General features: G+C 43.4%; 65 protein-coding genes and 1 tRNA gene (1 of these 66 running past the window's edge). 40 read left to right on the top strand and 26 right to left on the bottom strand.

From position 1 onward, the window contains the following. The 10 genes from fabZ to rimO all read right to left on the bottom strand — a co-directional run. Nucleotides 1-215, bottom strand: partial view of a 3-hydroxyacyl-ACP dehydratase FabZ gene (gene fabZ / locus QL898_RS11970; RefSeq protein ID WP_201547704.1) — the start only. It extends 322 nt beyond the left edge of the window; only the first 215 of its 537 coding nucleotides appear in the window; its start codon is at nt 213-215; its stop codon lies beyond the left edge, outside the window. Between the two features lie 52 nt (nt 216-267). Beyond that, nucleotides 268-1,284, bottom strand: a complete 1,017-nt coding sequence (lpxD, locus tag QL898_RS11965) for a UDP-3-O-(3-hydroxymyristoyl)glucosamine N-acyltransferase (protein ID WP_201547703.1) — start codon at nt 1,282-1,284, stop codon at nt 268-270. A gap of 146 nt (nt 1,285-1,430) precedes the next feature. Next, a complete protein-coding gene (bamA, locus tag QL898_RS11960) occupies nt 1,431-3,848 on the bottom strand; it encodes an outer membrane protein assembly factor BamA (RefSeq protein ID WP_290176995.1) in 2,418 nt (805 codons plus the stop codon). 262 nt (nt 3,849-4,110) lie between these two features. Next, a complete protein-coding gene (rseP, locus tag QL898_RS11955; RefSeq protein ID WP_290176994.1) occupies nt 4,111-5,487 on the bottom strand; it encodes an RIP metalloprotease RseP in 1,377 nt (458 codons plus the stop codon). A 96-nt stretch (nt 5,488-5,583) separates the two neighbouring features. Then, nucleotides 5,584-6,792: a 1-deoxy-D-xylulose-5-phosphate reductoisomerase gene (gene ispC / locus QL898_RS11950; RefSeq protein ID WP_290176993.1), complete on the bottom strand. Its 1,209-nt coding sequence runs from the start codon at nt 6,790-6,792 to the stop codon at nt 5,584-5,586. A gap of 179 nt (nt 6,793-6,971) precedes the next feature. After that, on the bottom strand, nt 6,972-7,781 hold the full coding sequence (locus QL898_RS11945; RefSeq protein ID WP_201547699.1) for a phosphatidate cytidylyltransferase: 810 nt from the start codon (nt 7,779-7,781) through the stop codon (nt 6,972-6,974). 189 nt (nt 7,782-7,970) lie between these two features. Then, nucleotides 7,971-8,729 carry a polyprenyl diphosphate synthase gene (gene uppS, locus QL898_RS11940; RefSeq protein WP_201547698.1) on the bottom strand — a complete coding sequence of 253 codons (759 nt, stop codon included), beginning with the start codon at nt 8,727-8,729 and terminating at the stop codon, nt 7,971-7,973. Nucleotides 8,730-9,118: 389 nt separating this feature from the next. Beyond that, a complete protein-coding gene (gene frr, locus QL898_RS11935; RefSeq protein WP_057759123.1) occupies nt 9,119-9,673 on the bottom strand; it encodes a ribosome recycling factor in 555 nt (184 codons plus the stop codon). A 112-nt stretch (nt 9,674-9,785) separates the two neighbouring features. Next, a complete protein-coding gene (gene pyrH, locus QL898_RS11930; RefSeq protein ID WP_057759121.1) occupies nt 9,786-10,511 on the bottom strand; it encodes a UMP kinase in 726 nt (241 codons plus the stop codon). Between the two features lie 172 nt (nt 10,512-10,683). Beyond that, entirely contained in the window at nt 10,684-12,270 is a 1,587-nt protein-coding gene (gene rimO / locus QL898_RS11925; protein ID WP_201547697.1) for a 30S ribosomal protein S12 methylthiotransferase RimO, read from the bottom strand. 135 nt (nt 12,271-12,405) lie between these two features. On the opposite strand from rimO, the gene QL898_RS11920 reads away from it, so the two are divergent. The 3 genes from QL898_RS11920 (at nt 12,406) to QL898_RS11910 (ending at nt 15,944) form a co-directional block, all read left to right on the top strand. Continuing rightward, nucleotides 12,406-13,770, top strand: a complete 1,365-nt coding sequence (locus tag QL898_RS11920; RefSeq protein ID WP_201547696.1) for an ATP-binding protein — start codon at nt 12,406-12,408, stop codon at nt 13,768-13,770. A 99-nt stretch (nt 13,771-13,869) separates the two neighbouring features. Further along, nucleotides 13,870-15,651, top strand: coding sequence for a sigma 54-interacting transcriptional regulator (locus tag QL898_RS11915; protein WP_201547695.1), 1,782 nt, complete (start codon nt 13,870-13,872; stop codon nt 15,649-15,651). A gap of 208 nt (nt 15,652-15,859) precedes the next feature. After that, nucleotides 15,860-15,944: transfer RNA gene (locus QL898_RS11910), tRNA-Leu, on the top strand. A 408-nt stretch (nt 15,945-16,352) separates the two neighbouring features. Here QL898_RS11910 and QL898_RS11905 read toward each other — a convergent pair. Both QL898_RS11905 and QL898_RS11900 read right to left on the bottom strand, forming a co-directional pair. Further along, on the bottom strand, nt 16,353-17,366 hold the full coding sequence (locus QL898_RS11905) for a phage portal protein (protein ID WP_290176989.1): 1,014 nt from the start codon (nt 17,364-17,366) through the stop codon (nt 16,353-16,355). Then, nucleotides 17,366-19,150: a terminase family protein gene (locus QL898_RS11900; RefSeq protein WP_290176987.1), complete on the bottom strand. Its 1,785-nt coding sequence runs from the start codon at nt 19,148-19,150 to the stop codon at nt 17,366-17,368. Before QL898_RS11900 ends, QL898_RS11905 begins: the two co-directional genes overlap by 1 nt. 181 nt (nt 19,151-19,331) lie before the next feature. Here QL898_RS11900 and QL898_RS11895 point away from each other — a divergent pair, with 181 nt between their 5' ends. The 24 genes from QL898_RS11895 (at nt 19,332) to QL898_RS11780 (ending at nt 36,201) form a co-directional block, all read left to right on the top strand. After that, a complete protein-coding gene (locus QL898_RS11895) occupies nt 19,332-20,168 on the top strand; it encodes a GPO family capsid scaffolding protein (protein WP_160021654.1) in 837 nt (278 codons plus the stop codon). A 54-nt stretch (nt 20,169-20,222) separates the two neighbouring features. Continuing rightward, complete coding sequence (locus tag QL898_RS11890) at nt 20,223-21,242, top strand: phage major capsid protein, P2 family (RefSeq protein WP_286797835.1); 1,020 nt, start codon at nt 20,223-20,225, stop codon at nt 21,240-21,242. A 301-nt stretch (nt 21,243-21,543) separates the two neighbouring features. Continuing rightward, the gene (gene gpM / locus QL898_RS11885) at nt 21,544-22,314 is read left to right on the top strand and encodes a phage terminase small subunit (protein ID WP_290176986.1); all 771 of its coding nucleotides are present in this window, start codon (nt 21,544-21,546) and stop codon (nt 22,312-22,314) included. 106 nt (nt 22,315-22,420) lie between these two features. Further along, nucleotides 22,421-22,873, top strand: a complete 453-nt coding sequence (locus QL898_RS11880; protein WP_290176985.1) for a head completion/stabilization protein — start codon at nt 22,421-22,423, stop codon at nt 22,871-22,873. Next, nucleotides 22,873-23,079, top strand: a complete 207-nt coding sequence (locus QL898_RS11875; protein WP_290176984.1) for a tail protein X — start codon at nt 22,873-22,875, stop codon at nt 23,077-23,079. The genes QL898_RS11880 and QL898_RS11875 overlap by 1 nt, the downstream gene beginning before the upstream one ends. Next, nucleotides 23,070-23,477: a hypothetical protein gene (locus QL898_RS11870; protein ID WP_201512349.1), complete on the top strand. Its 408-nt coding sequence runs from the start codon at nt 23,070-23,072 to the stop codon at nt 23,475-23,477. Before QL898_RS11875 ends, QL898_RS11870 begins: the two co-directional genes overlap by 10 nt. Continuing rightward, nucleotides 23,464-23,775 carry a hypothetical protein gene (locus QL898_RS11865; protein ID WP_286797829.1) on the top strand — a complete coding sequence of 104 codons (312 nt, stop codon included), beginning with the start codon at nt 23,464-23,466 and terminating at the stop codon, nt 23,773-23,775. Before QL898_RS11870 ends, QL898_RS11865 begins: the two co-directional genes overlap by 14 nt. Next, entirely contained in the window at nt 23,772-24,398 is a 627-nt protein-coding gene (locus tag QL898_RS11860; RefSeq protein WP_290176983.1) for an N-acetylmuramidase family protein, read from the top strand. Before QL898_RS11865 ends, QL898_RS11860 begins: the two co-directional genes overlap by 4 nt. Beyond that, nucleotides 24,395-24,811: a phage tail protein gene (locus QL898_RS11855; RefSeq protein WP_290176981.1), complete on the top strand. Its 417-nt coding sequence runs from the start codon at nt 24,395-24,397 to the stop codon at nt 24,809-24,811. Before QL898_RS11860 ends, QL898_RS11855 begins: the two co-directional genes overlap by 4 nt. Further along, complete coding sequence (locus QL898_RS11850) at nt 24,808-25,251, top strand: phage virion morphogenesis protein (protein WP_290176980.1); 444 nt, start codon at nt 24,808-24,810, stop codon at nt 25,249-25,251. The genes QL898_RS11855 and QL898_RS11850 overlap by 4 nt, the downstream gene beginning before the upstream one ends. A gap of 84 nt (nt 25,252-25,335) precedes the next feature. Further along, nucleotides 25,336-25,944, top strand: coding sequence for a phage baseplate assembly protein V (locus QL898_RS11845; protein WP_290176978.1), 609 nt, complete (start codon nt 25,336-25,338; stop codon nt 25,942-25,944). Next, nucleotides 25,937-26,326, top strand: coding sequence for a GPW/gp25 family protein (locus QL898_RS11840; protein WP_290176977.1), 390 nt, complete (start codon nt 25,937-25,939; stop codon nt 26,324-26,326). The genes QL898_RS11845 and QL898_RS11840 overlap by 8 nt, the downstream gene beginning before the upstream one ends. Next, nucleotides 26,323-27,213 (top strand): baseplate J/gp47 family protein, encoded by an 891-nt coding sequence (locus tag QL898_RS11835; protein ID WP_290176975.1) that lies wholly within the window; start codon nt 26,323-26,325, stop codon nt 27,211-27,213. Before QL898_RS11840 ends, QL898_RS11835 begins: the two co-directional genes overlap by 4 nt. Further along, on the top strand, nt 27,206-27,736 hold the full coding sequence (locus QL898_RS11830; protein ID WP_290176974.1) for a phage tail protein I: 531 nt from the start codon (nt 27,206-27,208) through the stop codon (nt 27,734-27,736). The genes QL898_RS11835 and QL898_RS11830 overlap by 8 nt, the downstream gene beginning before the upstream one ends. Before the next feature lie 21 nt (nt 27,737-27,757). Continuing rightward, the gene (locus QL898_RS11825) at nt 27,758-28,759 is read left to right on the top strand and encodes a phage tail protein (protein WP_290176973.1); all 1,002 of its coding nucleotides are present in this window, start codon (nt 27,758-27,760) and stop codon (nt 28,757-28,759) included. Nucleotides 28,760-28,797: 38 nt separating this feature from the next. Continuing rightward, nucleotides 28,798-29,352 carry a hypothetical protein gene (locus QL898_RS11820; RefSeq protein WP_290176971.1) on the top strand — a complete coding sequence of 185 codons (555 nt, stop codon included), beginning with the start codon at nt 28,798-28,800 and terminating at the stop codon, nt 29,350-29,352. 86 nt (nt 29,353-29,438) lie between these two features. Then, nucleotides 29,439-30,188: a BspA family leucine-rich repeat surface protein gene (locus tag QL898_RS11815; protein WP_290176970.1), complete on the top strand. Its 750-nt coding sequence runs from the start codon at nt 29,439-29,441 to the stop codon at nt 30,186-30,188. A gap of 21 nt (nt 30,189-30,209) precedes the next feature. Continuing rightward, the gene (locus QL898_RS11810) at nt 30,210-30,809 is read left to right on the top strand and encodes a phage tail sheath C-terminal domain-containing protein (RefSeq protein ID WP_290176969.1); all 600 of its coding nucleotides are present in this window, start codon (nt 30,210-30,212) and stop codon (nt 30,807-30,809) included. A 38-nt stretch (nt 30,810-30,847) separates the two neighbouring features. After that, nucleotides 30,848-31,375, top strand: a complete 528-nt coding sequence (locus QL898_RS11805; RefSeq protein WP_290176968.1) for a phage major tail tube protein — start codon at nt 30,848-30,850, stop codon at nt 31,373-31,375. 81 nt (nt 31,376-31,456) lie between these two features. Continuing rightward, nucleotides 31,457-31,783, top strand: a complete 327-nt coding sequence (locus QL898_RS11800; protein ID WP_290176967.1) for a phage tail assembly protein — start codon at nt 31,457-31,459, stop codon at nt 31,781-31,783. A gap of 8 nt (nt 31,784-31,791) precedes the next feature. Further along, nucleotides 31,792-31,908, top strand: a complete 117-nt coding sequence (locus tag QL898_RS11795) for a GpE family phage tail protein (RefSeq protein WP_286707787.1) — start codon at nt 31,792-31,794, stop codon at nt 31,906-31,908. Between the two features lie 56 nt (nt 31,909-31,964). Continuing rightward, the gene (locus QL898_RS11790) at nt 31,965-34,457 is read left to right on the top strand and encodes a phage tail tape measure protein (protein WP_290176963.1); all 2,493 of its coding nucleotides are present in this window, start codon (nt 31,965-31,967) and stop codon (nt 34,455-34,457) included. A 20-nt stretch (nt 34,458-34,477) separates the two neighbouring features. Next, nucleotides 34,478-34,903 (top strand): phage tail protein, encoded by a 426-nt coding sequence (locus QL898_RS11785; RefSeq protein WP_290176962.1) that lies wholly within the window; start codon nt 34,478-34,480, stop codon nt 34,901-34,903. Nucleotides 34,904-35,190: 287 nt separating this feature from the next. After that, the gene (locus QL898_RS11780) at nt 35,191-36,201 is read left to right on the top strand and encodes a contractile injection system protein, VgrG/Pvc8 family (RefSeq protein WP_290176961.1); all 1,011 of its coding nucleotides are present in this window, start codon (nt 35,191-35,193) and stop codon (nt 36,199-36,201) included. Between the two features lie 74 nt (nt 36,202-36,275). On the opposite strand, the gene QL898_RS11775 is transcribed toward QL898_RS11780, so the two are convergent. The 4 genes from QL898_RS11775 to QL898_RS11760 form a co-directional block, all read right to left on the bottom strand. Beyond that, the gene (locus tag QL898_RS11775) at nt 36,276-37,487 is read right to left on the bottom strand and encodes a hypothetical protein (RefSeq protein ID WP_290176960.1); all 1,212 of its coding nucleotides are present in this window, start codon (nt 37,485-37,487) and stop codon (nt 36,276-36,278) included. After that, the gene (locus QL898_RS11770; protein ID WP_290176959.1) at nt 37,465-38,667 is read right to left on the bottom strand and encodes a nucleoid-associated protein; all 1,203 of its coding nucleotides are present in this window, start codon (nt 38,665-38,667) and stop codon (nt 37,465-37,467) included. The genes QL898_RS11775 and QL898_RS11770 overlap by 23 nt, the downstream gene beginning before the upstream one ends. Before the next feature lie 640 nt (nt 38,668-39,307). Then, nucleotides 39,308-39,910 (bottom strand): hypothetical protein, encoded by a 603-nt coding sequence (locus QL898_RS11765; protein WP_290176958.1) that lies wholly within the window; start codon nt 39,908-39,910, stop codon nt 39,308-39,310. 29 nt (nt 39,911-39,939) lie between these two features. Then, the gene (locus QL898_RS11760) at nt 39,940-40,242 is read right to left on the bottom strand and encodes an Arc family DNA-binding protein (RefSeq protein WP_160021632.1); all 303 of its coding nucleotides are present in this window, start codon (nt 40,240-40,242) and stop codon (nt 39,940-39,942) included. A gap of 124 nt (nt 40,243-40,366) precedes the next feature. Between QL898_RS11760 and QL898_RS11755 the strand changes: the two genes are divergently transcribed. Beyond that, nucleotides 40,367-40,540, top strand: a complete 174-nt coding sequence (locus QL898_RS11755; protein ID WP_160021631.1) for a hypothetical protein — start codon at nt 40,367-40,369, stop codon at nt 40,538-40,540. 191 nt (nt 40,541-40,731) lie between these two features. Beyond that, nucleotides 40,732-41,433 (top strand): hypothetical protein, encoded by a 702-nt coding sequence (locus QL898_RS11750; RefSeq protein ID WP_290176957.1) that lies wholly within the window; start codon nt 40,732-40,734, stop codon nt 41,431-41,433. Between the two features lie 42 nt (nt 41,434-41,475). Here QL898_RS11750 and QL898_RS11745 read toward each other — a convergent pair whose 3' ends face one another. The 3 genes from QL898_RS11745 to QL898_RS11735 form a co-directional block, all read right to left on the bottom strand. Then, a complete protein-coding gene (locus QL898_RS11745) occupies nt 41,476-42,048 on the bottom strand; it encodes a DUF2335 domain-containing protein (protein WP_290176956.1) in 573 nt (190 codons plus the stop codon). After that, nucleotides 42,041-42,265 carry a hypothetical protein gene (locus QL898_RS11740; RefSeq protein WP_290176955.1) on the bottom strand — a complete coding sequence of 75 codons (225 nt, stop codon included), beginning with the start codon at nt 42,263-42,265 and terminating at the stop codon, nt 42,041-42,043. The genes QL898_RS11745 and QL898_RS11740 overlap by 8 nt, the downstream gene beginning before the upstream one ends. A gap of 218 nt (nt 42,266-42,483) precedes the next feature. After that, nucleotides 42,484-42,924, bottom strand: a complete 441-nt coding sequence (locus QL898_RS11735) for a helix-turn-helix transcriptional regulator (protein ID WP_160021629.1) — start codon at nt 42,922-42,924, stop codon at nt 42,484-42,486. A 118-nt stretch (nt 42,925-43,042) separates the two neighbouring features. On the opposite strand from QL898_RS11735, the gene QL898_RS11730 reads away from it, so the two are divergent. The 10 genes from QL898_RS11730 to QL898_RS11685 all read left to right on the top strand — a co-directional run bounded on the left by QL898_RS11730 (nt 43,043) and on the right by QL898_RS11685 (nt 49,093). Further along, nucleotides 43,043-43,249, top strand: a complete 207-nt coding sequence (locus QL898_RS11730) for a hypothetical protein (protein WP_290176954.1) — start codon at nt 43,043-43,045, stop codon at nt 43,247-43,249. A gap of 26 nt (nt 43,250-43,275) precedes the next feature. Next, the gene (locus tag QL898_RS11725) at nt 43,276-43,554 is read left to right on the top strand and encodes a hypothetical protein (RefSeq protein WP_290176953.1); all 279 of its coding nucleotides are present in this window, start codon (nt 43,276-43,278) and stop codon (nt 43,552-43,554) included. After that, nucleotides 43,547-43,708, top strand: coding sequence for a hypothetical protein (locus QL898_RS11720; RefSeq protein WP_178379245.1), 162 nt, complete (start codon nt 43,547-43,549; stop codon nt 43,706-43,708). Before QL898_RS11725 ends, QL898_RS11720 begins: the two co-directional genes overlap by 8 nt. Before the next feature lie 12 nt (nt 43,709-43,720). Next, nucleotides 43,721-43,912, top strand: a complete 192-nt coding sequence (locus QL898_RS11715; RefSeq protein WP_075106284.1) for an ogr/Delta-like zinc finger family protein — start codon at nt 43,721-43,723, stop codon at nt 43,910-43,912. A gap of 29 nt (nt 43,913-43,941) precedes the next feature. Continuing rightward, nucleotides 43,942-46,689: a toprim domain-containing protein gene (locus QL898_RS11710; RefSeq protein WP_290176952.1), complete on the top strand. Its 2,748-nt coding sequence runs from the start codon at nt 43,942-43,944 to the stop codon at nt 46,687-46,689. Nucleotides 46,690-46,703: 14 nt separating this feature from the next. Continuing rightward, nucleotides 46,704-47,015 (top strand): hypothetical protein, encoded by a 312-nt coding sequence (locus tag QL898_RS11705; protein WP_290176950.1) that lies wholly within the window; start codon nt 46,704-46,706, stop codon nt 47,013-47,015. Continuing rightward, complete coding sequence (locus tag QL898_RS11700; protein WP_290176948.1) at nt 47,012-47,254, top strand: hypothetical protein; 243 nt, start codon at nt 47,012-47,014, stop codon at nt 47,252-47,254. The genes QL898_RS11705 and QL898_RS11700 overlap by 4 nt, the downstream gene beginning before the upstream one ends. Then, nucleotides 47,255-47,452, top strand: coding sequence for a TraR/DksA C4-type zinc finger protein (locus QL898_RS11695; protein WP_290176947.1), 198 nt, complete (start codon nt 47,255-47,257; stop codon nt 47,450-47,452). Nucleotides 47,453-47,454: 2 nt separating this feature from the next. Further along, nucleotides 47,455-47,721 (top strand): hypothetical protein, encoded by a 267-nt coding sequence (locus QL898_RS11690; RefSeq protein ID WP_290176946.1) that lies wholly within the window; start codon nt 47,455-47,457, stop codon nt 47,719-47,721. Between the two features lie 208 nt (nt 47,722-47,929). Continuing rightward, on the top strand, nt 47,930-49,093 hold the full coding sequence (locus QL898_RS11685) for a DUF3596 domain-containing protein (protein WP_290176945.1): 1,164 nt from the start codon (nt 47,930-47,932) through the stop codon (nt 49,091-49,093). Between the two features lie 754 nt (nt 49,094-49,847). Here the strand turns inward: QL898_RS11685 and QL898_RS11680 are convergent. From QL898_RS11680 to QL898_RS11670, 3 genes are all read right to left on the bottom strand, one after another. After that, on the bottom strand, nt 49,848-50,246 hold the full coding sequence (locus QL898_RS11680) for a ribbon-helix-helix domain-containing protein (RefSeq protein WP_201547694.1): 399 nt from the start codon (nt 50,244-50,246) through the stop codon (nt 49,848-49,850). 57 nt (nt 50,247-50,303) lie between these two features. Beyond that, nucleotides 50,304-50,864, bottom strand: a complete 561-nt coding sequence (locus tag QL898_RS11675; RefSeq protein WP_290176998.1) for a DJ-1/PfpI family protein — start codon at nt 50,862-50,864, stop codon at nt 50,304-50,306. Nucleotides 50,865-51,031: 167 nt separating this feature from the next. Next, nucleotides 51,032-52,072 carry a protein kinase gene (locus QL898_RS11670; RefSeq protein WP_290176943.1) on the bottom strand — a complete coding sequence of 347 codons (1,041 nt, stop codon included), beginning with the start codon at nt 52,070-52,072 and terminating at the stop codon, nt 51,032-51,034. A 192-nt stretch (nt 52,073-52,264) separates the two neighbouring features. On the opposite strand from QL898_RS11670, the gene QL898_RS11665 reads away from it, so the two are divergent. Then, nucleotides 52,265-53,236: an ATP-binding protein gene (locus QL898_RS11665; RefSeq protein WP_201547691.1), complete on the top strand. Its 972-nt coding sequence runs from the start codon at nt 52,265-52,267 to the stop codon at nt 53,234-53,236. 40 nt (nt 53,237-53,276) lie between these two features. Here the strand turns inward: QL898_RS11665 and QL898_RS11660 are convergent, their stop codons facing one another. From QL898_RS11660 to rarD, 4 genes are all read right to left on the bottom strand, one after another. Continuing rightward, complete coding sequence (locus tag QL898_RS11660; RefSeq protein WP_290176941.1) at nt 53,277-54,413, bottom strand: ribonuclease Z; 1,137 nt, start codon at nt 54,411-54,413, stop codon at nt 53,277-53,279. A gap of 103 nt (nt 54,414-54,516) precedes the next feature. After that, complete coding sequence (locus QL898_RS11655) at nt 54,517-54,828, bottom strand: hypothetical protein (protein ID WP_290176939.1); 312 nt, start codon at nt 54,826-54,828, stop codon at nt 54,517-54,519. Nucleotides 54,829-54,922: 94 nt separating this feature from the next. Further along, nucleotides 54,923-55,591 carry a glutathione S-transferase gene (locus QL898_RS11650; RefSeq protein WP_057759100.1) on the bottom strand — a complete coding sequence of 223 codons (669 nt, stop codon included), beginning with the start codon at nt 55,589-55,591 and terminating at the stop codon, nt 54,923-54,925. A gap of 194 nt (nt 55,592-55,785) precedes the next feature. After that, nucleotides 55,786-56,856, bottom strand: coding sequence for an EamA family transporter RarD (gene rarD, locus QL898_RS11645; RefSeq protein WP_290176938.1), 1,071 nt, complete (start codon nt 56,854-56,856; stop codon nt 55,786-55,788). Between the last annotated feature and the right edge of the window lie 320 nt (nt 56,857-57,176).

The raw sequence follows: 57,176 nt of genomic DNA, 5'->3' as shown, positions 1-57,176 counted from the left end.
TGCCCATTAAAAAACTCTTCATTAATAGTCACGTTTTTGATACCAGTAATACACTCACCTGGCGTACAAGCTACAATACGATCTACCAGCATAAAAGGATAACGATGCGGTAAATAATGCTTAATCGTATGATACGTCAATGGTAGCGTAAGACCTTGCTCAGCCAAGCTTTTAACGTCTTTATCAGTTGGGATATCTATATTGTTATTGCTCATAATGACGCTTCCTTGCTGTGTTTTGAATATTTATTATTTGTTTGTGTTTGCATTAGTTATTGCCTAGCTGACGAAAACGTACAGCAGCACGTCGCCAATTAGCAGTCGGCATTGCAGCAGTACCAGATGAATATGAACCAGCGGTTTTAATGGATTTGGTTACCATGGTCATACCAGACAAAACGACATCGTCTGTAATCTCAATATGACCTGTGATACCGACAGCGCCGCCTATTATACAGCGCTTCCCTATCGTAGTACTACCCGCAATGCCAGTTTGAGCAGCAATAGCAGTACCGTCACCGATACGGACGTTATGGGCAACTTGTACCAAATTATCAATAATCACGTGATTACCAATAACGGTATCATCGATAGCACCACGATCGATACACGTCTGGCTACCAACTCGCACATAATCACCAATAATGACGCGGCCTAACTGGGCTATACGCTCCCAACCTGTGTTACTAGGATCTTTAGTAGGAGCAAAACCAAACCCTTCAGATCCGATGCTTACCCCTGCATGCAATCTAACGTGACTGCCAATGACACTCTCAGGCCCGACAACGACTTGCGACTTAATCACACAGTCGGTACCGATACTGGTATTAGCTTCAACCACAACATGAGCATCGAGTGAGCTACGCGCCCCTATTTGTACATTGTCACCAATCACGCAAAAAGGGCCGATATTGACTTGCTCGCCAATAACAGCACTATCTGCAATCACAGCACTAGGATGAATCCCGTTAGATAAAGAATGACGTGCAAACAGCTGACTGGCACTGGCATAAGCCAAATATGGATTTGAGACGACTAGCGCTATCGCTGAGGTAGGCACTTGGTCACGATATGCTTCCGTCACCAACACCGCGCCTGCGTCACTGCTAGCCAAGCTAGAGATGTAGTGAGGATCTGCCAAAAAGCTTAACTGCTGCTGACTGGCCGTCGTCAAACTACCGACGCTACTGAATGGTTGACACAATTGCTCAGTATCAATCTCAGCCTTATTAATAATAGGCTGACGCTGCTCAATTCGAGTAATGAGTTGCTCAATCGTTATCATAATGACTATTAATAAAATATGGTTATAAATGAAACGGTCGCCAAAATAACAATGCGTTTTGACGACCTACTAAGCTCTAATGATATTTCCGTCTATTTGAGACAATCTTTGAAACTGCTCAAATAGATGAGAATGATGTCATTAATTTAGAATGTATTACCAATCTGGAACTGGACTTTTTCAGTCTCATCGCCTTCTTTGTCACCAAATGGTACCGCATAGCTAAGTGAGATTGGACCAATTGGTGTATACCAAGTAATACCAGCACCCGCACTGTAGCGGAAGTCATTATCTTGGGTTAATAACGGAATCTCTGTATCTTCCCCATTGCTAGGATTGATAAAAGTACGATCTTCTTTATCAGAGGTGTCAAAGACCTGACCACCTTCAGCAAACAATACTGGACGTACCTGATCTGCCCAATCACCTTTAAATGGCATTGGTAGAATCAATTCAGCACCAAACGTTGCCAATGCGTTACCACCCACTTCTTCTGCAGTGAAGGTTTGATTATTTGAGTCATTGACTGCATCAAGATAAACTTGTGATTTAGGTCCTAGAGTAGATGATTCATAGCCACGTACTGAGCCATAACCACCAGCATAGAAGTTCTCATAGAACGGTAAATCATTACCATAACCAAGCTTAGTATAACCACGCGCGATCACGTCTTTATAAATAGGGTAATATATATTGCCGCTATAAGTTAGCTTTTGATAGTTAGCATCGCCAAGGCCGATAGTTGCATCAATCGCATGGCTCATCCCTTTGGTAGGGAATACTGGACGGTCTAGGGTGCTGTAGTCCCAACCAAACAATAGGTTGTAAGTCTGATAGTCATTCTTGAAGCTAGCAACCCCATCAGTCTCGACTTCCGGCGTTTTTGTACCGCCTTCGTCTAGAATTTCTTGAACATTAGATATACCTAGGTAACGACCACCACGAACCTTTGTGTTGTCTACATTTAGGCCAGCACTCAGGCGTTTGGTTTCATCAATAGGATAACTATAGTTCAACGTCGCACCATATGAATCGGTCACATAGTTACTAACGTTGTCGTCATCATATTTGGTTTTGCGATAGTAACCGCTGATACCTTGAGAGACACCGTTTTCTGTAAAGTACGGATCAGTATAACCTAGGCTATAAGAGTCGCGTGTTTCTGAACGAGAAAGCGCAGCCTTGACACGGTTACCGGTACCCATAAAGTTGTTTTGAGTCAAATCCAACTGGAAAGTCACACCACCACTTTGTGAGTAACCGGCTGCAATCGTTGAGCTACCAGAAGGCTGCTCTTCAACCACATAGTTTACATCGACTTGATCTGGCTGGTTAGGTACTGGCTTAACATCTACAGTGACATTTTTAAAGAAGCCAGTACGCATCAAACGCGTGCGTGACAGCTGAATTTTGTCATTGGACGACAGCGTACCTTCTAACTGACGCATTTCACGACGTAATACTTCGTCTTGCGTTTTGATATTACCCGTAAAGTTGATACGGCGAACGTAGATAGGACGTGCAGGGTCGATATAGTAATCGACATCGACCATTTTCGTATCGTCATTGATACGTGGTACTGGTCTGATTTGAGCTAGATAATAGCCTTCGTTACCATAGCGTCTTTTAAGAGAAGCAGTGGTTTCGTCCAGTTTTGCTTGCGAGTATTTTTCATTAGATGCAAAGCTCACCAGCTCTTTTAGCTCACTATTCTCAAAGGTAGGTTTACCTAAAAAGTTCACTTCGCCAAACTGGTATTGTTCGCCTTCGCTTAGGCTAACTTCGATAAACACACTACTCTTGTCTTCACTGATGTTCAGTACAGCATTATCAACTGAAAAACGCACATAACCATCGTTCTGATATAGCGCCTTTAAACTCTCTAAACTGGCTGCCAGTTTTTCTTGAGCGTAACGATCAGACTTAGATAATAGACGCGTCCATGAAGACTCTTTTACTGCGAAAACGTCTTTAATCTCTTCATCACTAAAATGCTTGTTACCAATGATATTGATATCAACAACTTTAGCAGGCTTGCCTTCTACAAAGCGCACATCAAGTTTTACGCGGTTACCATCAAGTACCGTTTGATCTACTTCGATATTACTATTGTAGTAACCTTGGCTAATGTATTGCTGTTGTAGCTCATTGGCCACGCCTTGCAAAGTAGACTGCTTGAGCACGTCACCAGCAGACAGTCCAGCATTCTTCAGTCCCTGCTCAAGCCCTTCTTTTGGAATAAGCTTGTTACCTTCAAAGGTAACTTCAGCGATCGTTGGACGCTCAATGACGTCAAACCTTAGCTTGCCACCTTCGACACGGCTTTGAATATCAGCAAAGTTTTCAGTTGCATATAGCGCCTTAATACTGGCAGCTAAGCTACTATCATTCACCGTATCGCCTACCGTAACAGGTAAGACCGGATAGAGGCTATCAGGGGTTAGGCGTTGTAAGCCATTAAAACCGATGTCAGTTACTACAAATTCTGCAGCCTGTACTGGCATACTCATCATCGCTACAACTAACGGCAACCCAGCCGCGCTCATAATTAAAGGCGTACGCATAAACACTATCCGTCAATAAAAAAATTGCTTAAGTTAAGTTAAAAGGCACGTATTGTCTAACCCGTGCGCATAAGGTTATAAACCCATGCAAGGGTAACTCAGAACACTTTATATAAATTGCATCACAAAATAAACTAAAAATTACGATTAGTACAGAGGCTGCGACACAGAGTAGCATGCCTATCATAACAATAATCAGCCTATAATAGGCGTAAAACCATTAGTATATCGTGCTTTATCAGCCATATTGTTCATCCGCCGATCAAAATAGCCGGCTGATGTCATTACCAATTGCTAACACCATGAAACCTGCCAGCAAGAGTAAACCGATATTTAGACCGACCATTTGCACACCTTCAGACAGTGGCTTACCGCGAATCAGCTCAATAAAATGATAGACAATATGACCACCATCTAATACTGGAATCGGCAAAAGGTTTAAGACGGCAAGACTCAGGCTAATTAGCGCCGCTGTCGATAATACCATTTGCCAACTGATATCAAAGCTTTGTTTAGCGACTTTGGCAATAGTAATTGGCCCTGATAAATTGTCTAAACCAATCATACCTGACAGCATTTTTCCCATCGAGCTTACGGTCATTACTGCGAGCTGCTCAGTCTTTTCAAACGACTTAACTAACGACTCACTAGGACCATAGACCACGGTAGTCTTGTAATCGTCAGGAATCACAATCTCAGTCTGATCCACCATCGCACCAATCTGTCCGTAATCATTACCCAAGTTGTCTTTTTTGCCTTGGGGCATAATTTGCAACTGTACAGGCTTGTCATCACGCAACACCGTAAAGTTCAATAGCGTTTCAGGATTATCACGGATGATACGTGTGGCAGTAATCCAATCTTCGATTGACTCATTATTAATAGCAGTAATGCGGTCGCCAACCTTTAGACCTTGGCGGCTAGCGGCACCATCGGGAGCCAAACCGCCTACAATCGGTACAATCTGCGGCTGCCATGGCAACATACCAAAGCTGGTCAATGCGTCTTTGCCTTGAGCCTCGCCTTGCATAAACTGCGTAACTGGTGCTTTATATGTCTTAGTCGACTGATCGGTTTGGGCATCTGACTGCAAGGTAATGCTGACATTATCCGTCTCACCCATACGTCCTGCAAGGCGATAGTTAATACCTTCCCATGTCTGCACATCATGTCCATCAATCGCAACGATCTTATCGCCGACTGGCAGCTGTGCCATTGCAGCAGGCGTATCTGGTAGTACCTGACCAATCTTAGTCGCCAACTGCTCAGATGGGGTCATAAATAGTACCCAAAATAGCGCGATAGCGATGACAAAATTCATGATAGGGCCAGCTGCAACGATAGCAATTTTCTTGAGCGGATGCTGCCGATTAAACGCAAGGTGCTGCTCATCTTTTGCGACATTACCTTCACGTTCATCCAGCATTTTTACATAACCGCCGAGTGGCAATGCTGAGATACGATAATCAATACCGCTCTTTTTGCTGGTCCAACCAAAAACTTTAGGACCAAAACCGATAGAGTACGTTAGCACTTTGACACCGCAAAGCCGCGCCACAATATAATGTCCCCACTCGTGTAAGGCAATAAGCGGGCCCAAGACAAATATGGCGGCAAGAAGTGTTAGTAAAAACGTCATGATTTTTTCTCAGTATTGTCTCTCAGCATTTTTATTAACATCTTCACTAATATCGTTTATCAATGTCATGTATCAGCTAAGAGACGCTTGCTACGATTATGTCAGCTTTGCTACCAACTTATCAGTCAGGTGGCGTGCAATCTTATCGATTGCCAATATATCTTCTATGTCAGCAGTTTCGTTCAATGGTGGCAGCTGTATGTCATTTAAGGCTTGTTCGTTAATATTAGCAATGTCCGTCAAACGAATTTTACCATCGAGGAACGCCGCCACTGCAATTTCGTTTGCCGCATTGAGCACAATAGTGGCTTGTGTTCCAGCTTGCATGGCTTGGCGAGCCAAACGCAGGCAGGCAAATTTTTGCAAGTCAGGCTCAATAAACTCCAAACCACTAAGTGCAAATAAGTCTAACGGCTGCGAGCCACTATCAATTCGATCAGGATAGCTCAGCGCGTGCGCAATGGGGGTTTTCATGTCTGGACTGCCCAGCTGTGCTAAAAAGCTGCCATCGCTATATTCTACCATTGAGTGAATGATACTTTGTGGATGAATGACCACATTTATCTTATCTTCAGGCAAATCAAATAAATGACAGGCTTCTATCAGCTCAAGCCCCTTATTCATCATTGTCGCCGAATCGACAGAGATCTTTTGACCCATTGACCAATTCGGGTGTTTGACTGCTTCTGCGACGCTTGCCTGCTGCATTTGCTCGAACGACTGCTGCAAAAATGGCCCACCAGAGGCTGTTAACCATAGTTTGCGGACACCATAATTTGACTGATGGATTTGCGTATTATCTTGCTGAATAGCGAGTGGCAAGCATTGAAAAATGGCATTGTGTTCAGAGTCGAGCGGTAGCAAAGTGGCTTTATGCGTCTTGACCGCATCAATCATGACCTTACCTGCCATGACTAAGGCTTCTTTGTTGGCCAATAAGATACGCTTACCTGCACGGGCTGCTGCCAATGTAGACGGCAACCCTGCCGCCCCTACAATCGCCGCTACAACCGTATCAGTTTGTGAGTCAGTGGCAATATCTACCAATCCTGCCTCGCCCCCTACGACATCACTAGCAATCCCTGCTGCTTTAAGCCTGTTAGCAAAATCATCTACGGCTGACGTCGGCACACTGACGCGTTTCGGCAAAAACTGCTGACAAAGTGCAAATAGCTTATCTAAGCGATGATAGCCTGATAAAGCATAGACTTCATAGGTGTGCGGTTGCGCCGCTAATATTGTTAGAGTGCTATCGCCAATCGAGCCTGTCGCGCCTAGTACGGCGATGCGTTGCGTCATAACCATCAATGCCCATGATACTTAAAAGTAATAAAAATAGAATATTGTCTGTTAACTATAAAATTGTCATGCTAGTAGCCACGCTTGCCATACCAATGCATTGTTCGCTCTCGGCTGACTTATACCAATATTATGGTGAACTGACTACAGAACAGGTTCAAATAGAAAAGTGCTGCTATATAAACTTACACCACTATCAAGCCAAGCTGCTGTATCGCCCAAAAACCAAGGGCAAATATCGGTGTAGCAGACAACAGAGAATCGATACGGTCAAGGATACCACCGTGACCTGGCAAGATAGTGCCTGAATCTTTTACATCAGCACGGCGCTTGAGCATTGACTCAAACAAATCTCCAAATACAGAGGCAAGAATAGTGATGGCCGATAACGCTACAAATGCGATTAACGGTACACCGGTCAGCTGTAATTTAAAGACGCTAATAGCCACCACAACTAACAGCCCTGTGACGAGGCCACCAGCCAACCCTTCCATGCTCTTATTGGGTGAGACATTTGGTGCCATTTTTCGGCGACCAAGCTTGCGTCCAACGAAATACGCACCGCTATCTGCACACCATACTAATAAAAACACATACAGCAGCCACCATGCCGACAGTTGCCAGAGATAAAACATTGCGGTAATTGACGCGGTCAAAATAACCACACCCATTAGAGCTAGCTGGTTGCCGTACCACCTCGTTTGTGTCGGGAAGACTCGAACCCAAGACAGCGCCATCAACCATATTGCTAATGAAGCCACCCACCAAAACAGCCATGTCACTTTAAAAATCAGCGATATGAGCGTTATCGCCAACACTAGCAAAACAAATACAGCAGGCTGGCGCCACTTAGGCATTAATTTGGCCCACTCATGAGCGGCGATAATGACCCCAACGGCCAACAGTGGTGCAAATAAAATAGGCGTTTGGCTCGCAAACATTGCAATACCAACGATAATAACGAGAACAATTGCCGTCTTAATTCGTTGCCACATACTTATCGAGCCTTATAATAATGAAGAACAGATGGTCAAAAAATGCATTATAGCAGCTAACTAACGATGGCCTAGTGATAGCATTCAATACTCATTCAAGCCGTTTATCATTGCATAAACCAACCCTATTGACCAGTTATACAATACTAACTGAACTGAACCGACTAAACTTATCTATCAACTCATTGCTCAGTGACCTTGCTGCTCTACCACTACCTGCTCGCTGGTTTTGCCAAAGCGGCGTTGACGTTTAGCAAACTCTGTGATCATCGAAGCTAGCTCTTCTGCTGCAAAATTTGGCCATAATGTAGGAGTGAAAAACAGCTCAGCGTAAGCAGATTGCCACAATAAGAAATTAGAAATACGATACTCGCCGCCCGTACGTACCAGCATATCTACTGCTGGGGTATCAGCTAATTGTACGTAGTTACCTAACAGCTCTTCGCTGACATCTTCAGCTTTTAATTTGCCATCTTGCACTTGCTGAGCCAGCTCTTTTGCTGCGTTTGCGATATCCCACTGTCCACCGTAGCTAATTGCAATCACCAGCGTCATTGCATCAAAATCCGCCGTCTTTTCTTCCGCATCAGCCATTAGCGTTTGTAATGACTCACTAAGTTGACTGCGATCACCGATGAAACGCAAGCGAATACGATACTCATTCATACGCGGCATTTGCTCATGAATCGTCGATGTGAGCAGCTGCATCAACAGTGCCACTTCACTAGGCGGTCTCTGCCAATTTTCACTAGAAAATGCAAATACGGTCAGCACTTCAATGCCTGTATTGACACAATACTCAACGATAGGATCGAGCGCGTCTTTGCCAGCCACATGCCCTTGACCGTGGCCCAAATCATTGGCCTTACCATAGCGATTATTACCATCCATAATGATGGCGATATGACGAGGAAGAATAGCGGGCGCCAAAACGGCTGAAGTGGACATAGGCGAACTTGCTTATTGTTAAGGTAAAATAATAATAACGTGTGTAACGGCGATTAAAAAGCGCCATTTATATAATTCACTAACTTATCACAATTGCATTGTTAGTTTTTAGCGTTCAGAATGCGATGGACATAGTTCAATCAATCACACCTTTAGCTTGCTTTAGATATGGCTTCATATAGTTGATTCATTTTAAAAGAGAGACAGAGCAACCGAGTGCAGATGTAACTGTGATACTTCAAGCGAGGTTAACGCTGTCGCTCTTTTATAGAGGATTAACTATATCAGTCTACATAATAATAAACAGCCAATAGCTATAAAGTATTGGCTGCTCAATTACAGATAATCTACCAAACTGATTCTTGCTATGAATACTAAATATATCAGTATTAAACTTCCATCAAATCGCTTTCTTTCTTACTCAAGCGAGCATCGATTGTTTCGATATACTTGTCAGTGATTTTTTGAATGTCATCACTAGCGCGGCGCTCATCATCTTCTGAGATTTCCTTTTCTTTTGCCAAGTCTTTGATGTCATTCATCATGTCACGGCGAATATTACGGATAGAAACGCGGCTGCTCTCAGCTTCCCCACGTGCAAGCTTTTGCATATCGCGACGAGTATCTTCTGTCAATGCTGGCATCGGCACACGAATCACATCAGCAGACATTGGGTTTAGACCCAAATCTGCTTCACGAATGGCCTTGTCTACTGCTTGCACCATCGTACGGTCAAACGGTTGAACCAGTAAGGTACGTGAATCTTCAACGTTGACGCTTGCTACTTGGTTCAATGGTGTATCAGAACCGTAGTAGCTGACCATCACACCTGACAACATACCTGGATGCGCACGGCCAGTACGAACTTTACTGAAAGTGCTTTCAAGCGCTTCCAACGTTTTTTGCATGCGTGCTTCGCCGTCTTGCTTAATCTCTTTAATCATTGTGTATCCTTATTTGTCGTTACCGACAAATCTTTTATTTGCTATTGGGATATTAATTATTTATTGCTAATCATTAGCTATTTACTGACGTTAGTTGCCCGTATCGCATCAATTAATGAAAAACTCGTGTGCCTTCATTCTCACCCATAATGACATTCAATAATGCATTAGGCTTAGTCATATCAAACACTTGTAGCGGTACGTTATGCTCACGGCATAATGCGATAGCCGTTAAATCCATGACGCCTAGCTTTTGCTCTAGTACTTCATCAAAAGTCAGACCGTCATACTTGACTGCATCATCATGTAGACTTGGGTCTTTGTCATAAACGCCATCGACCTTAGTCGCTTTTAAAATCAAACCAGCTTCGATCTCGATACCGCGCAAACAAGCAGCAGTGTCAGTGGTAAAGAATGGGTTACCCGTACCTGCCACAAAGATACAAACTTCGCCGTTTTTGAGATAACGAATGGCATTACGACTGCTATAGCTTTCGGTGACTTCACCAATCGGTAACGCTGACATCAAACGGGTTTTTATGTTGCGACGCTCAAGCGCATCACGCATTGCCAGTCCGTTCATAACGGTCGCTAGCATGCCCATCTGATCACCAGTAACACGGCCAACGAGACCTTCTTTTTGCAATTGCGCACCGCGATATAAGTTACCACCGCCAACTACGATACCAACTTGGACACCAAGTCCACGCAAGTGAGCAATAGACAAGCTCATTTTATCAAGCACTTCGGTATCAATACCCATGTCTTTACTACCAGCTAAGGCTTCACCGGAGAGTTTCAGCAAGATACGAGCGTAACGCGGGTTTTTGTCAGACATGAGGTCACCTTGTTATCATGAAATTATAAAGAAAATTATCGGTAAAATACAAATCGAGTTTGCCCACAACGCCACACTTACAGCTAAGCGTATTAAAAAGGCTAAATTGCGCTAATTGTAGCAAAAACTGCCCGCCATTGGGCAATTTTCACTCGCATATCTTATTGGATATCTAGCCTTGATAACTGGCGAATAGATCGTATTCGCTAGCATCATCGATAGTCACGGTTAAGAACTGCCCTACTTTAACTTGAGCGTTGATGTCATCAACATAGACATGACCATCAATTTCAGGTGCATCAGCATAACTACGGCAGATAGCAATATTTTCATCGCTATCAATTTCATCGACCAATACCGTTAAAGTCTTGCCGACTTTTTCTTGTAGCTTTTGCGCTGAAATATCTTGCTGTAGCGCCATTAAACGCTCATAGCGAGACTGCTTGACGTCTTCAGGCACATGATCAGGCAAGTCATTAGCAACTGCGCCTTCTACTTCTGAATAAGTAAATGCACCCACGCGATCAAGACGTGCTTCAACTAGCCAATCAAGCAAGCACTGAAAATCTTCTTCTGTCTCGCCAGGGAAGCCAACCACAAAGGTCGAACGAATCACGATATCAGGACAGATATCACGCCACGCTTTGATACGGGCCAAGGTGTTTTCGCTATGCGCAGGACGTTTCATCGCTTTTAGGATACGATGACTGGCATGCTGGAACGGAATGTCCAGATAAGGGAGCAGTTTCTTCTCTCCCATCAACTCAACGACTTTGTCTACGTGGGGATACGGATAGACATAATGCAGACGTACCCAAATGCCCAAATCGTTCAATGCTTTGCATAAGTCATAAAACTTAGACTTGAGCGGCATACCATTCCAAAAGCTGGTCTTATACTTTAGGTCAAGGCCATATGCCGAGGTATCTTGCGAGATGATAAGTAATTCTTTCACGCCAGCTTTTTTGAGCGCTAGCGCTTCGTTCATTACATTATCAATCGGGCGCGATACCAAATCACCGCGCAAGCTTGGGATAATGCAGAACGTACAACGGTGATTACAGCCTTCTGATATTTTTAGATAAGCATAATGGCTTGGGGTCAGTTTGATACCCGCTTCATTAATCAAATCTATTTTTGGATCATAGTTAGCGTTCTGACTACGATTTGGCTTAGGCACGTGCTGCGCCACTGCCGTAATCACTTCGTCATAGGCATGCGCGCCCGTCACTGCTAGTACGGCCGGATGCATCTCACGGATTTTGTCCGCTTCTTTACCTAAGCAACCAGTAACAATCACTTTACCGTTTTTGCTAATGGCCTCGCCGATCGCATCAAGCGACTCTTGTACCGCTGATTCAATAAAGCCGCAAGTGTTTACCACGACTAAGTCAGCACCGTCATAATCACTGGCTACTTGATAGCCGTCACGGCTTAGCTCAGTGATAATACGCTCACTATCCACCAATGCTTTTGGACAACCTAGTGACACAAAACCAATCTTTGGCGCTGCACTAACTGGCATCGTAGCAGTGGCGTTGGCAGTCGTAACATCGCTGCTTTGAGCTACACTACGGTTCTGGTTGTGGTTGGCTTTGTGATGGTAAGGCTGTTTAGTATCTGTTTGACTGGCATCTGCCTGACTCTGCGCTTGTACTATGGTAGGCGCGGCAGGATTGAAGATAGTGGCAGTGTCTTTTACGGCAGATAGAGGAGCTGTTGCTGTCGTATTCACTGACTCGGTAGAAGTTTTGGACATGGCTGACCTTGCTAGAGATAAATTGGCTGAGCGCATTGTACGTTTTTTTTGCAAAAATCACCAGTTTTGCCGCTCTATAGTCTTGATTTGTGGTTAAATATTATCTCAAGCATCTGACTTTTTTGGGCCCTACTGATGAACGCTGATTTTATAACCGCCAAAACAACCCCTGACCTCGCATTTATATCTCAGCATTTATTCACCGCTATTTTATGGGTCAACGATGAGCTATCAATCACGCGGTTGAATGCTCAAGCCGAGCAGCTACTTGCCATTAGTAGCGGCAGATTAATCAATCAATCCATCTTGACACTGCTAGCACCTGATGAATTAAAGACTAAAGATACGGTATCTATAGATAATGATAGTAATGATACAAATGAAAATGAGTCTTCAAGCGAGCCAGCTTACTCTTTGACCGAGCGCTTTGTGCAAGCGCAAAACTATCAGCAGCCTTTTATCGACCATGATCACATTATCAAAACACCGCTAAATGGTAATTTATCATTGTCAGTCGACTATAGCGTCACGCCTGTCATCTATGAACAGCATCCTTATTTTATTATCGAGATGTGGGGCAAAGATCGTCAAAGTCGTATCTCTGAGGAGCAGCGCCAACAACAGCAGTATACAGTGGCCCGTCATATGCTACGCTCGGTGGCGCACGAAATAAAAAACCCTCTTGCTGGTATTCGCGGGGCAGCCCAGCTGTTGCAACGGCAATTCATTAAATTCAGCGACGCATCTACTACTAGCACCTCTAGCGCTGATAATGCTTTGATAACCACCAACGCTGACACGCAGCATGATTTGCAAAAAATGAATCAAAAGCTGCGCAACTATACGGACATTATTATTTCAGAAACTGATCGATTGACCCATCTTATTGGGCAGCTTCTGGGTTCCAATCAACTACCAAACTGGCAAACGCTTAATATCCATGAGCCCCTAGAGCATGTCTTAACCTTAGTGACCAATCAGTATCCACAGGTAGTGTTACAGCGGGATTATGATTTATCATTGCCAGAGTTGTGCGCAGATAAGGATCAGCTGATTCAAGTGTTTTTAAACCTCATTAATAATGCTTGTGAATCGATGACTGAGTTCGAACAAACGCTGCAACAGAATAAAATCTCAGAGTCTCAAGAATCACCACAATCTGTCATACAAACTGAGGGCAATTCTGATTATCAACCGACATTGCATATTCAAACGCGGGTTGCTTTTCAGCATACAATCGTCGGACAGCAGCACAAGCAAGTGATGCAAATTACTATTACTGATAATGGCTCAGGTATTGATCCAGCCTTGATTGGTCAAATATTTTTCCCAATGGTCACTAGCCGTGCAGCCGGTACAGGTCTTGGATTATCCATCGTCCAAGATATTATCAGTCATCATCATGGTATGATTGATGTGAGCTCGACAAAAGAGCAAGAGGATAAGCAAACCCGATTTACGCTATACCTGCCATTTACTCAACCCATCACTGAGACATAAAACAAATTATGAATTTATGAATTAAAGGCTGCTAAGTTTCATAACGCTCAACTCCCAATCCCCAACTTACCATCAATAATTGCTGATTAGGCCCAATACATGACTGAATATAGCGACGACCTCCAACCTAAAAGCGATGATCAATCAACACAATCACAAATAGTAACTGTGAATAATGCACCCAGCGACCACCCTGCAACATTGTGGTTAATCGATGACGATGCAGCCCTACGTATGGTGTTGGCCGACACGTTTGAAGATGCTGGATTAAACGTTATCAGTTTTACCCAAGCACAAGCAGCATGGACTCGCCTTAATGATGTTTTAAAACAGCAAGAGTCAGCTGAGCAATTGCCAGACGTTATATTGACCGATATTCGCATGCCAATGATGGATGGCTTGTCTTTTAGCGACTGGGTCCATCAGCACTTCCCTAAAATGCCAATCGTAATTATGACGGCACACTCAGACCTGACCTCTGCTATCAATAGCTATCAGACTGGTGCTTTTGAATACTTGCCCAAGCCTTTTGACTTAGATGACGCGGTTGCAACGATTTATAAAGCCATCAATTACCAGCCTAATTTAGAAACAACAACTGTTTCCCTTTCAGATAAAACCAATACCAATATAGCGCCTGACACGTCTACTGAAAACTTGCTAAAACCTAAAGTAGCACCTGCTAGTAAGACAACCAAAGACAATAAGAGCAAAGGTGCCGCCGAAAACAAAAGTAATGGTAACCCTAGCGGCATCATTGGACAGTCTCCAGCCATGCAAACGGTGTTTCGTGCTATTGGCAGGTTGGCACAATCTCCCATTTCCGTCTTAATCACTGGAGAGTCTGGAACAGGTAAAGAGTTGGTGGCCAGTGCTTTACATCAACACTCCCCGCGTAAACAGCAACCGTTTATTGCCCTCAATATGGCAGCCATACCACATGACTTGATCGAGTCTGAGCTATTCGGTCATGAAAAAGGCGCGTTCACTGGTGCAACAACGATGCGTCAAGGCCGTTTTGAGCAGGCAGACGGCGGTACTTTATTCTTAGATGAAATCGGTGACATGCCTTTTAGCACTCAGACACGGCTGTTACGCGTACTGGCCAATGGTGAGTTTTATCGTGTTGGTGGTCAGCAGCCAATCAAGGTCGACGTGCGTATCATCGCAGCCACCCACCAAAACTTAGAAGAGCTGGTAAAACAAAGCCGATTCCGCGAAGATTTGTTTTATCGCCTTAATGTCATTCGATTACCCCTACCACCACTACGTACACGCCCTGAAGACATTCCTGCATTAGCCCTCTACTTTATGCAGTCTGCCGCAGAGCAAATGAGTACTACCCCGAAGCATCTCCATCCTGCCGCATTGCAAATTATGCAGACGTTTGACTGGCGTGGTAACGTGCGTCAATTAGAAAACGTCTGCTTGTGGCTAACCGTGATGGCCACTGGTGATACGGTGATGGCGACAGATCTGCCACCAGAGCTACTTGAAAACATCTCACCTAATACGGTGCTTTATGAAGAGCACGGCGCAGCAGAACAAGAGACTCAAAAGCATTTGGTACAAAATGGCGATATATTAAACGATAGTGCGTTAAACAGTCATCAAAATAATCAAAGTAGCCAGTTGCCTAAAAACCAGAGTTGGCAGCAAGCATTGGCTGATTGGGCTGAGCAGTCGCTAAGCACGGGTGAAACTGATATTCTGCAAACAGCAACCCCTGAGTTTGAGCGTGTTTTATTAACAGCAGCACTCAATCATAGCGGCGGCAAAAAGATAGAGGCAGCGAGCTTACTTGGTTGGGGACGCAATACTCTGACGCGCAAATTGCAGCAGTTGGATATTTCTGCCCCTAGAGTACCAACTAAAGAATAAAGAAACGCATAAAATACGATAATAAATTATTATTAATATCAATTACTTAAAATTAATATCGAAAATAAATGATAAATAATTGCAAATAGGGGTTGCCAAACAATTAAAACTCTATATAATAGCCAACCACTGAGACGCACTACCGAATCAGTTAACTGTCTAGATAGCGTTTGAGTTTAATCGCTTTTGATGATAGAGTAACGAAAATGGGGCTGTGGCGGAATTGGTAGACGCACCAGATTTAGGTTCTGGCGCCGCAAGGTGTGAGAGTTCGAGTCTCTCCAGCCCCACCATTTTCGGATAGTGATAAAAGTTCTCAAACCTATACTAGACCTGCTTTCGAGCAGGTTTTTTTATGTCTGTGATTTGAGTCTAATCCCACGATGGGATAGACCGTGGGATTGCACAGAACTGACCTATCACCCGCAAACCTTGTTTTTATTCACGTACAGCGCCTTAACTTCTACATCCTAGATATTTTAGCGTGGGATTGAGTATAAATATTCGTCATATCTCGTCATTTCAAACAGCTGTTTATCTGCCCTTCCCCTAGTTACGCCAAAGCCACCGCCATGATCGTCATGGTCGTCGAAAACCATGTTTTTTTATCGTGGGCGAGGCGGGGCTTCGATTGCGTTTTTTGAAAGCCAAAAAAAATCCGCTCGATTTAGAGCGGATATATTGATCTTAAAATTGGTTATTTAATCTTCTTCTTTCAGTAGTGAATAGTCTTTGAATCTGATGACTTCTTCACCTAGCCAATCATTGATCTGTAGCATGGTCTGTTGTAAAGGCATAAGTTCATTGACTGCGAAAACTCTGGCCGCTTTGATTAGATCACCAAAGCCCGCAGCATTGGTCGGCGACGCTCCCATCAGTTGAGGTGGTACTCTATGAGCAGCTGCAATATCTATTCGACTCGCTTCTTTGATTTTGAAGAAGTCATCATTGGCACTGACTTCACTGATCGGTAAGATTTGGATTCCATCCTTTTTACCGTTGGGCGAATACATGAATAGGTTACGAAAGTTACCAGGGCCTTTGCTGTCTTTTAAAGCTTTGCGAATTGCGTCGATATCTTCTTTGTTCGTTGCTGGATCATTGATGTATAAGATGTACCCGGCATGACTACCATTCAAGTAATACTTACGTCTGAATAACGTCGCTGACTCATCAAGCCAGGCTGCATTCAATGCGGACAAATATTCAGGTGCACCATACACTTCTTGATTAACATCAGGCTCTATAATATGACAGATATTCTCTGCTTTGTACTTATGGGGTTCGGCCCAGCTATGCGTCGCAAAGTAGTAGCTTTTGCCATCAGTACCCACACGCATGTACTTACCAAGCGGTACGTTTAGCTTCATAGTTTTTTTTGATCGTGACTGTACTCGCTCAACGTATGCGTTGCCAAACGTCAAATGATCTAGTGCAAGCTTACTGAAATCACGATGTGATAGTAGAGGATGCGGTATAAAAGTACTGGCTAAGATATTACGCTTAACAAAGATCGCACTACTATGATGTGGCGATGCTCTCATGGTTTTAGACAAAGCATCTGGATCGTACGGCGGCGCATACCATAGTTGATGATTGTGACATTCACCCCAGTACAGACTTTGCCACTGCTCCATAACTGGTATTGGATCGCCAAACGTGAAAGCCTCCATACCAGGCATATCTACTGCATCAAGGTTTTCAGTTTCATTCATTAATATATCTCCAGTGCGGATTCGTCTTCACCTTGAGCGATCGCTAAAGGTTCTCTATGTAGTGCGTGCATTAATGCCCATGCTAGATCCGCATGGCCAGTGTCTTCATTGCGATCGGCCTTGTAAGTCACTGCCCTTTCGCTATTGGTAATTGTTTTATGAATCGATGTGAAAGCCCCTACTACATCAGTCCATTCGTGATCAAAGGACAGACGGCCCTTCTTGATAACGTCTTTAGTCTTCAGAACAAACTGCTGTTTGAGCTCTGGGCTATAGTGTAGTTTGACGGCTTGCGGGTAGAACTTAATCACTGACTGATAAACACCAATGCCAAGGCCGGTCACATCAATCGCTATATATTCAACGTTATATTTCTCCGTCATCTCTCTGATGACGTTCGCCTGTGCTTCAAAGTCTGGGTTTTTAAACTGCAAACGCTCTATGCCGCGTATCATGCCATTTGGTGTGGTTGGTGCTGCTAATATCACAAGTCCCGCGCTGTCACGGCTCAATGATGGATCATAGCCAAGCCATACTGGCTGATTACCAAGTGGCCTTGGCGTGTAAGGCTTCCAGTCATCCCATATCTCTAACGTATCGACCATGCATGATTGCAACTCAGAAACGCTAAATGCTGATAATGTATCGTCGATAAATTCACACATGAGCAAGTTATTAAACTCGTCCTCGCTGTACTCCATGCGTAAATCATCAATATCAAATAGATCACAACCGCCTTTCATCGCGTCATACACATTGACGATTTGACGCCACTGCTTGTCACCGCAGACTTTGCCATTCTTCAGGTTATGCGGCGTCACATCTATTTCGATGCGATCGTCACCTTTACGGCCCCGGTTATACAGTTGGCCAGTCCAAAATTTATATGCTTGATGTTGCTTTGATGATGGTGTCGATATGTATGTCTGACGCCATTTTTTGTGCATAGCCATACCTGACGCAACTTTCCTAAATTCAATAAACTTATGAATCCAGAAATATTCGTCCATGTAGACATTGCCGTGATACGACTGTGCAGTGCGGCTATTGGTGCCTAAGAAATATAAGGTCGCGCTGTAGTCTTTTTCGGGCCCTTCTATATTTAACGTGATCGGATCACCGGTCAGTTCTATCCCTGCAGTTTCCATCGCCCATGCAATGATGTATTCGCGGAATACACGAGCCTGAGCCTTGGATGCTGATAAAAATATTTGATTACGGCCAGTCTCAATGGCATCAAGAAAAGCTTCACGCGCAAAGTACCAGGTTGCACCAATTTGGCGCGACTTTAATAAGTTACGAATACGGTTGGTCAGACCTGCGCTGTACCAAACCTTTTGATAATCAAACAAGCAATCTCTGAATGAGTCTTTGAATTTATCGATGTCGTCTATCTGAATGACGTTGGATGGGTTCTTTTGGCCCTGCTTGCGACCACGATTAGATAGATTGGGATTAAGGTCAGACTGTTTGCCAGACTCTTTATATTTATGGATCTTGGCCATTCTCTCTACTTGACGACCAAGCAGATCAATCTCTTTGAAGTCTTTACCAGTCTTATCGTCCTTGTTAATCAGCTGAACCATACGCGCTTCGAGCGTGGACTCTACTCGGTCTAGAGGCTTTGCCTCATCCCAGCCGTCTGATTTTTTCCATCCATCTACGGTCGTGCGCGGCGTACTGACCATCTCGCTAATCGCGCTAATACTCCAACCTTGCCAATAGAGACCACGGGCAACAGTTTTCGGATTTTCGCCAGTCGGTAGGGTGATAAGGGCAGACATTAACGCAGCTCATAAGGGTATGACGCTACTTTGGTTTATCAGTCTCTCTATATCATGCTTGTTTTGCGTGTATTTGCTCAATCCACGCTTTTTTGTTTTGTTTTTGCCTATCGCAATAGGTCAAAGTAAAGCTTTGAAATTATGACCCCTAAACTCTCATTATTTACATCATGGACCGTCTATGACTACCAAGACTTTTCGAGTTGCACGAGCTGGCCAAACTACAGACGGCCGTGAAATCACTCGTGACCACATTACTCAAATGGCCGCCGGCTATAATCCAGAAGTATACGGTGCACGGGTGAATTTAGAACATTACCGTGCAATGTTCCCAAACTCTGATTTTCGCTGTTATGGCGATGTGATATCGCTATCGACTGAAGAAGTTGATGATCATTTATATCTATTGGCAGAAGTTGATCCAACGCCTGAACTGATCGCGCTCGCCAAGTCGAAGCAAAAGGTTTATTTCTCTATTGAGTTCTATCCAGAATTTGCTGATACCAAAGAAGCTTATATGGTTGGTTTAGCTTGTACCGATAGTCCTGCCTCACTTGGCACCAGCTATATGAAGTTTTGCCAACAGCATCCAGATGAAAGCCCTTTATCTGCTCGCAAACAAAACCCTGACACTTACATTTCCACAGCGGAAAGCGCTTGGGAATATAAAGATGAGCCAAAATCAGTCTTTGCAACTGTCAAAGAGATGTTTGCCGCACCTGTCACACCTAAAACAGATAAAGATAAAGAGCTGGCCACCGCACAAGCTTTTGCTGAACTGCCGGCAACCATCAAAAGCTTCCAAGATGTTATGCAAACAATGGCAAGTTCTATTGACACGATCAACGCCTCTGTTGGGCATTTAAACACGACGGTATCTGATTTTGCTGAAAAGCAAAACGAAGTTGAAACGTCTTTGAAGAGCGTGCAAGACAATCTTGATAATACGCCTGAAGATAATTATACCCAGCGTCCAGCTGCAACCGGCTCATCTGATTACGTCAAATCTGACTGCTAATACTACCTAATAGCAATACTTAACTGACTACTACACACATTAGGACATCACTATATGAAAACTATTACCCGTCAACAGTTTAATGGCTATTTGGCAAATCAAGCACAGCTGAACGGTGTACCCAATGCGACTGATCAATATACTGTCGTGCCATCAGTCCAACAAAAAGTTGAAGTGCGAATCCAAGAATCTAGCGAGTTCTTGAAAAAGATTAATATCATCCCTGTAACTGATCAAAAAGGTGAGGCACTTGGTCTAGGTATCAGCGGTGGTATCGCAAGCCGTACCAATACTAAAAGTGGCAAACGCCGCGACCCTAAAAACGTTGGCGAAGTTGGTCTTATTTATACTTACGTCTGTGAACAAACTAACTTTGACACAGCGATTAACTATAGCAAGCTTGACGCTTGGGCCCGTGTCCCTGAGTTTCAAGAGAAAATCCGCGATGCAGTCGTCAAGCAGCAAGGTCTTGATCGCATTACGATTGGCTTTAATGGCACCGAAGTCGCCGCCGATACTGATATCGAAGCAAACCCACTATTGCAAGATGTGAATATTGGCTGGTTAGAGAAATGGCGTACCAAAGCACCTGAATCAGTCATGACAGAATCAGAAGTCGGTACAGGTCAAGTTTCTGTTGGTGCTAGTGCTGAACACTACAAAAACCTTGATGCGCTAGTCAAAGATTGCCGTAATCAGTTGATTGATCCTATCGTCCGTGATGACAGTGCGTTACGTGTCATTTTAGGTCGAGACCTGCATGATTCGCGTGACTTTAATATGGTCAACGACAACAACACGCCAAGCGAAGTCATCGCAGTAAACAGCCTATTAATGCTCGATAAGGTCGGTGGCGTGCAAATTGAGTCTACCCCTCCGAACTTCCCAGCTGATGCCATCCTGATTACTCCATTAGACAACTTATCTATCTACTATCAAGATGAAAGCCGCCGTCGCCATCATAAAGATGAGCCTGAGTATGATCGTGTCGCATTCTACGAGTCAGACAACGAAGCTTATGTTGTTGAAGACTACAAAGCCGGTTGCTTAATTGAAAACGTTGTACTTGTATAAATGTTTGAACTTCTGATTAATCGGTGGCAGTTGGCTACTGCCCGGTTGCATAAAATGTTATGGAGCTTGGCAGACTCAATGCGATTGGCACTGATTAATTTAGAACAAGCATGTGAGCGCAATACTATTCTGCTAGCTACTATTGATAAGGAAAATAAGATGTGGCCATCAAGTATCTTGGATTTACACGCACATTGGCTTTTTATCCCTCATAACCCACGTAATAACCGACGCACTAAAAAGAAGCGTTAACGTATTTTTGAACAATGGGATGGATGAAATTTAACGAAGGACGGGAATTATGACTGATAAAACAACCCCAGCGGCTCGCCACCGCCAAAAGGCTCTATCACAAAAAGAAGTTACCAATATCACTGCGGGGCCCAATCAAGCCTATCGCATGTTGCAACTAAAATTGCGTGAAGATAAGCAAGCATTGAAATCTAAGCAGTCTATCCAAGCCAAAATTGAGCTGAAGCGCGATTTGGTCGGTCATTATGACGAATGGATCAACGCAACTTTATCAGCTGGCAAAGGTGATCAAGATAATCTCTTGACGACCTTGATGTTATGGCATATCGACATTGGTAACTTTGGCCGTGCGCTTGATATCGCTGAATACGCGATGAAGCATGATTTGAAAATGCCAGACGCACATCAACGTACGCTCGCTACTGTCGTCGCTGAAGAGATTGCTGATACTGCTAAGAAATTAGCAACCAGCAATGAAATTGATGATGAGCAAATCGCTCAAGTACTACGCGCATCCATTATTACCGCTCATGCTGATATGCCTGACCAAGTATATGCCAAATTGGCACGCCAAGTGGGTGAGTTGACCGAAGCTAGTACGCCAGAATTTGCGCTTGAACAATATCAAATCGCTCTAAAGTTTGACGAAAATAGCGGCGTGAAAGGCTCAATCAAACGCCTTGAGAAACAGCTTAAAGAAAAAGCGGTACCAGAGTCAGAATTGGTACCAGGACCAGTTAAAGAAAAAGCGGTACCGGAAGAAGAAAAAGCGGTACCAGAACCAAATTTGTCTGAGCAATCGGACGAAAACAACTCGTAGCCGCGAGCCGAGGCGGCTCATTGACGCATTCAGTTGATACTGCATATGACCGATATGACCACCGCCTCAACCTATTTTATTTTTCTTATCAATACTTGGAGTTGTTATGGGTTTTAGCGCTGTCAATCCAGTCGTAGATAACATAGTAATTACTCCTGCATTTATGCCTGATATTTCTGTCAAAGACTTCGCTGACGCAATGAAGCTTGACGGCACAGTAACACCAGCGCGAATGAAATATGCGTTGACTGATTCTGCAAATAGCGTCTGTCGTGAGTTAAAAGCTTGGACGGCCAATGCGCTACACCAGCACGGCTCTCTTACTTTAGAAGATTACGACCTGACTAATGATACAGACAAGTGTTTTAGCTTCAAAAAGGCCGTCTATAACTTAGCAAAGGCACAACTGACTGAACATTATCGTGACTATGACACAGGCAAAGATGCTACTGCTCGTACTAAAGAGCTCACACCGCAAATCGATACGTGCTATCGCAATGCACGCAATGCAATTGCTGATATCAAAGATGAGCCGCATTCAACCATTGAGCTGATCTAATGCGTGTTGTATCGACATTGCAAGGCGACACAGTAGATTTGATCTGCTTACGCTATTTCAGCTTCACTGGCGGCGTTACTGAACAAGTTATGGCTCTCAATCCGCATCTCATTGGTTACGATCTTGTATTGCCTACCGGTGTTGATATCCAATTGCCAGACGCGCCCGAACGTACACAAAAGCAGGTCATTCAATTATGGACGTAACTCAAATTCAGGTATTAACGATCGATGATGTTATGAGTAACCATCTGCAATGGTTGTTGATTACTTTGCCTGTTATCTGGGCTGCTGCTGGTGGCGCTTGCATCCGTCTATTGTTGATCCGCGCCGAGCCATTTTGGATGCGATCTCAAAATGCGACTGCCGGCGTATTGCTTGCAGTAATGCTATCAGATATCACTGCAAAACTATTAACCGGTGGCAACTATGCCACTGGCTACGCGATCATTTATGGCATGGTCGGACGAGAATTGTTCGTCACATTTTATGACTTTGTGAATGACAATGTACGCCCCCTTTTAATGGCTGCTTTGCGTCATTTCTTCCCCTTTTTATTCAAAGATAAACCAGCCAACGAGGCAGACAATCATGATCATTCTTGAGACGTTATCGACTTTATCTATCATTGTCATTGCCATCGTTTGTGCTCTGACAATCATTAAATATCATCGCGAGCTTGGCTCACTGGTTACGCTCACTATTTTATTTTTTGCATTGAGCTGTGTCGGCTTGGCATTCGATGAAACCACTGGTCGGGACGGTGTGTGGGCCCTACCAATATTTCGTATGCTTGCTGCTGCTGCAACCGCTACTACTTATTTTAAATTACGAGCCTTTTGGGCGCGTTATGGCGTATTCATTAGCGCTATTAATCAATCAAAAAAGGATAATCTTGTATGAGCACTACCCAACCGATGACACTGATTGACTGTGATTATAAAGTCGCTGCTCGCCGTTTACGTTGTGATGAGTCTTCTATACGTTCTGTTAGTGACGTAGAGTCACACGGTGCTGGGTTCTTATTCGATAAAGATGACAAACAATGGCGTATTAAAATACTGTTTGAGCGCCATATCATGTGTCGATTGCTAGACAAAAAGTTTGGCCGTGATAAAGCGCTTGATCATGTTCGTACTAGCCCTGATGTGGTCAATACTCGTACGGGTGGCTATAGTGGCGGTACTGCTGAGCACGACCGTCTAAAGAAAGCACGTCGCATTGATAAAGACCTAGGCTTAGAGTCAGCAAGTTGGGGCATGTTTCAGATTATGGGCTTTCACTGGGAGCGACTGGGCTATAAGTCAGCTGTTGATTTTGTGCTAACGCTATCCAAAGGCGAGCCTGAACAGTTAGAAGCTTTTGTCAGATTTATAGAAACTGATGCTCGTTTATTAAATGCCATTCGCACTGGTGATTGGGCACTATTCGCTGAAGTATACAATGGGCCTGGTTATAAAAAGAACCAGTACGATACTAAAATGCGCGATCGCAAGAAATACTGGGATAGAGAGCTTGCCGCATGATATTTGATGACAGCCTACGCCGATTTTTAACTGATAAAGTCGAGTTCTTTGCCCAGAACCCCGATCGGTTAATTATTAGCGTAGAAAAGGGCTCATTGAAATGGACTGGTCAATCATTGAGCCACCGTCAACACTATCAATTGTTAGTCGAGGTTGATGAGTTCCCCGAGAGCATTGACGCCAACTTAGTCATTGTCGCTATTTTGGCATGGTATCAAGAGAATCAAGATCCAGTCCCACCAAATGGTCCATCACCGATTGAATTTGAATCCTATATATTGAGCAACTACACAACCACGGTAGTCTTTACTATTAAAGTGGAAGAAGTTGTCCAGGTATCTACTGATGGTACTGGTAACTACGTGTTTAATGCTTGTCCACGTCCAATTCTACATTCACAAAAACCACTATGAGTAACTTGGACGAGTTAGCAACGGCCCTACCTGAATGGGCCACTGCTATTGCATCTCAGCTTGATAATAAGCAGTTAAAAAAAGTCAATCGCACCCTAGCTATGGAAATGCGAGCGGTCAATCGAGAGCGTATCCGCGCACAAACCGATCCTGATGGTGGCGATTTTGTAGATCCGTTGAAAGCCTCTAACAATCCCATGTTTCGTGAGCTGACCAAAGCGCGTCATCTTAAATTTAACGCAACCAGTCGCTATGCCCAAATTGGTTTTAAAGGCAGCGCCGCTAAGATCGCACGCATCCATCACGAGGGCCAACGCAGTACTGTCCGTCCTGATAGTTCTAAGAAGTTTCCCTACCCCAAACGCGAGCTGATCGGTATCTCTCGCGCTGACAGACATATCATTATTCGAGTGCTACGCGAGTCATTAACCGCTGACTAGATGCCCTGCTATTTTTTGCGTGTATTTACTCAATCCACGCTTTTTTGTTTTGTATCAAAAATCGCAATGAGTGACGATAACGTCATGAATACATCCCCTATCGAAAACGAGCGCCGGCTCCAAAGTTTTATCAATCGAGGCATTGTCACAGACGTTGATCATGCTAATGCTCGTTGCCGGGTGCAGATAGATGGGTTAGAGACCGACTGGCTAAAGTTTTCAGCAGCTCGCATCGGTAAGGTCAAAATTTGGAATCCACCGTGTGTTGGTGAGCAAGTCTTAGTTATTAGTGAGACTGGTGAGCTGTCGACTGGACTGGTAACGACATCGTTTGATTATGATGATCAGCCAATGCCGTCCGCCAATGCTGATACGTTTGAGATCCATTGTGATGATGGCGCAACCTTCATCTATAACCACGCGACGCATAACTTAGGGGTTACCTTACCTGATGAGTCCACTACTACGCTCGTTTCCAGCCGCGTGCAAATATCTGCTCGCGATGTCAGTTTTGATTGTATTAGCTTTGCTGTGGATAGCAGCTCCTATTCTGTTGATTGCGAGTCTTATACCTTGAACGGTCAAACGATCAATCAGAACGGAAAGTTAGTTATTAATGACCAACCGTATTTAGACCACGGTCATAAAAACGTTAAGTCTGGCTCAGACACCACTGGGGGCGTTAATGGTTAATCAAGATAACAACGTCACTGTGATCAATGTCAAAGGCATGTCATGCAGTACTGGTCAGCGTATTGACCAAACCAATCATATATTACAAAGCGTCCGCGATATATTGATGACACCTATCGGTAGTCGTGTCATGCGCCGCGATTACGGCTCATTGCTACCGTTCTTAATTGACGCACCTATTAATGCCTATTTTATTATGCAGCTTCGCGCCTCAGTCATTCATGCGCTTATGCGCTGGGAAACTCGTGTCACACCAACTCGCATTGAACTGATGACTGACGATAGTGCCTCACAAGGCGTTGCCAGTTTGATGATTGAATATCGTTATGTGATTAGCAAAAAGATTGAACGTACTTATCTGTCATTAGGCGGTGCGCTATGAGCCGTATCGACCTATCTGGACTACCTGCCCCTGACATTTTAACGCCTTTAGATTTTGAAGCAGAGCTTGCTGATCTTAAAGCTGAATTGACAGCCAAAGATCCACAGCTTGCCGCTGCCTTAACGCTTGAAAGCGAGCCATTGACCAAGATCCTTGAGCTGTTTGCTTATCGTCTGATGTCTAAGACCAATCATATCAACCAGACTGCTAAGTCAATGTTGCTTGCTTATACAACTGGCACAACTCTTGATCATCTTGCCGCTGGCGTTGGTGTGACTCGTCTATTAGTTAAGCCTGGTAATCCTAATTCTGTGCCACCGATCCCTGATGTCATGGAGTCTGACACTGCCTTACGTCGCCGTGTCCAATTAGAACCTGAACGAGCCTCTGCAGGTAGTAAAGGCGCTTATCTATTTTGGGCACTGTCTGCTGATGGTGATGTTCGTGATGCGAGTGTTGTCACTGCCTCCCCTGGTCGTGTGACTGTTTATGTTCAAAGCCATAATGATGCGATCGCTAGCGATGCACTACGTGAACAAGTAAGACTGGCCGTTGATACTGATGAGCGCCGGCCTTTTACCGATAGCGTGCGTATTGCGGCTGGTCAGCCAGAGGATTGGAGCCTACAAGCGGAACTGACACTCTATCCGGGCCCAGATAAAGATGTGGTGATTGCTGCAGCCCGTGCACAGCTTGATAAATATATTGAGCAAGTCCGCTACTTAGGTTATGACGTCACGCTATCTGGTTTATATCACGCATTACATCAAGCGGGTGTCCAACGTGTCAGCCTCTTACAACCTACTGCTGATATCAGTTTGCCAGATGGCAAATATGCCAACTGTGTCGACGTGACGATCAGTGCTGTGGAGTACCGTGATGTCTAATGTGCTATTACCAAAAAACAGCACCAAGCTTGAGCAAGCGCTTGATACTCAAACTCAGCGTATTGATGCTTTACCTGTTACCTTTGCTCGTTTGATTGATGCTAATAGCTGCCCTGAAGCTTTTTTACCGTGGCTTGCTTGGTCACGCCGCGTCGAATATTGGGACGGTCAATGGCCAGAAGCAAAAAAGCGTGACGTAGTAAAAGGCGCAAGAGCTTTTAACGCGCAGCGCGGTACTAAAAATACACTGACGCAAGCAATGCAAAACCTAGGCATAGGTCATAGTTTGCTTGCATGGCATGAGCTATATCCAAAAGGTACGCCTTATACCTTTACAGTCAAAATCACGAGCGGTCGCGTGAGCGTCCAACAGCAACAAGAGATCTATACCACATTGGACAGTGTTAAATCTGCCCGTGATCAGTTCTCTATTGATGCCAGTGTGGTCAATGGCTCGCAATTTTATATTGCCGGCGCTTGTCGGACTGGCAATGTCACTTATCTATCAACTCCAAACGCTTAGGTAACTATTTAGGTAACAGTAATGGCCAACTACTATGTATTACTCACTGACTATGGCAAGTCATTTATTGCCAATGCCCAAGCTGGTTCACAGCTTGCATTAACAGATGTGGTATTAGGTGACGCTAACGATCAGCCGTATTTACCTGATTCGCGTTTGATTCAGACTAGCCTGGTGAATCAAAGAGCAAAAGTAGCCGTAACCTCTATCAAGATCGTCAATGACACGACGGCTGAAGTATCTGCAGTTGTCCCGTCCAATGTAGGTGGCTTTAACTTACATGAAGTGGGAATTACCGATAGTAGCGGCAAGCTTGTTTATGTGGGTAACTTTCACGGTGGTTATCGCCCAACGCTCACTGAAGGCGCTGGTGGTGACATGGAGCTTATATTTACGATTACTGCGGATAACCTCGCGACTGTCGTTATCGAAATGGATGGCAATGTGGTCGTCGCTACTCGCGATTGGGTCACTGACCGTTTTGCTTTGAAATCTTTAGTGAGTGAATTACACGATATTATCAATCAATTACAGGATGAGCTTATGGCTACCCAGTTTCAATTACTGTCAGATCGTATAGACGAGATAGAGGAAGGCATCACGGGGCTTTTAGGTTTACAGCCGTATAAAGTCGGCGATATCTACCAGACCACCCTCAATCATTTGGGTGCGGATGCTGTGGCTACCCATCACGGCTATGGTACATGGGAGCGGTTCGCAGAAGGTCGCACGCTAGTAGGCCTATCAACCAAAGCTGATGATCCATCTGACTATAAAACTATCGGCAATGAGTTTGGTAAAAACGAGCACACGCTAACGCTTGACGAGTCGCCAAGTCACGGCCATACGTTGGGCATATCCACTAGAACTAAAATTGCTCATGATGACTCACAGGAAACTGATAGAGCTGTCGATATCACGGGCACCTATGAAACTGGTTACGTAGGTGAGGCAGGTGGCGACCAACCTCACAACAACATTCAGCCATCAAAAGTGGTCGGCAAGTGGTTACGTACTGCTTAAAAAAATTATTTATTTTGGACAAAAAAAGGATCTAGACCATGGCATCAACTACTTACCATCACGGCGTCACTGCTACTGAGACCAGCAATATCACGCCAATTATCAAGTCCGTTAGCACAAGCACGATAGCACTTATCAGTACTAGCGCTGACGCTGATGACACCGCTTATCCTCTTGATACACCAGTACTACTGACTGGCATTACCACGACTGATGTCGCTAACGCAGGTAGCGATGACCAGTTATTGCATCAATGCTTACGTACGATTAAATCTATCCAAAATACAAGTGTGGTCGTATTGCGAGTATCTGAGCCTGTTGACCTAACAATAGTGGATACGCTACTGAGCTGCCAATCCCGTCTTGGCGTGACGCCTAAAATCTTGATCGCGCCTGAAATTGATACGCCAGATATGACACGTAAGCTGATTGAGATCGCCAAAAAGCGCCGCGCATTTGTGTATGCGTCGCCGCGAGCTGAAGACGGTACCTTGATTACGGCCAAAGAAGATATTGTCGCTTATCGCGATACGTTTGCGGCTCGCGAGTTGATGCTAATTGAAGGGGGTTTTGGTGAGCCGGGAAAGCCGTAGCGCCTCCTGAGAATATCACCCCACCTCAGGAGGCTGTCGGTGTACCGCTTGTATTTACCACTACAAGAAATTCAGGCAGTAATGAGTTGCCGATAGATATTGTTATCTATAAACCCACCGGTGAATGGGAGATCAAGGAGTCGGGTATTAAAGTTGTTGATTCTAGCGGTTTTATATCTACAGGAATAAGTTTAATTACAAATAACGAAGACCCTTTAAACATCTCACACGAAATAACCTTAGCAAGTGTAGGGCTTAATAAGACATACGAGTTTTCTGGTGGCGCGTATTCAGTGAAATTAAGACGCACAGCAGATCCTACCACTGTGGATGGTAGCGTGAGAGTTGTTAGTTTTTCAAGCGAGGTTACTAATAATAGGTTTAATTTACATAATACTAATTTGGTTGTACCTAGCACTTTGCCTGATTATGTAACCTCGTTATCTTCTATGTTTTATGGAAGCAATTTATTCAACCAAGATATTAGCGGATGGGATGTTAGTAATGTAACCAGTATGGCATCCATGTTGCAAGGTTGTGAGCTTTTTAATCAAGATATTAGTGGATGGGATGTTAGCAATGTAACCTCATTATCATCAATGTTGGCAAGATGCAATTTATTCAACCAAGATATTAGCGGATGGAATGTTAGTAATGTAACCAATATGAATTCAATGGTTTTTGACTGTGTAAGTCTCAAAAGCGATTTGTCAATGTGGTGTGTAACCAATATAACATCCACGCCAATCGCCTTTTTAGGTAACTCTAAACCTAGTGCACCTTTTAAGAGTCCAGTTTGGGGTACATGCCCACGCGGGGAAAACCTAGCAGTTTAATTAATCAATTAAGGACACCACATGACCCAAGTAACTCCAATCATCGCCGTGGCCGCAGCTCTACGCGCTCACTTAGACAAGACGAACCAGTATAGTTTCGTCAAGTCGCTGTCCAACGTTGCCATTGATACTGTTAGTGGCATCAAATATCCACGTACCTGGGATCTAGAAGACCCAGATACTGAGGTCGGATACCTAAACGCGAATGACGTGACCAGTCTCATTCAACACAACGGCTTTAGATTCTGGGGCAGTCATACTTGCTCTGATCAGCCTGAGTATATGTTTGAGCCAGTCGTGCGCACCTCACAGTTTTTGCTCGATACCATTATCAATGGCTGCTTTCAGTTTATCGATCAGCCGCTATCACCAACGACTGTGCGTGACATCATTCGTGCCATCAATGCCAAGCTGCAGGAGATGGTTAACTTCGGTTATTTAATCGGTGCAAAGTGCTGGTACAACAACGAGCTAAACAGCGAAACGCTGCTCATGCAAGGCAAGCTGTATCTAGATTATGACTTTACCCCAGTACCTAACCTCGAAAACTTGAACCTGAATCAGACGATCACTGATACATACCTGGTCAACTTTGCCGACTTGGTAGCAGCAGCGGCCTAATAGCCACCTGACGACCCTATTACTAAAAAGGAAACCCTATGTTACCTCGTAAATTAAAGAACTTCATGGCCTACAAAGGCCTTGGTAACCAAAAGCGCTATCAAGGTCAGATCCCAGAGATTGAGCTGCCTAAACTGACTCGCGTGCTCGAAGAGTATCGCGCTGGTGGTATGGATATGCCGGTCAAAGTTGACTTGGGCCAAGAAGCCATGGAGATGACCATCAAGTGCGGTGGTCATGAAGCAGATTTGTATCGCGACTTTGCGCGTGCTGGTATTGATAAGGTCGTCTTGTCTTATTCAGGTGCGTATCAGCGTGATGATGACTGCAGTGTGTCAGCGGTCGATATCTATTGCCGTGGTCGCTTAGAAGAGATCGACCCCGGTAGCGCCAAGCTAGGCGACGACACAGAAGAGTCATTCAAGTATGCGCTTGCCTACTACAAGCTGGTCGTAGACGGTGAAGACATCATTGAAATTGATGCCATGGCCATGAAGTGTATCGTCAATGGCGAAGACCGACTAAAAGAGATCCGTGAAGCAATGGGAATGTTTACCACCATCTAAACTGATCATACAAATTAAGTGGCCAAACCAGACACCTATTTGATTAAAAAACTTATTAAAACGACTAATTAAGGATACACCATGAGCAACGTAGAAATGCCGACTATCGAACTAGACTACCCTATCATTCGCGGTACTGGCGACAAGCAAAAAGAGATTAAAGAATTTACCCTGCGTCGTCCGATGGGTGGTGACTTGCGTGGCCAATCGTTAATCGATATTTCAATGGCCAAAGTCGATGCCCTAGCCATGGTACTTCCTCGTATCAGCAATCCGGTTATTCATGAGCATGAAGTTAAAAATATGGACGCCGCTGATTTGATGGATGTGGGGTTAACTATTGCAGGTTTTTTTACCAAAGCGAAACATCAGTTGCAAGCCGAAACCGCAGCTATCCCAACCGCGTAGAGGACTGCATGGCAGATATCGCCTTGGTGTTCGGCTGGACACCAGAAGCGATGTATCACATGACTATCGAAGAGCTTGCTGATTGGCGTGAACGAGCGCGTATCCGTAACAACCCTGATGAATGAGGGAACCAGGACAAAATAAGAATCATTGATATCAACAATAAAGTGGGCGCAAATACATGGCAGACCTAAGCTTTCGAGCACAGATAGAACTTATCGACCGCATGACTGCACCCATGCGCTCACTCAGTAGCCAAGCCGATCGCTTAGGTCGTCAGTTTGGTGAGACAGCACAAGCAGCGCGTAAACTTCAGTCACAGCAAGGTTTGATCAATAGTTTCCGACAACAAAAACAAGCGCTAGCTGATACCTCAGAGGCCGCTGTTCGTAGCCGTGCCCGACTACAGCAGTTAGAGCAACAAATGCGCGATGCGGCCAATCCTAGCGCCGCCTTGGTACGTCAATTCGAGGCTGCAGGGCGTGAGTCTCAGCGTTTGAATGCTCGCCTTGATAGTCAACGGCAGCATTTACAGCAGCTACGTGGTCGTTTATCAGATGCAGGGATAGATACAGGTCGGCTATCAGACCATGAGCGTGATCTTGCGCGTAATATCGAGCGCACCAATCAGCAGTTGGCAGAACAGCGCCGACGGATGAACGAGGTACGACAGCTTGAACGTCAATCACAGCAAATGGGCGATATGCGAAACAAAGCCCTAGGACTGGCCGTAGGCGGTGCAGCAGCAACCTATGCCGGCGCACGGTTCATTCAGCCAGGTATTGAATTAGAACAGAACCTGAGTAAAGTTCAGGCGGTCACTCGTCTAGATAAAAACAGTCCACAGTATCAAGCGCTTGTTGCACAAGCTAAAGAGCTAGGAGCGTCTACCAGCTTTACGTCAGCCGATGCCGCGGCTGGACAGACGTTCTTAGCAATGGCTGGTTTTACTCCTGAGTCTGTGAAAGCTGCTATGCCAGGGATGCTTGATCTTGCTTTAGCTGGTGGCATGGAGTTAGACCGAACAGCTGATATCGCGTCGAATATTCTCTCAGGCATGAAGATCGATCCCTCTAAAATGAGTAAGCTTGGCGATGTATTGGCAGGTACTTTTACCCGTTCAAACACAAATATTGAAATGCTTGGCGAAACCATGAAGTATGCCGCACCAGGCGCCGCACTACTAGGTGTGTCATTAGAGCAATCAGCAGCAATGGCTGGTAAGTTGGGCGATGCAGGTATCCAAGCGAGTATGGCCGGTACAGCTATGCGGGCTATTATGTCCAGAATGGCCGCTGGCCCAAAAGCGACGATTGAGGCACTTGATAGACTAGGTATTAAGACCTCCGATGCAAATGGTAACTTGCGACAAATGCCAGATATATTAAAAGAGATTCACGATAAAAGTAAAAATTTGGGTAATGCAGAACAATCAGAATTGTTCAAAGGCATTGCGGGAGAAGAAGCCGGTGGCGCTTTAGCTGTCTTGGTTGCTGAAGCTGGCAATGGCAAGTTACAAACATTAATCACTGACTTGCAAAACGCTCAAGGAGAAGCCGCTGGATTGTCAAAAACGATGGGCGACAATACAACAGGTGACTACAAAGCGATGACGTCGGCCATTGATGCCCTTAGAACCTCTATTTTTAATGCCAACGGCGGTGCGCTACGTGAGTTCATTCAGTCTATTACGGCGATGACCCAACGTTTGACCGCGTTCGCCAATGCTCATCCACAGCTAATGTCAGTACTAGGGACAATGTTCGCCACGTTAGCCATTGGTGCAGTCGTCATTGGTGGTCTGGGCGCAATCATGCTAACCATCCTAGGACCTATGGCACTACTACGTGCATCACTGATCACGATGGGGCTACCAACGACACTGACACCGTTGGGGTTGTTGGCCAAAGCATTCGGTATGATTGGTGGTGCTGTCAGAGCATTGACGCTCACGCTAATGGCAAACCCTATTTTGGCACTGTGCCTAGCATTAGCAGTACTGGCTTTTACCATTTATAAGAACTGGGACACACTAGGGCCGATGTTTGCGGCGCTTTGGGAACGTATCAAAGCCATATTTAATATGGGTATTCAGGCACTTAGATCCTTCATATCTAATTTCAATCCAGTCGCGTCATTCATGACCGCATTTGCTGCCGTTTGGGGTTACTTGGCTGGATTAGGAGCTACTTTTAGGCAGTACGGCGCCAATATGCTCGAAGGACTAAAAAACGGCATCTTAGGCAGGGCGCAAGCGGTTATCAATTCAATCAGCAATATCGTTGGACGTATCAAGGATGCATTTACGGGTTCAAAAGGGATGGACATTCACAGCCCTAGCCGAGTCTTTGACAGCTATGGCGGTTATATGATGCAAGGCTTAGGACGTGGCATATTATCCAATGCTGGTATTCCCGTCAGTGCAACCAAATCTATCGCTGGCCAAATCAATGATTATGCACCGATCAGTATCGACAGCCGAAAATCTATCTTGCCACCTCGCGGTCAGTCTAGTATGGCGATGATGGGCGGTATGAGCAGTGGCAATATCACTATAAACATTCATGGTGCAACCGATCCGCAAGCCGTAGCGCGTGAAGTCCAGCGCGCATTGGCAGCAGAACAACGCAATCAAATGGCACGTGAGCGTAGCCGCTTATCTGATATTGATTAAGGGCATATAAGGATTATTTTATGTTAGCCAGTTTAGGATTGTTTGTATTTGAGACCACCAGCGCGGCATTTGATGAGATATCGCGCAAGTCTGGTTATCGTTTTGGTACCGGCAACGCTGTCGGCACCAGACCACATATGCAGTATATTGGCCAAGATAACGACGACATATCACTGTCTGGTACGCTCTATCCAGAGATCACGAAGGGCATCGTCTCATTAGATGAGTTGCGAGACATGGCGGCGACTGGTAAGACCTACGCGCTCATGAAAGGCAACGGTTACTACTACGGCATGTGCTATATCACTGATATCAGCGAGACTGAATCACATCTACTATCTGATGGTACTGGCCGTAAAATTAGCTTTAGCTTAGCACTCAAACTGGCAGATGATAGCGAGCGTGAGCAAGTAGCCATCTTAGATCAGGATCGAGCGGACGTATAACACACATTCAAATAACGTATAGACCCCTGTTCCACATAAAAAATGTAAGAAGATGGATGTGGAACACCCCCTAAGAGACGTTTTAAAGCTGATTTAACCTAGTCCTATCTAATCTTTGATAGGAACTTAAGTTATGACAGATTTATTTACTCTTGGACTGGAAATTATGCATCTTTGTGTCGAACACTATGGCTTACCTAAAACGCTCTTAGGTATCGCTTTTTTCATATCGTTGTTCATTATTTTATGGCAACTACCAGAACTTATCATTGCATGGAAAAGCTAACATGAATCTATTCAAACTCAAGATTGAAGGCATTGATCGCACCGCGCAAGTCGAAAAGCGTCTCATCAGTCTATCGATGACAGACAAGCGCGGCACAGAAGCAGATGAGCTATCCATCACATTATCTGACCATGACGGTGCATTGCCACTACCTAAGGACGGCAACAAGATACGGCTTTGGCTTGCGATGCCAGAGACTGGCGACATGATAGATAAAGGCACATTTACCATTGACCAAGCAGAGCACAGTGGCACACCTGACCAGCTTCAGATCCGCGCCAAGTCAGCCGATTTCAAGTCATCATTGAAGGTAAAACGCAGTGATAGCTATCATCAGCACAAGCTTGGTGAAATAGCGTCGAGTGTGGCCAAACGTCATGACTTGATATTGGCCATTGATAATGCAGTGTCAGCAATAATGATCGATCATATCGATCAGCACCGTGAGAGTGATATCAATCTATTGACCAGGCTTTGTGATGATCATGATTTGATGTGTACGATTAAGGCTGGGCGGCTGATTATCAAACCGATTGCCAATGCAAGATCACCTTCAGGGGCGGCATTGGGAACAGTCACTATCACTCGTCAGTCTGGGGACAGTCATCGTTATAGTCGCGCCGATCGTACCAGCGACTATGACGAGACGACATCGAGCTATCATGATGATAAAACTGGTAAGACTAAGCATATCAGCGTCAAAGATGGTAAATCCAAGCCACTAGAGGCCCTACCCAATGACAAGTCTCATGTACTAACCAAACCCGCTAAGAGTAAATCAGAGGCAGTATCCAAGGCAAAAGCGAGCGCCAACAAAAAAGCCCGCCAAGTGGCGAGCTTTGATTTGACGTTAGCAGTAGCACGTCCTGATATTATTGCTGATAGCCCTGCGATAGTGAGAGGTTTTAGACCTTATATCGATCAACATCAATGGACGGTCGTAGAAGTGACACATGACCTATCAGGCAGTGGTTATAGTACTGGTATTAAATGCGAGGCTGGGCTGGTTTAATATTTACAGACATACATATACTTTAAAAATAAGCTCACAATACAATTTACTCGCAAGTAATAGAGGGGCTTTAATCAACTTGGTGTCCACGCTAGTAATCCGAGTTCATATAGAGAATATACTATTACTAATATAGCTAATATAAGGATCGAAAGCATATAAATATTGATTATCCGTATACGCTTATTAATTAACTTTCTCATTGAATTCAATGAAGTATCTGTATTTACAATAGAACTAACTGACTCTTTCTTGAAGAACCTATCTATAGAGGCTTTTGAATATTGAACTTGTAAATCTTGTTGATAGACATTGAAAGCCACAAAAACGCTAAAAGCAATGAGCGCCAAATACGGAGTATATAGCAAAGAACTACTTGTAGATTCGCTACCGACCTTACTAAATTGAGTTAATGCAACAGCCACTGGTAACCCTAGAGCCTGACTTTGTAGCGCACCTATTGAGTCATTGATAGACTTAATAAAATAATCTAAATCTTTCTTTAATTCTAGTTCTAACTTTTTATAGCTAAAATTTTCTAAGTATATTTTAAAAGACTTATCTACTGAGTCTTCTATCTCACCAATTTCTTTAACAAGACTATAGAATCGAGTATTTACCTGAGATCCTAAAACTTTAGATGATTCAATTATAAATATAGATTGTTTCTCTTTTTTATGTTTCTCAATAGTCTCATTGTCTAAAAAATCTTCTAGATATTCTATCGAATCTTTAAACTTACTAATATCAATATCAGCGAAGCATTTTTCAAGTTTATCAAAAGATATCTTTTCTTTTCTCAAAGGAATTATAAAAGGCTTATCTGTAAAGAGAACGATTCGTACCGAGTCCCAGTAAGCATATTTTTTATATAGAACCACAAGTCTATTTAAATATATAAAATACGATTTATATTTACAAACATCACTATAAAAAACCTCGCTAAACGGTAAAACTATTTTTTTTGACCAATCGATAACCTCTTTTTCTCCGAGAATATAATCTATCAAATAATCTGGAGTAGAAAAAAAGTTACTTTTAGTTTGTGGTATCTTTACTGTAATCTTGAATGTATACGATTTTTTTAAAGTGAAGTCTTCTTTTGCTGGTAATGGTTTAAAATCGAACTTAATACTCAAAGAGGGGTCTTTTTGAATTTCTAATAGAAGTTCTAGGTCCTGTGGTGTATTAATTAAATACTCTCCTCCAAACCCCAAGGGTAAGTACTCAACATTCTTAGAACGTTGAGCAAGACCTTCAAGACTATGGAGTATCGATGTCATCATCTGTAAAATCTTCAAGTTGAGTGTCGATTTCGGGTATTTTTTCTTTAAGCTTATTATACTGGTCTGGAGTCATATCTGATATAAGTTTATAGCTTTGATTTTCATCAGCATCAAAACACACGACAACGCGTGTCGTAGCAGCTAAACCCTCTTTAGAGCCTCTTATGGTCAAATTATCTCCGATTGAAATACTTACGTTAAGTACCTCATCTAAGCTTGCTTTCTGTGGATTGAAAATTGAATCATAGTTCTCATAATCATTATCTTCGCAAAATTGGTGATACGGAGTTATCTCTTCATAACTCTCGAACACGCTGGGATAAGACTCTCTCATAGCATTAAAAATAGGCACAATATCTTCTTCTACTCTGACTGGCTGCTCTGCCCCTCTTCTCTCTTCCATCTTACGATAGACTTCCTGCTTGATTGCGAACCTAACTCTTTTATGCTCATGAGGTGAATCATCAGGAATTATATGCTTTAAGTACTCATCAAATAGATTAATATAAAGTCTAGTTAGTTCACCATTATTTAGTAATTCATCTATAGGTAAATACTCTTGAAAGTAATGAGCAATGTCGTTACTTTTTTTGGTCCACCTTGCATAAGGTAATAAATCTGCTTCTTGAATATTTGCATCTGGATCTGTGACAAAACTATGGTGTTGAGCTAGATTAGCTAACTCTATACGTAGTGAAAACCGTAATGCTTCTTTATCAATATTTGTGTTTCCAACAATAACTCCATTAAGATCAATTGTGAATCCACTAGACGGATTTACTAAACCTATCAAAAGGTATTCAGTATCATCCCTTGAATACCATAAGATAGGTATATGGCCACCTGTAGCGGCTGATGTTTTGGACATTTGTACGCTTAAAGCTTTAACTAACTCAATAGATAAATCTAAGTAATTATTTATGTCCAATTCGTAAGTTTCATTACTTGCAAAATAGTTAGAAGCTACCTGACCAAAAGTATCATCTTTAGTAAAAATAGAACATTTAGATGATGCTCTAAGTGCAGTTCGAGCATCGAGGTCAATTCTATCAACAAATTGTTTTAGTAGCGGGTCATGTTGATGTAGGCCATTCCTACTGATAACCTCGACGCTTTCAGGACCTCTAGTATGATGGGATTTTTTTAACTCGTGAATTACTGCAGCATGTATTGTAATCATTTTTTATTAGCCTTTAGCCTAACAACCAGCGAGGGAGATATTCACGTCTATAGTCTTTTATCCAAGTGACGATGAAAATTCGCAAGGCATATATACCACCTATAGCATATAAGGCCAAATGGTACGGCTCTAACGAGATATAATAATTATTAAGAAAAGCAACCTCTCTAGGCATCATATAATCAATAAAAACCGTCACTAAAAGTACAACTGAAGCCGCAGCTGCACCTCGAAACGAATACATTAGGGAATGCTGAATTGCGCACCATATATCCAGAAAAAAGTCTTTCATTTTAGTTTATGATTCCTTGTGCCTTATTAGTGTCAGAATATCAAAACCATATCACTATGACACGCTTTCAGCAATGAATATTTGACTTCTGTTCACTCAACCGTTAAGCCTGACAAAATACAACAGAGGACAATATTAGTTAAAAGCAAGCCCAAATAAAAAAGCCCGCCAAGTGGCGAGCTTTGATTTGACGTTAGCAATAGCGCGTCCTGATATTACTGCAAACATTCCTGTGACGGTGCGAGGCTTTAGACCATATATCGATGAGCATCAGTGAACAGTCGTAGAAGTGACACATGACCTATCAGACAGGGGTTATAGTACTGGCATTAAGTACGAGGCTGGGGTTTAGTTCATTAGGTCTATGTGCATGAAGCAAATTCCATTATTGCATTGGCCGGTAGCTGGATGCCCACCTACTGGTTTACTACGGTATTTACCACCATTTGACAAGTACATAACTGCATCCGCACCCTCACGACCTGCCATGGCCCTAGCCAATTTATAAGCATCTTTTAGACTTTGTTGGCTATATTCGGTAGTTTTAGGCTTATCTGAGTACTGATACCAGTTCAAAGCAATGCCGTTCGAGCTATGAGAGAACCAAGCAGACAAGGGTGTTTCGTCAGTGATGATATAAAGTTTTTTTGGTTCCCCTTCATGGTCAACAGACTCTTCTATTTCATCAGGTTCTAACCCAGCACTTGCTAAAATAGCTTTCCCATCAAGCATGCCCACATTATCAACAGGCTCGCTTAAATCATCTTGATACCATAAAACCTTGTTCTCTGCCGTTGAATTATCTTCAGACCCTTTGACCTCAATTGCCCCATTTTCATGAACAACGTAATCATCTTCTGACAGTCCAGCTTCTGCGGCAACCTCGTTCATATCGATGACTTGAGGTTCAGGATCACTACAGCCAATCACGCCAAGTGCCAAAACTCCCACAAAAAATTCTTTCCTAAAGTAAATCACAGTTATTTATTCCCTTCTTCATGTAGACCTTTCTTAATGAATAGACGAACAAACTCAACAAATTCTTCTTTAGTTAATCCAGCTTCATCAAACAAATCATTGCCGATAGTATAACGTTCGCCACTGTCATAACCAGGTATATACCCAGGGAAATATACTTCATTTATCGCAAAACTAGATTCAAGACGGGCAACAATATCAGCGTTCATAGATCGACTATGCGCCTTTGCGGATTTTTTTATTTTATCTCTTAACTCTTCAGGTAATCGAAGCTGGTATTGAACCGTTGTATGTTGGTCAGTCATAGACACTCTCAAAATAAAGTCAGTATTCCACACCCAGTGGGTATTGACAATAATATCCACTGGGTATAATCTTAAAACATATCCAGTGGATATGTTTTTAATTTACTCAAACAAGGTTTTAGTTATGGAAGTTAATCGCAGTCGTCCTTCATCTTACAAACTGAGAATGTCTAAAGATCTACACCAATGGCTCAAAGACAATGCAGCTAAAAATTATCGCACATTAGCTACTGAAATGCATATGCACCTTGAGCAAGCAATGATTAAACAACAAAAAGAAGACGGCAATGTTAAATAAACCTAATACTACCCAGCAGATCAATACTTATATGCGTGGTCAGCAGTTGCTGCATCGTCATTTGCAATTATGTCAGCGTATAAAAAAGGCAAACCGCACTCGCCAAAGTAACCGGTCTGCCTTCACCACAAAAGAAATCAACTTGATCAAAGTTAACTCTTTTAACCAATCAGCTCGAGGAGCTAATCAGTATGTCACAGTATAACACAGCACAAGAAACTATCGATGAAGTTGCAACGCTAACCAAAACAGACTCTCCTGCAGCTTGGATAATGAAAACTGACATTAGTGAAAGCCATGCAAGTATTTTGCATAATTTATTTAATGCACTATTTGTTAGTGAACGTCAGTACAGTATCAAAACTGATCATACACCTAACCATATAAGTATTATTACGCTTGACATCAATCAGGTACAACAGCTCATCAACGCACATTGTGGCAAACTCATTACACATATGGAAATTATTGAAGCGCTCTGCGACTTAGCAGAGCCAAAACTAATTTTGCCATCTCCCGTACCTTTTCGCTCAGAAATAGATGATCAACGAATTGAAGCAATACGATTAGAATATGACCAGTCTAATAAGGCAACGCCACTACCTAAATCTAAGACAGACCAGATTGCGCTTGAACTATCTCAAGTTACTTTTAACGAAGAAGCAGACGAGATAGACAAATGCGATGCCAGTCGGCGATGGATAGAAAGAGCTATGTACCTTGAGGAAAGCCATATAGAGCAGCAAGATACCATTCAATCTTTGCGAGCCATCATTATTGACATGGCAGAGACACTGCATGTAGCAGACCCGAATGCCCGTATCAGCATGACCAGCAGCGACCTACTGGACTTAGTACACAGTCAAAAAGATATGTCAGACAATGCGTTCTAATAATTTAATTGCACAAAAAAACCAGTCCTAGTGACTGGTTTTTTATTCCTCTGCCGGTGGCGGTGGCGAAGCTCGGAAAATACCGAACAAGCTATCTGGCGACTGTCCTAATACGAAAATAATAGCAATAGCCGCAGCAAGAGCAATAAGTAGCACCCCTCCTACAATTTTATCGAAAGCAAATAGGCCTACAGCACTGGCAACTATCAAAACTATCAATACTACCGTTAAATTTACTTTTTTATTGGTTAATGTGGTTTGCTCCTTGCTCATTTCGATATTTCTATCATTGAGTCGGATATGCTCTCCTTGTAATCGCTCTTGGACTTGGTGAGTAAAGGCCTGCTCACGTTCACCCATTGACAATATTCTATCGATAGCGCCAACGTGAGCTTCTTCAAGCAGTGCCATTTCCTTTGCAGGCATAATGGGATTATTGATATTGAACTGAGCATTTTGGATGGAGTTTTGCATTGCCCCTTGAGTTAGAGCATCTGGACTTTGATCTGCAAAAGATGCTTCAACCTGACTATCAGGAGAATAGTCAGGTTGATTATCGTTACCACATTCAGCAACAGCATCTGCTTGCTCTGTATTTTTTGACTCTCTATCCATAAGAGTTTTCCATTTCTCTTTTATATGCTTCTACAGAACAATTTAGCTGTCGAGCCACGCTTTCAAAATATTGCTTACTACCAGGCGAATACTCGATAGGCTTTGCTCTTAAATAATTAGGCGTGACCCAGCTACCAGCTACACCATCTTGTATACCAAACGCTTCTGTATTTCTTGATTGCGCGGTACGACGGTTATTTCTGATTTGAGTTTTCATATTTATCTCTCCCTTCTTACATATATAAATGCTTTTGGGCATTGCCTCTGATAGAGACAACGCCTAGCTTTTTATCTATATGTTATATAAACAATCTATCAGAAATGAGGATTGCTTATATTTAAAGTGTATCACATTGCTATATTACGAATCTATTGAGATCTGTATGTAAATATTATATTAAAAATCATATATTTTAAAATAGTATGTTAATAAATTCATTTGACTGTATCGATCAAACCCAGTCCTAATGTTGCCAGTATCTTATAGTCATAGTCTTCATTGGCATTTGCCCCGGCTTGTACCAACGCTTCCTCTGCGTGATACATCGCACCCAACAGCCTATCTGAAGGGCTTTCTAGATCCAGTATATCGGGTAGATTAATCAATCTCTGATGATATGACGGCAGATCTTTATGAGATCTTACATCAAGCGCAATATCCTCTAAACGCTGACCAGTCAAGACATACATCACATCAAACCCAATATTCCATAGCTTAATTAGCAATGATGAAGGCATATCACGCTTACCTGTCTCATAGTTTTTATATGTTGTTTGAGCAATTCTGATAGTTGGCTCTTCATAAACCTCAACTGCCATAAGGCCCAAACGCTGACGCTCTGCTTCTAAGCGCTTCCCCACTTCTATTGACTCCACAGCACACCCCTTATATCTTCGTTTGAATGTATAATATGATTGCAAATACGTTCATTTGACTGTATTATTAAACCGTACCACGTTAACACGCTTTCAATTAGCTATAGGATACCACCAAATGACTGAAACAACATTACAGGCAACGCCCAAGGGAGAGCTGCCACATCTAAAAGATGGTAAACGCAAACCCATACAGCTACGGCTAACGCCAAATGAACATGAAGAGTTGGTAAGCACAGCTGGTAATGAAGTTCGATCCATGAGCTATGTTGCATACCGTCGCTATCAGGCTGGTCTAAAGCTAGAGCAGTCCAAGCAACACTAAAACCAAACCCAGAAGGAAACCAAACCATGAACCCAAACACCAAAAAACTACGCGATAACCCGATCAAAATCAGTGTCGATCACTACGACTATCAGATATTACTAGCCCATTCCGAGCGCTCAGGTATCGAGATGGCCACGCTGGTCAGACAGCTAGCCATGAGCAAGATCCATGACCTGGTATTTCGTGAACAACCTATCGCTATGATACTGCCATCACAAAACACAGTCGAGATGCCATTAGGTCACTTTTGGGCGATGACACAGTCACCCCTCAGTACCTCAGGAGTCACCAGCCATGCCTAACGATGTCTATATCCACCCAACTCCTGCAGAGCAGCGCTTACTTGAAAGTAAGGCTGCCGAGCATGGAGTAAGCGTCGATGAGTTTGTCGCTTGGGCACTGAGACAAGCACTCGCTGAAACAGATAAAGAGTTACAACTCATCGTCAAACACTAAAAGAGGTCATATATGCGCTGTCCAGCTTGTCATTCCAACTGTTTAATCCTGCGTACTCGCGTCATTACTGACTACTTACGCGACATAGAACACCGCTGCAAAAACGATGAATGCGGACACATATTTGTCACTCAGCAAGAGTATGTACGCTCGATAGTCAAGCCAGACGTGCAGAAAGACAAACCAATCAGCGCAAATGCCTAACCAAACTACCAAACCAGACGAGCAATATTATGCAACCCATGCAAGATGATACCCGTAGCGAGCTAATCACTCGCCTCGTACAAGATTATGGTCTCAAATTCTCCAGCGACCGTCAGTTTTTGCGTTATGGCCGCTGCCCATCATGTAATAAAAAAGAATTATTCACCGGTGCAGATGCGCCGTGGACGATTCAGTGTGGCCGCGCTAATAAGTGCAATTATCAAGCATCTACTCGTGATATCTATCCTGACATATTCGCCAATTGGACGAAGAAAAACCCACCAACACCCAGTAACCCAAATGCCACGGCTGACGCTTATCTTCAGTCGGGACGTGGCTTTGATATTGTCAAATGGCAAGGCAGCTATACCCAAGAAGTATTCAAAGACTTCTATTCTGACTTTACTTGTCCTAGTGTTCGTTTCAACATCACAAGCGAAGGGCAAACTCTAGGGTATTGGGAACGGTTGATAGAACCCGCCGCGAATATAAAAAAGGCCCGTGTGCAAACAGGCTTTAAATTTAAAGGTCATGCTTGGTTACCGCCAAAGCTGCATTTACAGCATGGCATCTGGTCATATGTGAAAGAGCTATGGATTACTGAAGGCATCTTTGACGCCATGGCACTGACTGAGAACGGTCTACATGCTATTAGCAATATCACAGCGGGTAACTATCCTAATATCACGTTAAATCAAATCAAAGTCAGGCTCGATGAGCTTGGTAAGCCATACCCAAAAATTATCATTGCTCTTGATAATGATAAAGCAGGACAGGCTCAAACTGACAAACTGGTGGCAAGAGCGCGACAACATGGATTTGACGCCACTGCCGCCCAGTCGAGTGAGTATAGCGGTGGGTCTGATTGGAACGACCTACACAAAGCGGGAAAACTCACTAAGTCAGACCTTGAACGCTACCGCTTTTATGGTGAGCTGCTTATTGCTGATACCGCTAAAGACAAAGCATTGCTGACTTATAACCAATATAACAACAGTAGCTTTTATATGTTTTTTGATAGCTGCACGTACTGGGTAAAGGTCGATATTGAAACTTTTGATAGGTCTAAAGTATTGAATGAGTCGAGCGAACCAACCCAAGATTTATTTGATACTGAAGAAGAACTCAAAGAAGCGCATCAACTATGGCACGACGACTTGATGCAGTCCTGCATGACTGTCACTCAGATTATGAACTGTCAACCGCAAGCACTCTACTATCAGCAAAACCTGGTCACCGATGAGTCGTGGTATTTTTTTCGTATTCGCACACCACAAGGCGACACCAAGAACACTTTTACCGGTAGCCAACTCTCTGCAGCGGGTGAATTTAAAAAGCGCCTATTATCAGTCGCGCCTGGCGTCATTTATCAAGGCAATTCAAAGCAGCTCGACATCATGTTGGGACGCATGATTAATGGCATCAAGACAGTAGAGACTATTGATTTTATTGGTTATAGCAAAGACCATCAGACTTACATTTTTAATGATGTGGCCATCCGTCACGGTCAGAGCTACCCGCTCAATGCTGATGATTATTTTGACCTGCCAAATAATAAGAGCCTAAAGACACTCGCGGCCAGTCCAAACATCAGAATCGGTGACCGCCCCAAAGATCCAGCCAACTGGTTAGCAGACATCATATCTGGCTGGGGTGTGCAAGGTGTCATTAGTCTGGTCGGCTTCATGGGCAGCTTGTTTGCCCAGCAAGTACGTGACCGTCAAAAGTCCTTTCCTTTTCTAGAAATCGTTGGTGAGCCTGGTACTGGTAAATCAACCCTACTTAGCTTTTTTTGGCGCTTGATAGGTCGTGATGGCTACGAGGGTATCGATCCCAACAAAACCACCAAAGCCGGTCGTCTGCGCTCATTATCACAAACATCAAATATGCCTAGTGTATTCATTGAGTCTGACCGTGACGGTGCCGGCACTGGTCGCAACAGTCAGTTCAATTGGGACGAACTAAAAAACCTATATGACGGCGGCACGATTGGTACACGCGGTGTCAAGTCAGCCGGCAACGAAGTCTACGAGCCACCGTTTCGCGGCACTATCGTCATCAGTCAGAATTTGCCCGTGGTGGCGTCCAAGGCAGTGCTAAGCCGTATCTGCCACCTATTCTTTGCATTGGACAACCAGACCCGAGATTCTGAAGCAGCAGCCAGACGCATCGAGGCGCTACAGACCGAAGATGTCAGTCATTTCTTAGTAGATATACTCAAGATGGAAGACAAGATACTGCAGGTGTTTTTTGATACCAAAATAGCGCATGAGAATTGGTTAAAAGACAGCGGTGTCAAAGCTTTCCGTGTCGCGCATTGCCACGCGCAGATACTCGCCATGTTTGATGCGATGAAACTGGTATTGCCAGACTTGCAACGCTTGGACGGGGCCGTTAAGCAGGAAGTATTTAACATGGCAACCGAGCGCGATCAGACGCTTGACACCGAGCATCCGCTCAATATCCAGTTCTTTGATGTACTCGAACGATTGAATGCAGCGCCCAACGCAATCGAAGGTGCTGGTCATCATATCCGCCGTTTGCATATCAACCACAGTAAGAATCCAGAGCTATTGGCGATCAGTATGCCAGAGATCTATCAGCTTGCGAATGAGTACCGCTATGACCTGCCGCCACAATCCGACATGCATCACGCGCTGCGCCAGTCTAGGCAGTTCAAGTTTGTGGCAGCAAACAAAACCGTAGCGTCTCAAATAACAGGCCGTAGCATTCGTTGCTGGGTGTTTGAAATGCCTAAAAATCTAAGCCTCACTTAAAAGGAAATTAACTAATGAACATTCAAAACCTAATGAAACATGCCGCACAACATGCTGAAAGACAAAAACAGGCTCAAGAGTCTAGCAAAGTAATGGAAACGTTTCGAATGATGATAATGACGACCACGATTAACGACTTGGTGAATCAAGACGCTCTCGATAAAACTTTGCAAAAAAGCGCTGATAAAACGCTGCAAATGTTCAAAAGCGACTGTAAGCCTAGCGATGGCGAAATGGAACAACTTGAAGCCATAGCCAACCTCGCAAAAGTGGAAGTTAAAAGGATATTAAGCGAGTCTGCCAAGATTATGTTGGTCAAGTCATGAACCTAGTCCGCGCCCTATTCCCTTACAACCGTGAAAGTCCTTTACATTGGCTGACCTTCGACACGTTGAGCGGTCAGATGATTGACTGCTCAATGCACCCAACGCACAAGCAGCGAGACCTCTATCAAGGCAAGCATTACAGCATCAACAAAGACAAGATTGAAATGCGCTGCAAGGTCGAAGTCTACCAAGAACGTAAATACGAAAAATTAACTGAAATCAAAATAGGAATAAACTGAATGAGCGATATTATTGACCGCGCCAACGACCAGGCGCAAGAAGAGTTAGAACGCAACTTAGCCAAGGCTGCACGTTTTGATCGGCCATCACTGGCAGAGTGTATCGATTGTGGCGAAGATATTCCTGAGCGCCGGCAGCGCTTAGGCGGTGTCACCCGCTGTATCGATTGTCAAAACAATATAGAGGGACGGAGGTAGTCATGCCATTACCATTAAGTTTATATCGTTGCCGTGACAGCGTTTGCATAGCAACTGATGAAAATATGGTCAATGAGCATCTAAACCGTGATCGTATGGGGAGAAAATCCCCAGTAAATAAAATGCCAGAAGGTAGCGTTATCTTACATAACAACAAGCCCTACGGCATAGACGAACTGACCAGACTGGCATATAAGAAGGCAAAAACAATGAAACTGGATCTAGACAACCCGTTCTCAATCATCATTGATGACAGGTTTATCAAATGACTATACTATGGACAAAAAAACAGCCCTCACAATTGTGAGGGCTGTTTCGTCAAATCATTTGAGCCAAAAGCCCCAAACCAAGAACTTTTAAGTGGCTCAATAGTTACCAAACCAGACCTTTATTATAGCGTCAAATCCGTGTAAAAGCTAGTTATATCAGCATTTTAAGACCTATCTACACACGTTTTTACGCATAGGAGCATCCAAAGTGGCCAGTATTGAACCACTCAAAACCAGTATTCGCATTATTTGGTACATAAACGGTGAAAAAGACAGCGAAACATTACTAAACACGCCACCAACCGCAGCAAACAAGGCTAACGCGCAAAAAATAGCGGATATGGTCGAGCAACAGATACAAATGGGCATATTTAACCGTGATGCCGTATTCCCATCATCACCAAAGCGACAAGCATCATATTTTGGCTATTATATCCCAGTTTGGGAGAATGCCGAGCAAAGTACAGTCTCCCCAACGACTTGGACGACCTACACCAGCAAAGTGGCCAACCACATCACGCCATATTGGCAAGATAAGCAAATAAGCAAAATCAGTGCTGAAGACGTCGAATATTGGGTATACAAAGTGCTCAGAGTCAATCTATCACCGAAAACGATTGTCGATATACTAGGTTTATGGCGATCAATATGGAGTTACTGGGCACGTCATCAAAAGAACCCTAACGATCCAAGCCAGTACATCAAGCTTAACGCAAAAGATCCCAAAGACATCGAGCCATTCACTCGTGAAGAGATCGCATCAATCATCAATACCGAAACGGACACAACCTTTCGGAACTTATGGACGGTCATGTTATGGTCAGGTCTATCCAGTCACGAGCTGATGCCACTGGCCGTAGAAGATATTGATTTTAATCAGGCAACAGCATATATCAGACGGGGCTTTGTAAAAGGCATTCATAAGGCGACTAAAAACCGACGACGCAAAAGGCAAATTGAACTACTACCGATCGTAGCGAATGCCTTGGTCAATCAACGCGAATTGCTAACTGATCAAGTCCCTCAAGCAGTCAAAGTACTTGAGCGAGATAATCACACCTATGAAGAGCAGCATCTAACGTGGCTTTGGTACAACCCGCGCACCGGCAGCCATTACACATACCCACAGCTTGAAAAACGTTGGAAACGCCACCTGGATAAATGCGACATACCCTATCGCGCTTTAAACAATGGTCGTCATACTTATGCAAGCCAAGTATTATCAACAGGCATTATTAGCGCCGAATGGTTGGCCAACCAACTGGGCCACGTAAATACAGACATGATCCATAAACACTATGCAAAGTTCATTCCCAGTGACACGCGCCATATCATCCGCAACTTAGCCAATGCACTAGACAATAGCCAGTAACACAATCAGCAAAAAGTCCTAAATATAGGGCTTTTTTTATACCTCATTTATAGGTTCAAGTAATAAAATACCACAGGGGTAGCAATATGAGGTAATCATAGTAATAGCTTAATAAATCAGATATAAGTATTTGATATTATTATTATTTATAAATACCTTAATATAGTAATTAAAAGTAATTATTATTACATATATAGTATAAGTATATGATTTATATATATTTTATAGTTTCTTAATTAATACCTTTTATCTGTGTATTGGATTACTTGATAATTACCTCTGAATTACATAAAAAACCTAATAAAATCAATATGATTACCTATATTACCTAGTTTGCACACCACCCCAGAAAATTTAAAAACATCAAAATAAGACGGTGCACTGGCCACGCTCACGATCTGCTTATATCTTACGTGGGATTACTATGGGATAGCTATACCTGCTTAATTCGACACTACATTCTAACAATATCATGTACTTAGCATCCCAAAAATCCTGAAATTAATAATCATAGAGGTTTCGAGTCTCTCCAGCCCCACCATTTTCGGATAGTACATCTTAGACCAAATATCAAAACCTGCTTTTTAGCAGGTTTTTTTGTGTCTGGAATTTGGTGTTAGAACTATAAAATATCTTATCAAGAGCATTAATCTACTTTTCTACCCTTTCTAAATCCTTCAGCACCTCATCCGTACTTTTATAGCACCTCTCTACCCGCTTTGCCAATATTTGCATGCACTTGCCATAGGCATACCTAATTAATAGAAAGGTTTCCCTCACTGTCATTGAATAATGCACTACGTTGATTTTTACGAAGGGTTTCACGTTGAATGATATGTTTTGCATCGACTTTTTCTAAAGACAATCTTGTTTCGCGAGAAAGATCGCCATCTGCTATTAAGGATAAATAACGAGAACAACAAACTCTTAAAAAAGAGGTGAAATTGCCAATATCATGATCAGCATCGAGAGATTCAAGGTATAGCTTAGTGATCAGTTGATTAACCGTCATTTGATCACGAAATGACAACTCTTCTAATATATCCCAAAAAAACACTTCTAAACGAATTGAGGTGACAACTCCCTGAATTCGAAGCGATTTGGTTTTAGAGCTCCACAAGCTATCGTCAGCACTAATAAAAAGTTGGCACATATATATTCTCTCTCGATACTGGGGTCTATTGAACGTTCAACAGACCCGAATTAATGCTTATAGCAAGGCAATAAACTGCTTTAGCATCGCTGGGTGGGCAGGCCATGCAGGTGCCGTTACCAGTTGGCCATCTGTAATGGCGCCATCCATAGGTAACTTGATATACTCAGCGCCAGCCATTTCTATTTCTGGCTGACACGCAGGATAAGCAGATACTTTTTTACCTTTTAGTACGCCAGCAGCTGTCAGCATTTGTGGCCCATGGCAAACTGAGGCAATCGGTTTATCAGTATTTGCGAAATGCTGAATCATTGCAATGACCTTAGCATTCAAGCGCAAGTATTCTGGCGCACGTCCACCTGGCAAATACAAGGCATCGTAATCTTCTACATTGATATCAGCAAAAGAGGCATTAAGAACAAAGTTATGACCGCGTTTTTCGGTATAAGTTTGATCACCTTCAAAGTCGTGTATTGAGGTAGCAATGCTATCACCTGCCACTTTATCTGGGCAGACCGCATCAACCTCATGTCCCATCGCTAGTAGTGCTTGGAACGGAACCATGTTTTCATAGTCTTCAACAAAATCACCGGTTATGATAAGTACTTTAGCCATGATATTCTCACTGTATTGTAATAAAACACTGTAATGAAATACGGAAACCCAAATTAGTTTATAGCGACTTCGCTTAAAATGAGCCTGAATATCCATTCAAACATAAAAAACAACGACTAGGTAATATGTGAATACTACAAACAATCACTTTTTAAAATAAAATAATAAATTCAGCTATTTTCTAATAACTTTAAATCTATCAATATCTTATCCATCTCCTGATACCGTCTCTCTTCCCGCTTCGTCAATGCTTTGTCAACAATACATTGATAGTGACTATATTCTGCTGACAACGTTGGAATAGGTTGTTGGCAATGCTGAATCGCCCACACTCTTAATTTATCATTGCTATTGGCGCTTAGCTGAAACGGGCGCTTGCCTGTTAGTATCTCAACCATCATTACGCCAAACGCGTAGATATCACTCTGTATAGTTGCACTCTGACCTTGCCAACGCTCAGGTGCGAGATACGCTGGTGTGCCAGCAGGATTTGGTTGGCTATTAGCCACCGTCATACGTTGTGCTAAAGCAAAATCAGTGAGTAATAGTCTAGGCATCAGACTATTACTCATGGTATCTGCTGGCCATTCATCGTGAGCACCTTTAATCAAGATATTACTGGGCTTAATATCATTATGTAACCAGCCAGCCTGATGCAAATTGGCTATCAAGTGTGCAGACTTCATGATGAAATGATGCTTTTGTGACGCTATTAGTGACAGGTGTTTTGAAGCGGTCAGCTGACTCGCCAAGCTACCATTAGGGTAATAAGGTGTGACTACTATAACTAGGTGTTGCAACTGCTCTAGTATTTGAACGTCCACGCAATGATGAGCCAATAGCGGCGGTGCGATAGCGTTATTTTTGATTTTCGATGAAGCATTTACAGCAGCTAAAATATCCGCTTCATGAGTTAAATCAGAAGCGATAGGATAAGCGCCATCACTCAACTGCCACTTAATCATCACGCTACCAAATTGCGGATGCTGGGCACGTGTTAGTCCTTGGAAGTAAGTCTTGTCGATACCTTGTGTTTTAACAACTTGCACATGCTCATCTTGCGTTTGTTCTGTGCTTTGCTGAGCAATACGTTGATGCACTATCTGCCTAAAACATTGTGCGTCCAGTTCTTGGGAAATAATGGGCAATAGCTGCATCGCCTGCGCTTGCAAGGCTTGCGTAATAGACGGATTACTGGCACTATTTTCCATGGTATTGTTTCTCATAATATAGTGAGATTACAGCCTTCCCATTCGTATCATTTCCAAAGATAATAATAACGCGAATAATGGTTACAAGTACTACGCTTAATAGATACTAAGATTGTAGGCACTAAAATTTTAGCAGCGTTAATTGTATTTTTGGGTATGGTATTAAAGACAACCTTAATTGCTAGAGCCACTATGTCCCAACCAACTATCCCGACCACGCCATCTGATCAACCCACTTATACCCTACCCGCACCTTTGTTAGACTTACTCAGTCAGTACTTACAAGAGCGAGTCACACCAACTATTGAAATTGACCCGAGCCAGCTTGCTTATCGCTGGGTCGGTGGACGCACTGGTCACCTGCAACCTTTGTCAGTCAATCTATTTTTGAGCTTAGATGATTTGCATGGTATCGATACGCAAAAGTCGAAACTGGTACAAAATACCCGCCAGTTTATTAAAGGTTATCCTGCCAACCATGTATTAATGTCAGGGACACGCGGTGCCGGTAAGTCATCATTGATTCGCGCTTTGCTACAAGCCCATCATAGTGAAGGCTTGCGTATTATTGAAGTGGCCCGCGATGACCTGCAAGTATTGGATAAGATTCGTGCTGCCATTAATGCCCTACCAGCAGATTGTCATTGCCGCTATATCGTATACTGTGATGACCTCGCTTTTAATGGTCAAGACGAAAGCTATCGTGCGCTAAAGAGCGTGCTCGATGGCTCGCTAGACTCTGAGCAAGACAAACTACTGGTCTACGCCACCAGTAATCGCCGTCGCTTGCTACCGCAGATGATGAAAGACAATGTCGATATCTATAATGGGCAGACGGATGAAGTCAATCCCTATGAGGCCATTGATGAAACCGTATCATTATCAGATCGATTCGGTTTGTCCCTCACCTTCCATCCTATGGATCAGCAGACTTATCTGCAAATCGTTCAGCATTATCTGAATTTAGAGCAGCAAAAAATCTCCGCTGATGTGGATAATGATGCTAAGGACATTTTAGCAAGTCATTCTATGCCTGATAAGATCAGAAAGGATGCGCTACGTTGGGCCTCAGAACGTGGTGGTCGCTCAGGACGAGTTGCTTACCAGTTCAGCCGCTTTTGGAGTGGTGAAACACAATTGGCTATCGAAGACAGTAAGCGCTAGGTCATATTTAACGCTAAATCATATCTAAGCTTAGCCATGTCTAATCACTGCGTGCAGAGCCTATATACTGCACGCGATTTTCTTCTTGACTGCCCTCTTGATTGCTTACCGACTCAACTGCACCATCAACCATATATTGGTCAAAATCTGCCGCCAGCCAAAGATTACCTTTGTAGACGCTCTCAGCATCTAAACGAATATATGCCATATTTGGCGTTTCGCTATCTGGATTATCAAAGTTCTGATAGCGAGCGCTAAAGTGGGTCAAAATGATGTTTTTCAGGTTCATTTTTTGCGCGAATGTGCCCACCACATGCGCACTGCTATGCATGGGATTAAAGTCAGGGTTTCTGGCTTGAATAGCCATCATGACCTCGTGCGTATAAGTGGCCTCATGCACCAATAAATCCGCATCGACAACGGCTTTACGCAAACAGTTTGGCGTATCATTGTCTCCTGCCACTACCACTCGCGTCCGCTGTATTTCCTCATTGATATAGTCTACTGAGTGCAATTGTCTATTGTCCTCAGTCGTGACATCTTCGCCTTGCTGCAATTTACCCCACAGTGCACTTGCTGGAATACCATCTGCCACAAGCTTATCTGTATTAAGGGTGCGGCGGCTAATAGTCTGAGTAATACCAAAGGCATGAGAAGCAACCCGATGTGATAGCAGCGTGATATCAATATCAAGCTGATGTTGGTCACTTAAGCTAATACTGACCTTGTTCGTATCACCTTGCTCAGCCAACACCTCTTCAATCGCTATAAAATCGAGAGCAAAAGGTAGATACAGCTCTGTAGTGGTAGTAATAGTTTCAAGCAAAGTAGCAATCGCTTTTGGGGCAATCAAAGTTAATGGCTCACGACGTCCTGACATGGCAGCACTTGCTAACAGCCCTGGCAGACCGTAGCAATGGTCACCATGCACATGTGTGATGCAAATAGCAGCTAATTGATGTAAGGAGAGCTTGGTATGTAGCAATTGCTGCTGCGTGCCTTCACCGCAATCAATCAGCACCCATGGGCGCGATTTCTTACTCTGATTATTCTGTTGACGACTTCCTTGCTGTACGCCAGAGGTATGTGGATTCAGACACTCTATTGCCAGTGCAGTCACATTACGCTGTTTGGTCGGTACACCCGCGGACGTACCCAAAAAGGTTAGCTTTAGCATAATGATGCCTTTTATTTATCAGGAGTACTGGCTCAGAAGTACGAGAGCGTCTCTTCACTCTAAAACGATTACAGAAGTAGAATAAACGAAGAGTATGCCCTAGCTACGACAGTTGGCATATCATGGTCTTTTGACCTTCAACCATTTGTCCACCATTGGCAGTGCACTCATTTACCATATTCGATTCGTAAGATTTCCAGCCACCATAAAAGCTCGCTGCACACAGAATGACCACCAGAATTTTCTGTGACCACGATTTGATAGAGACTTGTTGGCTATTAATCTGTTGTCTATTATTTTCTTGCATACTGGTATCTTGCTTATTGAGTGATGTTTGAGTTGCTGCCTGATTGTCATTTTTGTCTAGGCTATCTTGCTTTAAATTGTCTTTATTCGAGGTCTTTAGGTCTGTCATAACATTATCCTAAAAAAGGCTTTGTTTATTCATAAACAAAGCCTTTGGTCTACATGGCTACTTAAGCGTTGAGAGAGGATTATACCAGTATCCTCTAAAAATTCAGACGGCCACCCTTTTTTTCTGCTCGTTTAAAGGCATCTCGTTCTTCGCAGCGTTTGAGCCAGTTCAAAAGATTGGTATATTTACTCTGATCTAAACCTGCACCAGCATTGGCACCTAAGACCGCAAGATGCATTTGAATATCAGCGGCGCTAAATTCACTACCTGCAAACCAATGGTTTTCATGTAGATGACGCTCCATCATATCTAGCATCTTCTCCAAACCGCTACTGATCATGTTTTTTTCAATCTGACCTTGGATTTTTTTGCTAATAGGTTTGATTAGCATTGGCGATTGAGACACTACTTTTGTGAATACCAAACGCATGACCAACAGTGGCATCAATGAAGCCTCTGCAAAGTGTAGCCAAAACGTGTAGGCTTCCCATGCTGCTTCGTTATTATCGTCAGGTTTGAACTGCTTTTCTTTATCATAGTGCTTAATCAGATATTCAATGATAAACCCTGACTCAATCAGGACACGATCGTCCGCTTCTAGTATTGGTGCATTACCAATCGGATGCACTTGCTTTAAGCTATCAGGAGCACGGTATGCTTTATTGCGCTCATAGCAAGTCAGTTTATAATCGGCGCCGAGCTCTTCCAACAGCCAGATAATACGAAACGAGCGCGAGTTTGCTAAATGATGAAGATGTAACATAAACCGTCCTAGTTATATATTGTAGTAAATCAGCCATAATATCTCAGATATAGCGCCATATGTTCACTCAATCGTGGCCCTACTGCTCTCGATAATAGCGCAATTTGTACTTCTTTAATACTGTGAGTTGGCAGACATGTTGGAAAACTATGCCTACCGAATCGATGCTATCTAAGACGGTGTACTCTTCAACATCAGTCTAAATGTAATGCTTCAATCTTGCGCGTCATTTTATCTATCTTTTGCTGATATTTTTTGATTTGGCGGAATCGATGCGCGATTAGCACGCCTTTGATACGGCGATTTTTCAGGCGGCGACGTGGTGGAAAACTGCCCACTTGTGGCTCATTGTAGCCATGTAAGCGGTCTTCACGTTTACGCGCCATATAACCTAATGCGCTATCAGCAATCATAATCAGCAATGCGATGAAAATCATGCTGTACATCAGCATGGAGCCACCATCATGTAGGCTGCGATCTAAAATTGCGATTGAGAAGATAAACAAGAATATCGGCTCAAGGTAGCACAAAGTCCCGAACAATGAGACAGGCAACTTCTGACTCGCTACCATCGTTAGTGACATCGCAGCGGTACTGATAATGCCTAATAACGGCAGCAGATACCAAAGCTTGTGGTTGGTAATTGCTACTTCAAAACCACCATTCATATACAGCGCGACCAATACCACTGGCAACAACAATACAAGGTCTGAAATCAAACCAGTAATGGGCGGCACGGCCAACTTACGACGTAGTAGATAATAAGGAGGATAACCCAAGCAAACAAACAAAGTCGCCCAAGAGATTGCACCATATGCAAAAATATCGTAAGCGATACCAAGACCTGCACATACGATAGCAGCCCACTGAAGTAAGCTCATATCTTCGTTGTAAAAGAACCTGCCGACAACGATCATAATCATCGGATATAGGAAATAACCCAACGTTACCTCGAGCCCCAAACCATTGACTGGCGCCCACATAAATATCCAGATTTGCGCGCCCAAAATCGGTGTAGGTAGTATAAATAAAAACCATTCTTTTGCGTTCTTTAGTGTTTTTAGATAATCGAAAATGTGCTGCCACTGCTTTAGTACGCTGACCAGCAGTACTAGACTAAAAAACATTGTCAGCACGCGCCACGAAGCGACTTGCGTACCTGATAATGGTTGCAGCAGTAGACCAAATAAGAACAGCAATGAGTATAAAAAATTTGCAGCGACAGCGGTGATTGTACCCTGCGAGGTTTGGTTAGTAGTCAGCATCACAACAGCCTTTAAAGATTGGAGCACATCCATGGCAATTTTTAAAAAAAACAAAAGCCTCAGACGAGAACGTCTGAGGCTTTTGCATATAAGGTCGTCGCGCAATCTAAGTTGAACGCTTTTGATGTATTAGGCTTACATCATGGTCGGCATTATGTCAAAGTCAGAATGAATAAGCAATGCCACTGTTCATCTAGGGCGTGTCTTCAATTGGATAAGCCCTAAATAATAGTTACAATACCGCATCTATTGAGTCGATGCGAGAAATACAAGTTATGGCAAGAAAAGCATTAACAGATACGCTTTGGGATCAATTGCAA

Source organism: Psychrobacter sp. APC 3279 (genome assembly GCF_030407795.1).
In the GTDB taxonomy this organism is placed as follows: domain Bacteria; phylum Pseudomonadota; class Gammaproteobacteria; order Pseudomonadales; family Moraxellaceae; genus Psychrobacter.
This window is presented reverse-complemented; position numbering and strand designations above follow the sequence as displayed.

What these genes read in the sequence shown, in the direction of transcription:
- lpxD (WP_201547703.1), bottom strand. Translation starts at nt 1,284, where the DNA reads ATGATAACGATTGAGCAACTCATTACTCGAATTGAGCAGCGTCAGCCT.
- bamA (WP_290176995.1), bottom strand. Translation starts at nt 3,848, where the DNA reads ATGCGTACGCCTTTAATTATGAGCGCGGCTGGGTTGCCGTTAGTTGTA.
- rseP (WP_290176994.1), bottom strand. Translation starts at nt 5,487, where the DNA reads ATGACGTTTTTACTAACACTTCTTGCCGCCATATTTGTCTTGGGCCCG.
- ispC (WP_290176993.1), bottom strand. Translation starts at nt 6,792, where the DNA reads ATGGTTATGACGCAACGCATCGCCGTACTAGGCGCGACAGGCTCGATT.
- QL898_RS11945 (WP_201547699.1), bottom strand. Translation starts at nt 7,781, where the DNA reads ATGTGGCAACGAATTAAGACGGCAATTGTTCTCGTTATTATCGTTGGT.
- uppS (WP_201547698.1), bottom strand. Translation starts at nt 8,729, where the DNA reads ATGTCCACTTCAGCCGTTTTGGCGCCCGCTATTCTTCCTCGTCATATC.
- frr (WP_057759123.1), bottom strand. Translation starts at nt 9,673, where the DNA reads ATGATTAAAGAGATTAAGCAAGACGGCGAAGCACGCATGCAAAAAACG.
- pyrH (WP_057759121.1), bottom strand. Translation starts at nt 10,511, where the DNA reads ATGTCTGACAAAAACCCGCGTTACGCTCGTATCTTGCTGAAACTCTCC.
- rimO (WP_201547697.1), bottom strand. Translation starts at nt 12,270, where the DNA reads ATGTCCAAAACTTCTACCGAGTCAGTGAATACGACAGCAACAGCTCCT.
- QL898_RS11920 (WP_201547696.1), top strand. Translation starts at nt 12,406, where the DNA reads ATGAACGCTGATTTTATAACCGCCAAAACAACCCCTGACCTCGCATTT.
- QL898_RS11915 (WP_201547695.1), top strand. Translation starts at nt 13,870, where the DNA reads ATGACTGAATATAGCGACGACCTCCAACCTAAAAGCGATGATCAATCA.
- QL898_RS11905 (WP_290176989.1), bottom strand. Translation starts at nt 17,366, where the DNA reads ATGAATGAAACTGAAAACCTTGATGCAGTAGATATGCCTGGTATGGAG.
- QL898_RS11900 (WP_290176987.1), bottom strand. Translation starts at nt 19,150, where the DNA reads ATGTCTGCCCTTATCACCCTACCGACTGGCGAAAATCCGAAAACTGTT.
- QL898_RS11895 (WP_160021654.1), top strand. Translation starts at nt 19,332, where the DNA reads ATGACTACCAAGACTTTTCGAGTTGCACGAGCTGGCCAAACTACAGAC.
- QL898_RS11890 (WP_286797835.1), top strand. Translation starts at nt 20,223, where the DNA reads ATGAAAACTATTACCCGTCAACAGTTTAATGGCTATTTGGCAAATCAA.
- gpM (WP_290176986.1), top strand. Translation starts at nt 21,544, where the DNA reads ATGACTGATAAAACAACCCCAGCGGCTCGCCACCGCCAAAAGGCTCTA.
- QL898_RS11880 (WP_290176985.1), top strand. Translation starts at nt 22,421, where the DNA reads ATGGGTTTTAGCGCTGTCAATCCAGTCGTAGATAACATAGTAATTACT.
- QL898_RS11875 (WP_290176984.1), top strand. Translation starts at nt 22,873, where the DNA reads ATGCGTGTTGTATCGACATTGCAAGGCGACACAGTAGATTTGATCTGC.
- QL898_RS11870 (WP_201512349.1), top strand. Translation starts at nt 23,070, where the DNA reads ATGGACGTAACTCAAATTCAGGTATTAACGATCGATGATGTTATGAGT.
- QL898_RS11865 (WP_286797829.1), top strand. Translation starts at nt 23,464, where the DNA reads ATGATCATTCTTGAGACGTTATCGACTTTATCTATCATTGTCATTGCC.
- QL898_RS11860 (WP_290176983.1), top strand. Translation starts at nt 23,772, where the DNA reads ATGAGCACTACCCAACCGATGACACTGATTGACTGTGATTATAAAGTC.
- QL898_RS11855 (WP_290176981.1), top strand. Translation starts at nt 24,395, where the DNA reads ATGATATTTGATGACAGCCTACGCCGATTTTTAACTGATAAAGTCGAG.
- QL898_RS11850 (WP_290176980.1), top strand. Translation starts at nt 24,808, where the DNA reads ATGAGTAACTTGGACGAGTTAGCAACGGCCCTACCTGAATGGGCCACT.
- QL898_RS11845 (WP_290176978.1), top strand. Translation starts at nt 25,336, where the DNA reads ATGAATACATCCCCTATCGAAAACGAGCGCCGGCTCCAAAGTTTTATC.
- QL898_RS11840 (WP_290176977.1), top strand. Translation starts at nt 25,937, where the DNA reads ATGGTTAATCAAGATAACAACGTCACTGTGATCAATGTCAAAGGCATG.
- QL898_RS11835 (WP_290176975.1), top strand. Translation starts at nt 26,323, where the DNA reads ATGAGCCGTATCGACCTATCTGGACTACCTGCCCCTGACATTTTAACG.
- QL898_RS11830 (WP_290176974.1), top strand. Translation starts at nt 27,206, where the DNA reads ATGTCTAATGTGCTATTACCAAAAAACAGCACCAAGCTTGAGCAAGCG.
- QL898_RS11825 (WP_290176973.1), top strand. Translation starts at nt 27,758, where the DNA reads ATGGCCAACTACTATGTATTACTCACTGACTATGGCAAGTCATTTATT.
- QL898_RS11820 (WP_290176971.1), top strand. Translation starts at nt 28,798, where the DNA reads ATGGCATCAACTACTTACCATCACGGCGTCACTGCTACTGAGACCAGC.
- QL898_RS11810 (WP_290176969.1), top strand. Translation starts at nt 30,210, where the DNA reads ATGACCCAAGTAACTCCAATCATCGCCGTGGCCGCAGCTCTACGCGCT.
- QL898_RS11805 (WP_290176968.1), top strand. Translation starts at nt 30,848, where the DNA reads ATGTTACCTCGTAAATTAAAGAACTTCATGGCCTACAAAGGCCTTGGT.
- QL898_RS11800 (WP_290176967.1), top strand. Translation starts at nt 31,457, where the DNA reads ATGAGCAACGTAGAAATGCCGACTATCGAACTAGACTACCCTATCATT.
- QL898_RS11795 (WP_286707787.1), top strand. Translation starts at nt 31,792, where the DNA reads ATGGCAGATATCGCCTTGGTGTTCGGCTGGACACCAGAAGCGATGTAT.
- QL898_RS11790 (WP_290176963.1), top strand. Translation starts at nt 31,965, where the DNA reads ATGGCAGACCTAAGCTTTCGAGCACAGATAGAACTTATCGACCGCATG.
- QL898_RS11785 (WP_290176962.1), top strand. Translation starts at nt 34,478, where the DNA reads ATGTTAGCCAGTTTAGGATTGTTTGTATTTGAGACCACCAGCGCGGCA.
- QL898_RS11780 (WP_290176961.1), top strand. Translation starts at nt 35,191, where the DNA reads ATGAATCTATTCAAACTCAAGATTGAAGGCATTGATCGCACCGCGCAA.
- QL898_RS11775 (WP_290176960.1), bottom strand. Translation starts at nt 37,487, where the DNA reads ATGATGACATCGATACTCCATAGTCTTGAAGGTCTTGCTCAACGTTCT.
- QL898_RS11770 (WP_290176959.1), bottom strand. Translation starts at nt 38,667, where the DNA reads ATGATTACAATACATGCTGCAGTAATTCACGAGTTAAAAAAATCCCAT.
- QL898_RS11760 (WP_160021632.1), bottom strand. Translation starts at nt 40,242, where the DNA reads ATGACTGACCAACATACAACGGTTCAATACCAGCTTCGATTACCTGAA.
- QL898_RS11755 (WP_160021631.1), top strand. Translation starts at nt 40,367, where the DNA reads ATGGAAGTTAATCGCAGTCGTCCTTCATCTTACAAACTGAGAATGTCT.
- QL898_RS11750 (WP_290176957.1), top strand. Translation starts at nt 40,732, where the DNA reads ATGTCACAGTATAACACAGCACAAGAAACTATCGATGAAGTTGCAACG.
- QL898_RS11745 (WP_290176956.1), bottom strand. Translation starts at nt 42,048, where the DNA reads ATGGATAGAGAGTCAAAAAATACAGAGCAAGCAGATGCTGTTGCTGAA.
- QL898_RS11740 (WP_290176955.1), bottom strand. Translation starts at nt 42,265, where the DNA reads ATGAAAACTCAAATCAGAAATAACCGTCGTACCGCGCAATCAAGAAAT.
- QL898_RS11730 (WP_290176954.1), top strand. Translation starts at nt 43,043, where the DNA reads ATGACTGAAACAACATTACAGGCAACGCCCAAGGGAGAGCTGCCACAT.
- QL898_RS11725 (WP_290176953.1), top strand. Translation starts at nt 43,276, where the DNA reads ATGAACCCAAACACCAAAAAACTACGCGATAACCCGATCAAAATCAGT.
- QL898_RS11720 (WP_178379245.1), top strand. Translation starts at nt 43,547, where the DNA reads ATGCCTAACGATGTCTATATCCACCCAACTCCTGCAGAGCAGCGCTTA.
- QL898_RS11715 (WP_075106284.1), top strand. Translation starts at nt 43,721, where the DNA reads ATGCGCTGTCCAGCTTGTCATTCCAACTGTTTAATCCTGCGTACTCGC.
- QL898_RS11710 (WP_290176952.1), top strand. Translation starts at nt 43,942, where the DNA reads ATGCAACCCATGCAAGATGATACCCGTAGCGAGCTAATCACTCGCCTC.
- QL898_RS11705 (WP_290176950.1), top strand. Translation starts at nt 46,704, where the DNA reads ATGAACATTCAAAACCTAATGAAACATGCCGCACAACATGCTGAAAGA.
- QL898_RS11700 (WP_290176948.1), top strand. Translation starts at nt 47,012, where the DNA reads ATGAACCTAGTCCGCGCCCTATTCCCTTACAACCGTGAAAGTCCTTTA.
- QL898_RS11695 (WP_290176947.1), top strand. Translation starts at nt 47,255, where the DNA reads ATGAGCGATATTATTGACCGCGCCAACGACCAGGCGCAAGAAGAGTTA.
- QL898_RS11690 (WP_290176946.1), top strand. Translation starts at nt 47,455, where the DNA reads ATGCCATTACCATTAAGTTTATATCGTTGCCGTGACAGCGTTTGCATA.
- QL898_RS11680 (WP_201547694.1), bottom strand. Translation starts at nt 50,246, where the DNA reads ATGTGCCAACTTTTTATTAGTGCTGACGATAGCTTGTGGAGCTCTAAA.
- QL898_RS11670 (WP_290176943.1), bottom strand. Translation starts at nt 52,072, where the DNA reads ATGGAAAATAGTGCCAGTAATCCGTCTATTACGCAAGCCTTGCAAGCG.
- QL898_RS11665 (WP_201547691.1), top strand. Translation starts at nt 52,265, where the DNA reads ATGTCCCAACCAACTATCCCGACCACGCCATCTGATCAACCCACTTAT.
- QL898_RS11660 (WP_290176941.1), bottom strand. Translation starts at nt 54,413, where the DNA reads ATGCTAAAGCTAACCTTTTTGGGTACGTCCGCGGGTGTACCGACCAAA.
- QL898_RS11655 (WP_290176939.1), bottom strand. Translation starts at nt 54,828, where the DNA reads ATGACAGACCTAAAGACCTCGAATAAAGACAATTTAAAGCAAGATAGC.
- QL898_RS11650 (WP_057759100.1), bottom strand. Translation starts at nt 55,591, where the DNA reads ATGTTACATCTTCATCATTTAGCAAACTCGCGCTCGTTTCGTATTATC.
- rarD (WP_290176938.1), bottom strand. Translation starts at nt 56,856, where the DNA reads ATGCTGACTACTAACCAAACCTCGCAGGGTACAATCACCGCTGTCGCT.